Origin of the sequence: Polynucleobacter yangtzensis (assembly GCF_027924165.1) — a bacterium.
GTDB lineage: Bacteria > Pseudomonadota > Gammaproteobacteria > Burkholderiales > Burkholderiaceae > Polynucleobacter > Polynucleobacter yangtzensis.
Map to the genome: position 1 here is coordinate 684,308 of NZ_AP026973.1, position 57,671 is coordinate 741,978.

The 57,671-nt window shown below is 46.1% G+C and carries 50 protein-coding genes, 1 tRNA gene, 1 other RNA gene and 1 pseudogene (2 of these 53 running past the window's edge); 45 read left to right on the forward strand and 8 right to left on the reverse strand.

What is annotated here, in order from left to right:
* Both QMF28_RS03650 and QMF28_RS03655 read left to right on the forward strand, forming a co-directional pair.
* Nucleotides 1-2,325, forward strand: partial view of a PD-(D/E)XK nuclease family protein gene (locus tag QMF28_RS03650; protein WP_281743312.1) — the 3' portion only. 681 nt of this gene lie to the left of the window's left edge; only the last 2,325 of its 3,006 coding nucleotides appear in the window; its start codon lies beyond the left edge, outside the window; the stop codon is at nt 2,323-2,325.
* Nucleotides 2,322-5,837, forward strand: coding sequence for a UvrD-helicase domain-containing protein (locus QMF28_RS03655; RefSeq protein ID WP_281743313.1), 3,516 nt, complete (start codon nt 2,322-2,324; stop codon nt 5,835-5,837). The genes QMF28_RS03650 and QMF28_RS03655 overlap by 4 nt, the downstream gene beginning before the upstream one ends.
* A gap of 247 nt (nt 5,838-6,084) precedes the next feature.
* On the opposite strand, the gene QMF28_RS03660 is transcribed toward QMF28_RS03655, so the two are convergent.
* Nucleotides 6,085-7,047, reverse strand: a complete 963-nt coding sequence (locus QMF28_RS03660; RefSeq protein ID WP_281743315.1) for a tripartite tricarboxylate transporter substrate binding protein — start codon at nt 7,045-7,047, stop codon at nt 6,085-6,087.
* Complete coding sequence (locus tag QMF28_RS03665) at nt 7,044-8,111, reverse strand: tartrate dehydrogenase (RefSeq protein WP_281743317.1); 1,068 nt, start codon at nt 8,109-8,111, stop codon at nt 7,044-7,046. The genes QMF28_RS03660 and QMF28_RS03665 overlap by 4 nt, the downstream gene beginning before the upstream one ends.
* A 231-nt stretch (nt 8,112-8,342) precedes the next feature.
* On the opposite strand from QMF28_RS03665, the gene QMF28_RS03670 reads away from it, so the two are divergent.
* The 5 genes from QMF28_RS03670 (at nt 8,343) to QMF28_RS03690 (ending at nt 11,458) form a co-directional block, all read left to right on the forward strand.
* Nucleotides 8,343-8,843 (forward strand): LexA family protein, encoded by a 501-nt coding sequence (locus QMF28_RS03670; RefSeq protein WP_281743318.1) that lies wholly within the window; start codon nt 8,343-8,345, stop codon nt 8,841-8,843.
* A gap of 1 nt (nt 8,844) precedes the next feature.
* Nucleotides 8,845-10,170, forward strand: a complete 1,326-nt coding sequence (locus QMF28_RS03675) for a Y-family DNA polymerase (RefSeq protein ID WP_281743319.1) — start codon at nt 8,845-8,847, stop codon at nt 10,168-10,170.
* A gap of 62 nt (nt 10,171-10,232) precedes the next feature.
* Nucleotides 10,233-10,376, forward strand: coding sequence for a hypothetical protein (locus tag QMF28_RS03680; protein ID WP_167345988.1), 144 nt, complete (start codon nt 10,233-10,235; stop codon nt 10,374-10,376).
* 160 nt (nt 10,377-10,536) lie between these two features.
* The gene (locus QMF28_RS03685; protein ID WP_068321073.1) at nt 10,537-11,079 is read left to right on the forward strand and encodes a TIGR00645 family protein; all 543 of its coding nucleotides are present in this window, start codon (nt 10,537-10,539) and stop codon (nt 11,077-11,079) included.
* Nucleotides 11,080-11,107: 28 nt separating this feature from the next.
* On the forward strand, nt 11,108-11,458 hold the full coding sequence (locus QMF28_RS03690; RefSeq protein WP_082786366.1) for a YkgJ family cysteine cluster protein: 351 nt from the start codon (nt 11,108-11,110) through the stop codon (nt 11,456-11,458).
* Here QMF28_RS03690 and QMF28_RS03695 read toward each other — a convergent pair.
* Nucleotides 11,451-12,110 carry a putative quorum-sensing-regulated virulence factor gene (locus QMF28_RS03695; RefSeq protein ID WP_281743321.1) on the reverse strand — a complete coding sequence of 220 codons (660 nt, stop codon included), beginning with the start codon at nt 12,108-12,110 and terminating at the stop codon, nt 11,451-11,453. The two genes, QMF28_RS03690 and QMF28_RS03695, sit on opposite strands and share 8 nt — an antisense overlap.
* A 254-nt stretch (nt 12,111-12,364) precedes the next feature.
* Here QMF28_RS03695 and QMF28_RS03700 point away from each other — a divergent pair, with 254 nt between their 5' ends.
* From QMF28_RS03700 to QMF28_RS03710, 3 genes are all read left to right on the forward strand, one after another.
* Complete coding sequence (locus QMF28_RS03700; RefSeq protein WP_281743323.1) at nt 12,365-12,931, forward strand: SRPBCC family protein; 567 nt, start codon at nt 12,365-12,367, stop codon at nt 12,929-12,931.
* A gap of 65 nt (nt 12,932-12,996) precedes the next feature.
* Nucleotides 12,997-13,986: a sulfurtransferase gene (locus tag QMF28_RS03705; RefSeq protein WP_281743325.1), complete on the forward strand. Its 990-nt coding sequence runs from the start codon at nt 12,997-12,999 to the stop codon at nt 13,984-13,986.
* A 325-nt stretch (nt 13,987-14,311) separates the two neighbouring features.
* Nucleotides 14,312-15,421 carry a linear amide C-N hydrolase gene (locus QMF28_RS03710; RefSeq protein ID WP_281743327.1) on the forward strand — a complete coding sequence of 370 codons (1,110 nt, stop codon included), beginning with the start codon at nt 14,312-14,314 and terminating at the stop codon, nt 15,419-15,421.
* A 6-nt stretch (nt 15,422-15,427) separates the two neighbouring features.
* Here the strand turns inward: QMF28_RS03710 and ffs are convergent.
* Nucleotides 15,428-15,526, reverse strand: an RNA gene (gene ffs / locus QMF28_RS03715) — signal recognition particle sRNA small type.
* A 32-nt stretch (nt 15,527-15,558) separates the two neighbouring features.
* Between ffs and dnaX the strand changes: the two genes are divergently transcribed.
* From dnaX to rlmD, 13 genes and pseudogenes are all read left to right on the forward strand, one after another.
* Nucleotides 15,559-17,226 (forward strand): DNA polymerase III subunit gamma/tau, encoded by a 1,668-nt coding sequence (gene dnaX, locus QMF28_RS03720; RefSeq protein ID WP_281743329.1) that lies wholly within the window; start codon nt 15,559-15,561, stop codon nt 17,224-17,226.
* 67 nt (nt 17,227-17,293) lie between these two features.
* The gene (locus QMF28_RS03725; protein ID WP_072582156.1) at nt 17,294-17,617 is read left to right on the forward strand and encodes a YbaB/EbfC family nucleoid-associated protein; all 324 of its coding nucleotides are present in this window, start codon (nt 17,294-17,296) and stop codon (nt 17,615-17,617) included.
* Between the two features lie 24 nt (nt 17,618-17,641).
* Nucleotides 17,642-18,256: a recombination mediator RecR gene (recR, locus tag QMF28_RS03730; RefSeq protein WP_068321088.1), complete on the forward strand. Its 615-nt coding sequence runs from the start codon at nt 17,642-17,644 to the stop codon at nt 18,254-18,256.
* Nucleotides 18,257-18,324: 68 nt separating this feature from the next.
* Entirely contained in the window at nt 18,325-18,525 is a 201-nt protein-coding gene (locus tag QMF28_RS03735; protein ID WP_281743333.1) for a hypothetical protein, read from the forward strand.
* 131 nt (nt 18,526-18,656) lie between these two features.
* On the forward strand, nt 18,657-20,072 hold the full coding sequence (locus QMF28_RS03740; RefSeq protein ID WP_281743334.1) for a carbohydrate porin: 1,416 nt from the start codon (nt 18,657-18,659) through the stop codon (nt 20,070-20,072).
* Between the two features lie 185 nt (nt 20,073-20,257).
* Nucleotides 20,258-21,808, forward strand: coding sequence for a TolC family protein (locus QMF28_RS03745; protein WP_281743336.1), 1,551 nt, complete (start codon nt 20,258-20,260; stop codon nt 21,806-21,808).
* Nucleotides 21,809-21,817: 9 nt separating this feature from the next.
* Nucleotides 21,818-23,089, forward strand: coding sequence for an efflux RND transporter periplasmic adaptor subunit (locus QMF28_RS03750; protein WP_068321097.1), 1,272 nt, complete (start codon nt 21,818-21,820; stop codon nt 23,087-23,089).
* Entirely contained in the window at nt 23,090-26,167 is a 3,078-nt protein-coding gene (locus QMF28_RS03755; RefSeq protein ID WP_281743337.1) for an efflux RND transporter permease subunit, read from the forward strand.
* A gap of 41 nt (nt 26,168-26,208) precedes the next feature.
* Nucleotides 26,209-27,003 (forward strand): 5'/3'-nucleotidase SurE, encoded by a 795-nt coding sequence (gene surE, locus QMF28_RS03760; RefSeq protein WP_281743338.1) that lies wholly within the window; start codon nt 26,209-26,211, stop codon nt 27,001-27,003.
* 29 nt (nt 27,004-27,032) lie between these two features.
* Nucleotides 27,033-27,656 (forward strand): annotated as a pseudogene (locus tag QMF28_RS03765) (protein-L-isoaspartate(D-aspartate) O-methyltransferase); the annotation flags it as partial.
* A gap of 37 nt (nt 27,657-27,693) precedes the next feature.
* On the forward strand, nt 27,694-28,455 hold the full coding sequence (locus QMF28_RS03770; protein WP_281743339.1) for a peptidoglycan DD-metalloendopeptidase family protein: 762 nt from the start codon (nt 27,694-27,696) through the stop codon (nt 28,453-28,455).
* Between the two features lie 17 nt (nt 28,456-28,472).
* Nucleotides 28,473-29,294: a 3'-5' exonuclease gene (locus QMF28_RS03775; RefSeq protein WP_281743340.1), complete on the forward strand. Its 822-nt coding sequence runs from the start codon at nt 28,473-28,475 to the stop codon at nt 29,292-29,294.
* Nucleotides 29,287-30,714, forward strand: coding sequence for a 23S rRNA (uracil(1939)-C(5))-methyltransferase RlmD (gene rlmD / locus QMF28_RS03780; protein ID WP_281743616.1), 1,428 nt, complete (start codon nt 29,287-29,289; stop codon nt 30,712-30,714). The genes QMF28_RS03775 and rlmD overlap by 8 nt, the downstream gene beginning before the upstream one ends.
* Before the next feature lie 362 nt (nt 30,715-31,076).
* Here the strand turns inward: rlmD and QMF28_RS03785 are convergent, their stop codons facing one another.
* Complete coding sequence (locus tag QMF28_RS03785; protein WP_281743342.1) at nt 31,077-31,778, reverse strand: Bax inhibitor-1 family protein; 702 nt, start codon at nt 31,776-31,778, stop codon at nt 31,077-31,079.
* A gap of 261 nt (nt 31,779-32,039) precedes the next feature.
* Here QMF28_RS03785 and ndk point away from each other — a divergent pair, with 261 nt between their 5' ends.
* The 15 genes from ndk to QMF28_RS03860 all read left to right on the forward strand — a co-directional run bounded on the left by ndk (nt 32,040) and on the right by QMF28_RS03860 (nt 49,010).
* Nucleotides 32,040-32,465: a nucleoside-diphosphate kinase gene (ndk, locus tag QMF28_RS03790; protein WP_068321117.1), complete on the forward strand. Its 426-nt coding sequence runs from the start codon at nt 32,040-32,042 to the stop codon at nt 32,463-32,465.
* Between the two features lie 42 nt (nt 32,466-32,507).
* Nucleotides 32,508-33,704 (forward strand): dual-specificity RNA methyltransferase RlmN, encoded by a 1,197-nt coding sequence (rlmN, locus tag QMF28_RS03795; RefSeq protein WP_281743343.1) that lies wholly within the window; start codon nt 32,508-32,510, stop codon nt 33,702-33,704.
* 26 nt (nt 33,705-33,730) lie between these two features.
* Nucleotides 33,731-34,999 (forward strand): flavodoxin-dependent (E)-4-hydroxy-3-methylbut-2-enyl-diphosphate synthase, encoded by a 1,269-nt coding sequence (gene ispG / locus QMF28_RS03800; protein WP_281743344.1) that lies wholly within the window; start codon nt 33,731-33,733, stop codon nt 34,997-34,999.
* A gap of 28 nt (nt 35,000-35,027) precedes the next feature.
* Entirely contained in the window at nt 35,028-36,356 is a 1,329-nt protein-coding gene (hisS, locus tag QMF28_RS03805; RefSeq protein ID WP_281743345.1) for a histidine--tRNA ligase, read from the forward strand.
* A gap of 47 nt (nt 36,357-36,403) precedes the next feature.
* Nucleotides 36,404-37,063 carry a YfgM family protein gene (locus tag QMF28_RS03810; RefSeq protein ID WP_281743347.1) on the forward strand — a complete coding sequence of 220 codons (660 nt, stop codon included), beginning with the start codon at nt 36,404-36,406 and terminating at the stop codon, nt 37,061-37,063.
* Nucleotides 37,063-38,220, forward strand: a complete 1,158-nt coding sequence (bamB, locus tag QMF28_RS03815; protein ID WP_281743618.1) for an outer membrane protein assembly factor BamB — start codon at nt 37,063-37,065, stop codon at nt 38,218-38,220. Before QMF28_RS03810 ends, bamB begins: the two co-directional genes overlap by 1 nt.
* A complete protein-coding gene (gene der, locus QMF28_RS03820; RefSeq protein WP_068321132.1) occupies nt 38,217-39,581 on the forward strand; it encodes a ribosome biogenesis GTPase Der in 1,365 nt (454 codons plus the stop codon). Before bamB ends, der begins: the two co-directional genes overlap by 4 nt.
* A gap of 160 nt (nt 39,582-39,741) precedes the next feature.
* Nucleotides 39,742-39,984 carry an RNA chaperone Hfq gene (hfq, locus tag QMF28_RS03825; RefSeq protein WP_068321135.1) on the forward strand — a complete coding sequence of 81 codons (243 nt, stop codon included), beginning with the start codon at nt 39,742-39,744 and terminating at the stop codon, nt 39,982-39,984.
* Nucleotides 39,977-41,218 (forward strand): GTPase HflX, encoded by a 1,242-nt coding sequence (gene hflX / locus QMF28_RS03830; protein WP_068321138.1) that lies wholly within the window; start codon nt 39,977-39,979, stop codon nt 41,216-41,218. Before hfq ends, hflX begins: the two co-directional genes overlap by 8 nt.
* On the forward strand, nt 41,208-42,695 hold the full coding sequence (hflK, locus tag QMF28_RS03835; protein ID WP_068321142.1) for an FtsH protease activity modulator HflK: 1,488 nt from the start codon (nt 41,208-41,210) through the stop codon (nt 42,693-42,695). The genes hflX and hflK overlap by 11 nt, the downstream gene beginning before the upstream one ends.
* Entirely contained in the window at nt 42,695-43,564 is an 870-nt protein-coding gene (gene hflC / locus QMF28_RS03840; RefSeq protein WP_068321145.1) for a protease modulator HflC, read from the forward strand. Before hflK ends, hflC begins: the two co-directional genes overlap by 1 nt.
* Nucleotides 43,565-43,584: 20 nt before the next feature.
* Nucleotides 43,585-44,748, forward strand: coding sequence for an ATP phosphoribosyltransferase regulatory subunit (locus tag QMF28_RS03845; protein ID WP_281743348.1), 1,164 nt, complete (start codon nt 43,585-43,587; stop codon nt 44,746-44,748).
* A gap of 65 nt (nt 44,749-44,813) precedes the next feature.
* Nucleotides 44,814-46,154 (forward strand): adenylosuccinate synthase, encoded by a 1,341-nt coding sequence (locus QMF28_RS03850; RefSeq protein WP_281743349.1) that lies wholly within the window; start codon nt 44,814-44,816, stop codon nt 46,152-46,154.
* Between the two features lie 55 nt (nt 46,155-46,209).
* Nucleotides 46,210-48,423 (forward strand): malate synthase G, encoded by a 2,214-nt coding sequence (locus QMF28_RS03855; protein WP_068321155.1) that lies wholly within the window; start codon nt 46,210-46,212, stop codon nt 48,421-48,423.
* Between the two features lie 65 nt (nt 48,424-48,488).
* Complete coding sequence (locus QMF28_RS03860) at nt 48,489-49,010, forward strand: hypothetical protein (protein ID WP_281743350.1); 522 nt, start codon at nt 48,489-48,491, stop codon at nt 49,008-49,010.
* Here QMF28_RS03860 and QMF28_RS03865 read toward each other — a convergent pair.
* Complete coding sequence (locus QMF28_RS03865; protein ID WP_068321162.1) at nt 48,976-49,491, reverse strand: hypothetical protein; 516 nt, start codon at nt 49,489-49,491, stop codon at nt 48,976-48,978. The two genes, QMF28_RS03860 and QMF28_RS03865, sit on opposite strands and share 35 nt — an antisense overlap.
* A gap of 108 nt (nt 49,492-49,599) precedes the next feature.
* Between QMF28_RS03865 and QMF28_RS03870 the strand changes: the two genes are divergently transcribed.
* Genes QMF28_RS03870 through QMF28_RS03885 form a run of 4 tightly spaced genes read left to right on the forward strand, consistent with a single transcriptional unit; the run spans nt 49,600 to nt 52,841 of the window.
* Nucleotides 49,600-50,814, forward strand: coding sequence for an MFS transporter (locus QMF28_RS03870; RefSeq protein WP_068321165.1), 1,215 nt, complete (start codon nt 49,600-49,602; stop codon nt 50,812-50,814).
* 10 nt (nt 50,815-50,824) lie between these two features.
* Nucleotides 50,825-51,511: a dienelactone hydrolase family protein gene (locus QMF28_RS03875; protein ID WP_281743351.1), complete on the forward strand. Its 687-nt coding sequence runs from the start codon at nt 50,825-50,827 to the stop codon at nt 51,509-51,511.
* A 5-nt stretch (nt 51,512-51,516) separates the two neighbouring features.
* Entirely contained in the window at nt 51,517-52,323 is an 807-nt protein-coding gene (locus QMF28_RS03880) for a bestrophin-like domain (RefSeq protein WP_068321171.1), read from the forward strand.
* 17 nt (nt 52,324-52,340) lie between these two features.
* Entirely contained in the window at nt 52,341-52,841 is a 501-nt protein-coding gene (locus QMF28_RS03885; protein WP_068321173.1) for a hypothetical protein, read from the forward strand.
* Here QMF28_RS03885 and QMF28_RS03890 read toward each other — a convergent pair.
* Nucleotides 52,827-54,137 carry an APC family permease gene (locus QMF28_RS03890; RefSeq protein ID WP_281743352.1) on the reverse strand — a complete coding sequence of 437 codons (1,311 nt, stop codon included), beginning with the start codon at nt 54,135-54,137 and terminating at the stop codon, nt 52,827-52,829. The genes QMF28_RS03885 and QMF28_RS03890 overlap by 15 nt on opposite strands.
* Before the next feature lie 85 nt (nt 54,138-54,222).
* Nucleotides 54,223-54,309: transfer RNA gene (locus QMF28_RS03895), tRNA-Leu, on the reverse strand.
* Nucleotides 54,310-54,466: 157 nt separating this feature from the next.
* On the opposite strand from QMF28_RS03895, the gene rnr reads away from it, so the two are divergent.
* The 3 genes in view from rnr to QMF28_RS03910 are tightly spaced (at most 35 nt apart) and all read left to right on the forward strand, a layout consistent with a single transcriptional unit that may run on beyond the window.
* Complete coding sequence (rnr, locus tag QMF28_RS03900) at nt 54,467-56,848, forward strand: ribonuclease R (RefSeq protein ID WP_281743353.1); 2,382 nt, start codon at nt 54,467-54,469, stop codon at nt 56,846-56,848.
* Between the two features lie 35 nt (nt 56,849-56,883).
* Nucleotides 56,884-57,651 (forward strand): 23S rRNA (guanosine(2251)-2'-O)-methyltransferase RlmB, encoded by a 768-nt coding sequence (rlmB, locus tag QMF28_RS03905; RefSeq protein ID WP_281743354.1) that lies wholly within the window; start codon nt 56,884-56,886, stop codon nt 57,649-57,651.
* Between the two features lie 15 nt (nt 57,652-57,666).
* Nucleotides 57,667-57,671, forward strand: the start of a protein-coding gene (locus tag QMF28_RS03910; protein WP_216214490.1) for a YgaP family membrane protein. Its footprint extends 181 nt past the window's final position; 5 of the gene's 186 nt are visible here — the first part of the coding sequence; its start codon is at nt 57,667-57,669; the stop codon falls past the right edge of the window.

Consider the following 57,671-nt stretch of genomic DNA (forward strand, 5'->3'; position numbering starts at 1 on the left):
TTAGCAAAGTCCAATGCGGAAAATCAGCATAGCAATGTACGTCCATTCATTTGGGTGCAGACGGCGGATCCGAAGCCGGTAGATCAAGAGTTAATTGATCGCTACCTGAATGAATATGCTCAATACGCTCCAGTGGTGCGTGGAGATTTAGACTGGGGTTCAGTGGCTCTGTGGTCTGAGGCGCTTTGTGGGTTTGATGCTGATGGACATATCGCATCTGCAAACCCTGCAGAAGATTCTCAAGTGAGTAGCAATATTCAAGCCAATAGACATGATGATTGGCGCTTGCTAGCAGCAAGACGTTTTGAAGAGTTGGCATGGGCTGCAACGAAATCGATTGAGTCCCATCTTATTGCTGGCAAGAAAAATATTGCCTTGGTTGCACAAGATCGTTTAGCAGCTCGAAGGACACGAGCTTTATTAAGTCGCCTAGGCAGCGCACTACGGATTCGGGATGAAACCGGTTGGAAGTTATCAACTACTAGAGCCGCAGCTGCATTTGATAGTTGGCTTGAGTTGATACGCGCACCAAAAGAAGGTCCAAGCGCAAGCGCATTGTTGGAGTTTTTACAAAACCCTCATTTTGATCTTCCGTATAGTCTGAATAAACCCCCTGAGGCATGCATTGGACTGCTTGCTCAACTTGAAGATATTTTGATTGCGAGCCAAGCCAAGTCTGGGTGGGAAACTTTTCTCATGGCGATTGAGCGAGCCAATAAGTATGCTGCGTCAAATGGCGGCTCACCCAACGAGCATTTAATCGACCTCATCAAGTTTGTAAGGCGCCTCCACATCGCTTGGCAGCACTTATCGGTGGATTGTTCTAGTGCATACGATCTTTTGCAGAAAAACCTGAAAGAGACAGGTATGGCAGGGCGCCTAGAGAGTGATGCTGCTGGTAAGCAGCTGTTAGAAGTTCTCGATAGTTTTAATCTCAATAGTGGCGTCTATAGCAATCTGAAGATGCGCCTACCAGAGTGGTTAAGCTTGCTAAAAACTGTTATCGAAGAAGCAACTTATGAGGAAGCTGGTAAAGAGGCGCAAGCAACCCTGAGCATCTTGCCTCTGAGTTCGACACGCTTACGACAATTTGATGCGGTAGTGTTGGTTGGGTGTGATGAGCAGCAGCTACCAGCATTTTCTGAGCCTCCATTATTTTTCTCGGACACGCTGAACCGCTATCTCAAGTCTTCTACAGTTGCAGCTCAGTACGTACAGCAGGCTAGAGACCTCTCTCAGTTGCTTGTCTCCTGTGAGCAAGTAGATCTTCTCTGGCAAAGTAAAAGTAAAAGCGGTGAACCTCTACGTCCATCGGCATGGATTCAGCGTTTACAGACCCAATTAAAAGACTGGAAAGCGATAGAGGTAAAGCCGGAGACCTATGAAGGCAAATCTCAACCACTGCAAATGTCGGTGAGCGTGCCCGATAAAGATTTAGCGATTCCGGTAACGGTCTCGCCCAGCGCTTATAAGGCTTTGAGGGATTGTCCTTACCGCTATTACGTTAGCAGCTTATTGGGATTGCGTAAGGCAAAAGAATTCGAAGAAGGCTTTGATGCCTCTCTTGCGGGTCAAACTTTGCATGCTTTGCTCAAAACCTTTTTTCAAGCACTGAAAACTGAGGACGAAAAATCTCACTCACCCATTCATGACGGTGCAGACGGGCGCCGTCAATGGATGATCGAGCATTTAATGAAATGTTCTGAGAATGAGTTTGAGCGCCTCATTGCAGGCGATGCAAGAGTGCTTGGAACTCTAAGGGATTGGCAAAAACAAATTCCTAGTTTTGTGGATTGGCAAATTCAAAGAGAAAACGAGGGCTGGCGTTATCACGATGCCGAGCTAACGGTTGGCTTTACATTAAGTTTGAGTGATCCCGATGGCGTGCAAAGAGATATCCGTATTGCAGGGCGCGCTGATCGATTTGATATTCACCAGTCTGATGGCAATGCGGCAGCGGTGATTGACTATAAAAATCAAAAGATGAAAAAGATTGTGGATCGTGCTGAGAATATCTTGGATGATCCACAGCTTTTAATCTATGCCCGTGCTGCCAGTGAAAACGCGGTTGCAGCTCATATCCCAGGTCGTATAGTGAGTCAGGCTGAATGGGTAAGTCTCAGGGCTGACTTAGATAAAGGGGGGGATAAAAGTATCCGAGCGTATGCAGTAGAAAACATGCCGGAACTGATGGCAGAGTTTTCAGAGCAGATCACCCAAGATTTAAATACCTTATGGGCGCGTAAGCCTATGCAAGCATTTGCACCAGATAGCGTATGTCAATACTGCGAAGCTAGAGGCATTTGCAGAAAGGGGATGTGGTGAGCGAAGAGTTCAATTATTCCCTAGCCTGTAATCCAGAAAGATCTGTAATCGTCTCTGCTTGTGCAGGTAGCGGTAAGACTTGGCTATTGGTAGCTCGTATGATCAGGTTGTTGTTAGCCGGTGCAAAGCCTCAAGAGATCTTGGCGTTGACTTTTACGCGCAAAGCCGCACAAGAAATGCGTGATCGTCTCTACGGTTTATTGGAAGAGTTTTCCACTGCAGATGACGCAACGCTTACACATGAATTGCAAATGAGAGGGCTAACGAAAGAAGAGGCTATTCAATTGTTACCCCAGGCTAGAGCCCTATACATCAAGGTTCTATCTAGCCCGCAGGCTATCGTGATTGACACCTTCCATGGTTGGTTTGGGCGTTTGCTTGGCGCAGCTCCAGTATCTGCAGAGGTGCAGCCTGGCTTTAATTTGCGAGAAGATGCTAAGCGCCTACAAGAAGAGTGTATGGGTGATTGGTGGGGCAATCTGCCAGAGGATTTAAAAAAGCACTATGACGTATTGCTAGCAGAGTTTGGTGCGAGTGAGACTCAAAAGTTCTTGATGGGGAATTACAGCCTCTTCAAACAAAGAGGCGCATGGACTTTCTTTCGAGACACTTGTATTGCTAAAAATACTCAGCCAGTGGATTGTTTGGAAAAGATCTTGCCCCACCTTGCCAAGAGTAATCCACTTGAAGTTTTTTGGAAGCTTCCCGGCACCAAAAAAGATCTAGAAATGCTCTATGAGTGTTTTCAAAATGGCACCCCAACCCAAGTAGGTAAAGCAGCGTATTTAAAGCAAGTGATTGAACATCATGACGCCAATGGCTCGGTGATGGATATCGCCAATGAGTTTCAAGCTTATTTTTTGACTCAAGCACGGACTCCTTTAGCAGATATTGCTAAGACTTCAGCCCCAATGCTCAAGTATTTAAATGCAAAGAATATTGAGCCCACAGAGATTGCGAAGATTCGTAATGGCTGGGTAGATGCTTATCAAGACTTATTTGCATGGCAAAGCGAACACCTCATTCGAGATCTTAATATTGCATGGTTTGCCATGAGTGAGGCGATGCTTGCCCATATGGAAAAAGCCAAAGAGTCCATGCGTGTGAGGGACTTTGATGATTTAGAAATTGGTGTGAGTCAATTAATGACTAGCTCTGCCAATGCCTCTTATTTGCAGGCTCGCTTGGATGCAAAGTACAAACATATTCTGATCGACGAGTTTCAGGACACTAACCCATTGCAGTGGCAAATATTACGCTCATGGTTGGATGGCTATGGCGATGATAGTTCGATGCCAAGCGTTTTTATTGTTGGCGATCCTAAGCAATCGATTTATCGTTTTCGTCGTGCTGATCCAAGACTATTTGATAGTGCTAGAGATTTTCTGGTGAGAAAGCTAAATGCAGCTGCCTTATCGCAAAATACCACCCGCAGAAATGCGCCGGCTATTAATGATGCGGTGAATGGGGTGTTCTTGGCAGGCGCTTTACCGGAGAGTTATCAATACGCCAAGCAAGCTACAGCCTGGAAGTCTCTGCAGCAAGGCATGCCAGCGGAAGCGTATGCAGTAGATGGTGAGACAAAATTATTGCCCCTCATTGAGCGAGTGGAGAACGAGCGGCCAGAACGTTATGGCTCAGCTTTTGATGTTGCGATTCGAGATTCTGGTCAAACCAGCGATGTGCAGCAGCGCTATGAAGAGGGTAAGCAAGTTAGTCGATTAATTCATCATGTAATTGCAACGCGCCAAGTGATGGATAAAAAAGACGGCAAAGATTATTGGCGCCCTGCAAGAGCAAGTGACTTCATCTTGCTGGTAAAGCGTCGTAAATATTTGCCGCAGTTTGAAAGAGCTCTTCGTGAAGCGGGTTTGGCTTATGACAGTACTCGCCTGGGTGGTCTTCTCAATACATTAGAAATCGATGACCTTATTGCATTACTAACAGTATTGGTTTCTCCTCGCCATGATTTGCCGTTGGCCCAGATTTTACGTAGTCCAATCTTTAGCTTTACCGAGCAGCAGATGCAAGAACTCAGTATGAGTATTGGCGGCAATGGCCAAGGTTATCGCTCCTGGTGGGATGCATTACAGGCTAGTCAAAACCCGCAAACCCAGAAGGCGGCAAGGTATTTAGAGCATTGGCGTGGGTTAGGCGAGGTATTACCAGTTCATGATTTGCTGGATTTGATTTATCACGAGAGTAATTTGCGAGTGAGTTATGCCGTTGCCGCTCAAAATCTAGCCAGGGCGCAAGTCTTGGCGAATCTAGATGCTTTTCTGGAGCTCGCTTTAAATCAGGATGGCGGTCGCTATCCCAGCTTAAGCCGCTTCATTGATGAGATGAATGCAATGCGTCGTGGCGATGATGATGAAACGCCAGATGAGGGCGACGTTGAGGCTGAGGCAAATGAAGATATTGGTGAGTTGGATGAGCAAAGCGAGATGTCGGAGGAGGATCGTCATCAGCGCGTACGCTTAATGACAATACATGGAGCTAAAGGCTTGGAGTCACCTTTTGTCATCATGCTTGATGCAAATAATACGGAGTGGCGTGCACCGCATCGAGGTGTTCTGTTAGATTGGTTGCCAGAGCATGACAGCCCGACACATCTCTCTTTGTATACCTCTAAGACACTCACTGGCGAGCGTAGTCTTATCTTCAAAAAAGAGAATGAGGTTAGTCAGAATGAAAATTGGAATCTCCTCTACGTTGCTATGACTAGAGCGAAGCAGGGCTTATGGCTTAGCGGCGCAGCTAGCAGTAGTAAGACCGGACTGAATGAGCGCTCTTGGTACGGTAGAGCTCTGGCTGCAGGTGTTCCCGTGCTAGATCTCAATACCCTCGACCTTAAAGACATGCTAATAGAGCAGCGCGATATGCAGCTAGAGCTTGGAAGTGCGCCATTTAAGATTGATCACTTTCAGATTGCATGGGATCAAGCTAAGAGCAATTATCAAGACTCAATTGCTAAGATTGAGAGTGGAGTCCTGGCGCAGGAGCTTGCAGAAAAAGTCTTAGAACAAGATAAAGCAGAGCCTGACCCAGAAATTCTGGAAGAGGGTACAAACTTCCACAAGCTTCTCGAGTTCCTTACTCCAGACTCTAGCAATCAAGTAAAGCTACCCATGCCAAGCGAGCAAGAGCTCATGAATTGGTTGGGTGTGGATGAAGAGCATGCGAAAACACTACTGACTCGCACTAAAACAGTCTTGGACGCTCCAGAACTCCAGCGCTATCTGACATCAGGCGAATGGGTTCAAGCCTGGAATGAGCTTGATATCGCTAGCGAAGATGGCAAGAGCTATCGCATGGATCGCTTAGTGGAGCTGGATGATCATTTAGTCATCATCGATTACAAGCTCACGATTCCAGAAGTGGGTAGCGAGAAATATGAAAAGTATCGCAAGCAGTTACAAGGCTACCAAGCCGAACTTGCGCGCATCCGAGAAGACAAGCCAAACAAGGCTTACTTGATTTCATCTAAGGGTGAGATGGTTGAAGTGAAGTAGTGCATAAGGCACTATCATTTAGGTATGGAACGCTTCCCTATCATTGTCGAATTCGTAGAGACTGCTCAGCCTTGGTTTTATCGAGCTAGTATTTATCTGTCCAATGCCTTTGCGGATGACCCGGCGATACTCGCCTTTGTTTTTTGCTAAAAAGAAAGCAAGCGCCAAATAAAAAACCACCGCATTCGGTGGTTTTTTATTTGAAACGAAGGAAAAAACAAAAGCATCAATAAATAAGATGAAGGATTTACTTAATCATTCCCGCATTCTTTGCATCATCCATCGCTTGAGCAGTTTTCTCTTTCATAAATGCCGGCATTTTTGCTAACGGAATATCCACAATCACAAAGCCAGAGTCTTCCAACTTCTTCTTGGTTTCAGGATCTGCATTGAGTTGCGCAAAGTAATCAGACATCTTTTGTTGCAATACTAGTGGGGTTGCTTTTGGCACAGCTACACCGCGGTATGCGCCGTCCACCCAGTTCAAGCCAAGCTCTTTAAAGGTTGGAACATCTGGTAGAGCGGGGTTACGCTTCTCAGTCGCAATCGCCAGCGTACGTACTTTCCCTTTTTGCTGAATCGCTAAAGGCAGGTAACCCATAGCGCCATCAACGTGCATACCAATCAACGCAGTAATCAAGTCACCGGTACCTTTAAAGGGAACGTAATTGATTTTGACGCCTGCCAATTTATTCAGACGCTCCACTGCCATATGGTTAGCAGAGAACTGCGCTGAACCCGCTAAAGACATCTTGCCCGGATCTTTCTTAGCTGCTGCAATAAATTCTTGATAGGTCTTATAGGGGCTGTCTGCGGAGACCATCAATGCATCAGGGGTGAAGTGGTAGTAGTAGATCGCGTTAATGTCTTCGGTCTTGTACTGAATGCCTTCCTGAAGTGGTTGCAAGATCGTATGTGGAATATTGACACCCACCACAGTAGTGCCATCAGCTGGATAAGTATTGAGTGCACTCCATACCAAAGCGCCGCCCGCACCAGCGCGGTTCATGACTACCATGGGCTGCTTAAATTTCTTGGCGGAGATGTCCGCTTGGTAGCGCGCTACCAAGTCAGACTCGCCAGCAGGCGGGAAGGGGATGATGTACTGAATCGTTTTATCTGGGAAGGGTTGAGCACTCGCGCCAGATAACAAGCCGAATGAAAGCAAGCAAGCACTCAGTAATCCACTTAGTAATTTCAATAGCTTCATTTAGAGATCTCCTCGATAACTGCATTAGTAACGTCACTCATCATCGCCGTGCCGCCTAAATCACGAGTGTGTAGTTTTGGATTGGCGGTCACTTTTTCAATGGCTGCCATGAGTTTTGCTCCCAGAGCTTTTTCACCCAAGAAGTCGAGCATCATCACTGCTGACCAGAAGGTGCCAATCGGATTGGCAAGCCCTTTACCCATGATGTCAAAAGCAGAACCATGAATCGGTTCAAACATCGATGGATATCGACGCTCCGGATCTAAGTTGGCTGTTGGTGCAATACCTAGGCTACCTGCAAGTGCGGCCGCTAAATCACTCAGTACGTCTGCATGCAAGTTGGTTGCAACGATGGTGTCCAAAGATTCAGGGCGATTGACCATGCGCGCAGTGGCGGCATCAACCAACTCTTTATCCCAAGTGACATCTGGAAAGTCTTTAGCAACAATATTGGCAATCTCATCCCACATCACCATGCCATGGCGCTGCGCATTGGACTTGGTGATTACGGTAAGGTGCTTACGGGGGCGCGACTGCGCCAGCTTAAAGGCGAAGCGCTGGACACGCTCAACACCAATGCGGGTCATGATGCTCATATCAGAGGCAACTTCAATCGGATGACCTTGATGGGCTCTACCACCTACACCAGAGTATTCACCTTCAGAGTTCTCGCGTACGATCACCCAATCGAGTTGACCTGGTTTGCAGTTACGTAGAGGTGTTTCGATGCCAGGAAGAATTCGGGTGGGGCGCACGTTTGCGTACTGATCAAAGCCTTGGCAGATTTTGAGACGCAAGCCCCATAAAGTAATGTGATCTGGAATCTTAGGATCGCCAGCTGAGCCGAACAAGATGGCATCTTTAGAGCGCAAAGGCTCAAGACCATCGTCGGGCATCATGATGCCGTGCTTGCGGTAGTAGTCGCCACCCCAATCAAAGTGCTCGAATTGGAAAGCAACTTCAGGATGTTTTTTGCTTAAGGCATTTAATACCTTTTCGCATTCGGGAATAACTTCTTTACCAATGCCATCGCCCGGAACGGACGCGATCTTATACGTCTTCATGTGTCTCCTACTATTGTTTTTATATGAGTTACTTAAGGCGTAACTTCTAGGTTCATTATGCAATTCCTCAGGCTCAATGCAAGCTTTAGGCACTTGGGGTTTATGGCTAGAGAATTGGGGTGGGTGAGGGGCGGAAAAGAGGGGATGGCAGGGGTGTCATAGCCCCAAAACAACAAAAATAGCCCTGTTTTTACAGTTTTTACATATACTGTATAAACATACAGTATATTAATGACTATGACGCAAGTAATGAACCCCGCAAAAGTAACTCTAAGCCAGGCACCACAAGCCTTGGCGGGGCATTTTGCTGTCTATGAGCTTAAGCTCCTAAGTCACCGGATTTCAGCTGGATTCCCCAGTCCAGCGGCAGATTACGCTGAGGATGGCCTAGATTTGAACCATTACCTCGTTCAGAACAAGCCAGCCACCTTCATGTTCACCGTGAAGGGGGATTCGATGTTGGGCGCGGGTATTTGCGACGGCGACAAGGTCGTCGTTGATAAAGCACTCAAACCAAAACACAAAGACATCGTTGTGGCTGTTGTCGATGGTGAATACACCATTAAGCGCCTCTATCAATTGCGTGGTCGTATTGAGCTCCAACCAGAAAACCCCAATTACCAACCCATCACCTTTAATGAGGGCAGTGAGTTGCAAATCTGGGGCGTGGTTGTTGGAGTGGTGCGCAAGTACAGCAATGCCAGCACTAGATATAACAAAGAGGGCAAGTGAGATGAATTCCTATTCACAAACTGTGTCAACTTCATCAAATTCACTCTTCGCCCTCGTCGATGTAAATAACTTCTACGTTTCTTGCGAGCGCGTATTTCAGCCTAAGCTAGAAGATGTGCCAATGGTGGTGCTCTCGAATAACGATGGCTGTGCTGTGGCACGTAGCGCTGAAGTTAAAGCACTTGGCGTGAAGATGGGTACACCTTGGTTTCAGATGAAAGATCTTGCCAAGAAGCATGGCATCCTGGCTCAATCATCCAACTACACGCTGTATGGGGATATGAGTAGCCGAGTAGTTCAGGTACTCAGAACATTTACACCTAACTTAGAGGTCTACAGCATCGATGAGAGCTTCTTGCAAATCGAAACTGTCCTCAAGCAATACCAAGACACCATTGAGTTGGGTCAGAAGATCAAGCAACAAGTTAAAGACACTACTGGCTTACCAGTCTGTGTAGGTATTGGCGCTAGCAAGACCTTAGCCAAGCTAGCCAATCACTTGGCTAAAAAGCACAAGCAGTTTGCTGGTGTATGCGATGTCAATGCGATGGCCAAAGAAGAGCTCTATCAGTGGATGAGTGAAACTGAAGTGGGCGAGGTTTGGGGCGTAGGTAAACAAATCGCCAAGAAACTCAAAGCTCAGAATATTCAAAGCGTATTTGATCTCTTGCAAGCTTCACCACAAGCCATGCGTCAGCAGTTTGGTGTAGTCATGGAGCGTCTTTGCTATGAACTACGAGGCACATCTTGTCTGCAGTTAGAAGAGGTGGCGCCAGCCAAACAACAAATCATTGCCTCACGTAGTTTTGGTAAACCTGTAACTAGCCAGGCCGAGCTTGCACAGTCGGTTGCCACTCATGTGGCACGTGCAGCTGAAAAGCTCAGAGCACAAAACAGCACTACGGGCGCGCTCACAGTATTTATTCAGACTAACCCGTTTAAGCAAAACGAACCACAACACCATCAAGGCGTCACAATTCCGCTGGCAGACCCAACAGATAACACACTGACATTAACGAATGCTGCGCTAGCAGGTCTGAAGCAAATCTATCAAGCGAGCTTTCGTTATAAGAAAGCAGGCGTCATTCTCAATTTGATTGGCGATAAGCCCACAGCCCAGCAATCCTTGTTTGACGATATCGAAACCAAAGGCAAATCTGCTCATCTCATGAAAGCAGTTGATGAAATCAATACGCGCTTTGGTAATGCGGCCATTAGATCCGCAGCTTCAGGAACCAATAGCACTAAACAAGAGTGGCAAATGAGATCAAACAATAGATCACCGAACTACACCACGCGCTGGGATGAGTTGCCGGTGGCTAGATAAAGAAATTCAGCAGCAAGTATTCACTAATAAGTAACACGCAACAACATATTAAGGAGAAACAAATGAACACAATCAGCAACTTGATGAATAACTTTAACGGCATCTCATTGGCAGTGATCATGATCCTGTCCTATTGCGCAGTGTTGAAAAATACAAAGCGTCACGATGTTGAAACAAAGCAGATCTTTAATCGCAAGTATCAGTAAAGAACATTGCGGTAGCAGCGAGTAGAAAATAAGCAGTAGGCAGAGGGGGAATAAGGAAATCACGGATTCCTTATTCCCTATTGCATAGTAGGGGCGAGTAGATAATTCCCCTAGGGTTGTTAAGTCTTTAATACCCCTAAAAAGTGGTTAAGATTCGGATATGAATCCAGATAAAGAAACCTTCTTAGATAAAAAATTACGTCCTTTGCCGCGTTGGATATTTATGTCCCGCTGGTTGCAGGCGCCACTCTATTTGGGATTGATTGTTGCCCAGGGTGTATACGTTTGGCAGTTCTGGATAGAGCTAGTTCACCTCATTACGATGATGGCAGATAAGTCGATGACTGAAACTGCCTTGATGCTGGTAGTTTTAGGATTGATCGACGTCGTCATGATCTCCAATTTATTGGTCATGGTTATTGTTGGTGGCTGGGAAACATTTGTCTCACGCCTGGAACTGGAGAATCACCCCGATCAGCCTGAATGGCTCTCTCATGTAAATGCAGGGGTCCTCAAGGTAAAGCTAGCAACTGCGATTATTGGTATTTCATCAATTCATTTGCTCAAGACGTTCATCAATGCGGCATCCTATGATGAAAAAACCTTGATGTGGCAAACCTTAATTCACATTACCTTTGTGCTTTCAGCTGTAGCGATTGCCTATACTGAAAAAATAGTGACCGCAGCACATAAGCCGCATTAATGGCCGAAGAGTTTTTTCTCTCATTTAGATGGATTTAACAAATCCCTGTTTTGATTGCGGCATGTGCTGCCAGTATTTCCGGGTCAGTTTTTACCATGGAGAACTTGCCGGTAATGGCTCTGGAACGGTTCCAGAGGAGTTAACTACCAGGGTTTCTACACATCTGGTTTGTATGAAAGGCACAGAGAAGGGTCATGCACCATGCATCGCTCTTCGCCATACCCATGAAGAAGGTTATCGCTGTTCTATCTACGGGCAGCGCTCGAGCACGTGCAGATCATTTGACGTTCTCAATGAAGACGGAAGCATCAATGAGGAGTGTCAAAAACTACAGCAGATTGCAAAACAGAAAAAGCAACAAGGATTGCCGGCTATTTAGCTTCTAAGGCTTTGCGTAGATATTCAGAGACATTGTCTTGACGCAACATCCATTGCTTGTAGTCAGCAGGCATTTGGCTAATCAGTTCGCCTTTGTGTTTGCCATAGGGCATCACCATCGGAATGCGAGCTTTCTCAGACATTTCCCAAAAAGCATCCAAAGAGATGGGATGAAGCTTATCAATGATTTGCCTAACAATCTTTGAGCAAATCCACACATCAGATAATGCGCTATGGGCATTCCGCAGCTGATCTCTAGCCGTACTCCGTTCAAAGTGATAGAGCAGGGCGCTTTGAGTATGGCTATCGAGTTCAGGCCAAAGGCTGCGAGCAAGCGCCAAGGTGCAGATACGCTTCACTTCTGGTTTGCCAATGGCAATCCAATCAAAATCAATATTGTGACCAATTAAATATTTGGTACCAGCTGGCAATCGGAAAGAGCTGCTTGCAGGGCAATTAACTAATTCTTCATCCATGATGTGATGTGTAGCAAGAGCGCCCAAGCTAATCGGCTTACCTGGGTTATAGCGCTGCACCCAAGGATTACCCACTTCGAATGGATTTAAGGAAGTGACATCTAAGGAGGCGGCTTCAATAATGACCGCATCATTCTTATCGGTTGCTTCTACATCGAAAATAATGGCTTGGGACATAAGGGCTTTGTTGGGTTGTATAGATCTATTGTGCCTTGAATTGCCTGGGAGTATGCTCGGCATGACTTGGTAGACTCAAAATTTATTACTACTTGTAAACCAGGAAATTGGCTCTCATACTAATCTAGGGCTAAAGGCAGCATCTGATGAAAGCGCCAATATTGAATGCTACTCCTGTGATGATTGAACTCTTTTTTGCCAAAACAGCACAAAGAGCTTGTCTGCAAATACAAGATTTATTCTAAAATCTGCAAATGAAATGGATATTAATCTCAATATTGAGTTTTATATGCCTGCAAGCTTTTGCGCAAGACAGCAATAACCCATTTAATATTCAAATCAATATCAAACCAGCAAACGGTCGTTTTCATATTAATGCGAACTACTCTGTTCCTGTTGCACCATGCAATGCGTATGCTTTTTTGACTGACTATGAAGCCTCTAAAAATATTGCGGGCGTAGTCGACTTAAAAATTCTTTCTCGGTCTGCTAACAAAGTTCGTGTGAGTAGGGTTTTAGAAGAAGACATCCTCTTTTTTCATATTGAGCTTAAAACAGTAGTTGAATACACGGAAGTGCCTTATCGCCTTTTAAACTTTGAGCAAGTAAGTGGCGATGCCAAGTACTATAAGGGTTCCTGGAGAGTAATGCCCGATAAGGATAAGACCATTGTTAAATACGATGCTGTGGTAGAACTCGATTCTGTGGTGCCGATGGTGGTGATTGAGTACTTTATGAAAAACAATTTGTATGAGCGACTTGAGTCTATGGCTCAAAAAGCTACTCAATACAAACCTACGGCAATGTTGACCTGTAAGTAGATGGCGGTATTCACGAAATGAATGTCTTGGTGTATCGTTTATTCCGTTAAGCCAAAGGAATTCCTATGAGATCATTATTAGCAATCATTCTGACATCGATCATTTCACTTGCATATGGCCAGCAAAAAAATACCATCATCCAAACAGATCAGGTGCAGCAGGCGATTTCTCGTGGCGCAATTATTTGGGATGTGCGTGATGAGAAGAGCTACCTAGAAGGTCATATACCAGGGGCAATCAATATTGGCGAGATCGGCAGCACTCTGCGCGACCCTAATAAAGAAGATTACATTCCCACAGAGCAAATTCAGAAGCTTTTCAACAATGCTGGCTTAGACGTCAATAAAGATATTGTGGTCTATGGAGCGCGTGGTAATCCTTACACCTATTTTGGCTTGTATACCGTTAACTATTTTGGCGGGAAGAATGCGCAGGTCTACCACGATGGTATTGATGGCTGGAAGCAGGCGGGGTTGCCAATTCAAAAAGAACGTCAAACTTTGCCTCCAGTATCAGTAGTGCTCATTGCACAACCTCAATTGGTAGTGACAAATGAAGAGATGCTCAAGATTGCCCAATCTAAATCAGTTCAGATTATTGACGCTAGAACTCCTGATGAATATTCCGGTAAGGATGTGCGTACGATTCGGGGTGGACATATACCAAATGCCATCAACATTCCCTATGAAGACAATTGGCAGGATCCAGCAACTGCTATCAAGTTAAGTAAGAAGCAGGTTGCTGATAACTCAGGTATGACGCTAAAGAATCAAACCGATCTTAAGCAGTTGTATGCCAAGCTCGATCCCGATAAAGAAACCGTGGTCTATTGCCAAAGCGGTGTTAGGGCGGCTGAAACTGCTACCGTACTGAAGACCCTGGGTTTTAAGAAGGTCAAGGTGTATGACTCCTCATGGTTGGGTTGGGGTAATAATCTCAAAGCGCCAGTAGCTGATGAAACCTTCTTAAATGTGGGTGCACTTAATGCGAAGATGACTGCGATGCAAAATAAAATCAATCAGCTAGAAGAAGTTCTCAAGAATAAAAATAACTGATCTTATTATCAGGCTGCTTATTTGGTAATCGGCCATTACCTACTATCATTTCATCTCCAATCCCTAACTGTTGCACTCCAAAGCCTCTAAGCTGAACTCTTATATCTAGAGGAGGTCTTGCTTTGCGAGTGTCAATTGAGTGTTCTCATAAGCAACTGCAGTTATTCAGAATCTCACTCGACGCCAGAACTGTCCTGGTTTTGCTAATTATTTGGATGATTTGGGGAATTTTCAGGATTTTGAAAATCTTCTAAATGGTAAGGTTCTTTTGCTTGGCTATTCAGTTAGAATTTCCTGAGATATCAGTCTATATAAAGGGAAATACATGAAACATTCATGGACCAAGCAAATTCTTGCTGCTTCAGTTTCTGCCACATTGGCGTTTACACCATTAATCAGTAATGCTTGTACTAGCTTCATGCTCAAGGGTAGCGATGGTGGTTCTGTATATGGTCGCACCCTTGAATTTGGAATGCCACTGAAGTCCGAGCTTATTACGATTCCAAAGAACTACGCATTAAAGGGAATTGGTACTGATGGTCAATATGGTTCTGGTCGTAGCTGGACTACTAAATATGCTGTCGCTGGAATGAATCCATTAGGTCTGCCAGAGTTGGTTGATGGCATGAATGAAAAAGGTTTGATGGGTGGCGTGCTCAATCTTCCTAATAGCGCTCAATACCAAGCAGTTTCTCCTGCTGAAGCTGCCAATAGCATTAACTCAGTTCAAGTGCTTACTTACGCACTATCTAATTTTGCAACTGTAGATGAGATTAAGGCGGGCTTACAGCAGATTAAAGTCAATGGTGCCAAGCTTGCAATCTATGGAAATGCCACCCCACTAGTGCATTACACATTCCATGACGCCAATGGCAAAAGCATCGTGGTGGAATACGTTAAGGGCCAATTGACTATTTTTGATAATCCAACAACCGTCATGACTAATGATCCACCGTTTGAGTACCACCTGCGTGATATTGGTAACTATGTCAATCTTTCTAATGTCGAGAAACCGCCAATGAAAATTCGTGGCGCGACTTTCGATGCGCCGAGCTCAGGCACTGGCTTACATGGAATGCCTGGTGATTTCTTAAGCACTAGTCGTTTTATTCGCGCACTGTTTTTATCTAACTCAGTACCAACCAGTTTTACAACTGCGCAAATGGGTGATGCAGCTTGGCACATTCTTGGAAGCTTTGATATTCCACCTGGCTCAGTAACATTGCCAGCAAGCAATCCTTACGGTGGCGGTGTTGGTGGTTACGAAGTCACTGAGTGGAGTGTTGTGGCCAACAATAAGAATATGACTTACAGCGTCAAGATGTATGAAAACACCAATATCTATGTATTTGACTTCAAGAAGTTGGATGTCATCGCTAAAGAGATTAAGTCAGTGAAGCTAAATCAACCGAAATTAACGCTTCCGCTTAACTGAAGTAGGGTGGATGAGCCAAACCCCCGGCACTGGCAGAAATTGGGTTTGGCTGCTTCGTTCCCGACCTGACCAGGTTATCCAACCCACCATGCGGGGAGGCCCATCCAATTCCATTTTAGCTTGTTAGAATGTAAGACATGACAGCATTGGCATTGGCCCGTTCGTGGCGCCCCAAAACCTTCTCTGAATTAGTCGGCCAAGACCATGTGGTTAAGGCTTTAACCCATGCTTTGGATCAGGGTCGCCTGCACCATGCATGGTTATTTACGGGTACCCGTGGGGTAGGTAAGACCACCATAGCCCGAATTATGGCCAAAGCCCTCAATTGCACGGGATCCGATGGTTCTGGCAAGATGACTTCAGAGCCTTGCGGAAAATGCCCAGCCTGCATGGAAATCGACGCTGGTCGCTTTGTTGACTATATCGAGATGGATGCCGCAAGTAATCGTGGTGTTGACGATATTGCTGCGCTTCTAGAAAAAGCTGCTTACGCACCAAGCAATGGTCGTTATAAGGTCTACATGATCGACGAGGTGCACATGCTCACCAATCATGCCTTTAATGCCATGCTTAAAACTTTGGAAGAACCTCCAGAGCACGTCAAATTTATTTTGGCTACAACCGATCCCCAAAAAATCCCGGTAACTATTTTGTCGCGTTGCTTACAGTTCAATCTCAAGCAAATGCCTGTACCGCTCATCGTTGAGCATCTAGAAAAAGTACTTGCCTCAGAAAAAGTCGAATATGAAGTCAATGCCTTACGTGTCTTAGCTAAGGCGGCTCAAGGCTCTATGCGTGATGCCTTGTCACTCACAGACCAAGCTATTGCTTATGCCGCTGGCAAGGTGACTGAAGAGTCTGTGCGCGGCATGCTTGGCACATTAGACGACGCTTATCTCATTCGCATTCTGGATTGCTTGATTGCTAAAGATGGTGCAAGCCTTCTCTCTGTTGCAAATGAAATGGGCGAGCGCAGCATGTCTTTCTCATTGGCGTTGCAAGATCTCTCCAGCTTGTTGCAAAAGATTGCAGCAGCGCAAGTTGTTCCAGAGTCTGTATTGGATGATTGGCCAGAAGCAGTCGAAATTCGTCGCTTGGCCACTCAATTAACAAAAGAAGAAGCGCAACTCTTTTATCAAATTACGATTACTAGTCGCCCAGATTTATCACTTGCACCAGATGAGCAAACTGGTTTTGCCATGACGCTTTTGCGCATGTTGGCGTTTCGTCCGGGTAATGGTGGAGGGGGTAGTTCATCTCCAGCCCCCTCATCACCTTCAGCCCCACCAGTAAATACGGCTCGTCCTGCACCCGCTGCACCAATATCCAGAACGGCTGCTCCTGCGCCTGCAGCAAAACCTGCTTCTCCAGCACCATCAGTTGTTGCTTCAGCCCCGGTTGCTGCTACAGGTAACTCAGCAGAACGTCCCGATTGGCATGCATTGATGCGTCAGCTGCCAGTTAAAGGCTTGGTGCAGCAGTTGGCATTTCAGACAGAGTTACAAGATTGGAATGATTCAGCGGCTGGAGTGCGTGCAACGATTGTGACGCCAATGCCGCAGTTAGCTTCTGAGGCCTCTGTTGGTCGTTTATGCGATGCACTGACTGCACACTTTGGTAAGCCAGTGAAGATCGTGATTGAAAAAGGTGAAGTAGAGGGCAAGACCGTTGCTAAGGTTGATGCCCAGATTCATCAAGAGAAAAGAATGAATGCTGAACAAATGATTGCGGCTGATCCTTTTATTCAGCAATTAGAAAAAGAGTTTGGTGCCAAGGTGGTTGGTGGCTCAGTAAAGCCACTTTAATTCGATCACTCAATACAGTCTCTTTAATTTAAATATTAATATTCAACAGCACTAAGGAAATAAAGCGATGATGAAAGGTGGACTTGCTGGCCTCATGAAACAGGCTCAGCAGATGCAAGAGAAGATGAAGACTGCGCAAGCCGAACTAGCTGCGTTAGAAGTGACTGGCCAAGCGGCTGGTGGCTTAGTTAAGGTAACTATCTCTGGCAAATACGAACTCAAACGTGTACAGATTGATCCAGGTGCAATGGACGATCGTGAGATGTTGGAGGACCTCATCGTGACTGCCTATACAGAGGCATTTAAGCAAGTAGAAGCCGCTAGTGCACAGATGATGTCTGGCGCCACTGCCGGTATGCCAATGCCTCCTGGCTTCAAGTTGCCGTTCTAACTTAATTATTTAGTTGAATTTAAAATGGCACGCATAGAAGCGCCTCAAGACGCACTCGGTCGATTGATTGAGGCTTTACGCGTGCTTCCTGGAGTGGGCCCTAAGTCCGCTCAGCGCATGGCGTTCTATCTTTTGCAGCACGATCGCAATGGCGCAGCTGTACTAGCTCAGTCATTAGGCGAAGCGGTTGAAACAGTAGGGCACTGTGCTCGTTGCAATACATTTTCAGAAACACAGATTTGCAGCACATGCTCTGATGAGCGTCGTGACCCATCATTACTTTGTATTGTGGAAACGCCAGCTGATCAAGTTATGGTTGAGCAGACCCTCAGTTTCAAAGGTAACTATTTTGTTTTGATGGGGCGCCTTTCACCATTGGATGGCATGGGTCCAAATGAAATCGGCTTTGATCGCCTACTCAATCGTATTGAGACTCCTGATACCGGTGTACCCATTCGTGAAGTAGTCTTGGCCACTAACTTCACCAGTGAGGGCGAAGCAACTGCCCATTACATTGGTGAAGTACTCAAAGCTAAAGGCATCAAAGTCACTCGTATTGCTAGAGGTATTCCGGTGGGTGGCGAACTCGAATATGTTGATGCCGGCACTTTAGCTAGAGCCTTGATGGATCGTCGTTAAAAATTATCAAATCCCTAGTTTTTTTAGGTGTTGATATTTTGCTCATGAGTTTTTAACATCCCTAATCTATGGGATTAAAAAATGCAAATCAAAACGGTTTAATAGAAACAAAGAAGGCCATTGATGAATTAGAGGCGGGTCTAGGAGTTAGATTTAGCACCCTTGAAAAATTTATTGCTGACCTACGCCAGGATATAGTTTTTACTGTCCCGGCTGATCCGTTTGCGCAAGCCACCCCCATTTCGTCATTAAAAAGACATAAAGACTAGGTAAATTACCTCTTTTTGAGGATAATTTGGTCTGCACCACCCCTGGGCTTCAATCCCAAGCTGTGTTTGCCTCGTTTTCCTATCGGCATGTTGCTAATGCGTAGCACTGGCATCCCAACTAGAAATTGTGAATGACCCGCAAGATTTACCTACTTCTCCTGTTAAGCATGATTTGCACGTTTTTCGGAGCAACTGCATTTGCGCAGAAGGCGGGATCAGGCTCGGATCAAATTGCGAGTTTTGCATCGCCTATTGATGATCTGCCAACCGAAGGAACGCTTTTTGGTTTGCCTGTAAATATCCACGGTCAAACAACTTACATCAATCAGCGCTACAACAATTTCACATCCAGCTACTCTGGAGAAAATAGCCTTTCTTCATTGAAGTCGATGAGCTACACCTGGTCAGGCACTTTATTTTTTGGAGCACGTTTAGCCCCAAACACAGATATCTATTTCAATCCAGAGGTGGTATCTGGCGTGCCTTTTTCTGATTTAGTTGGTCTTGGCGGATTTTCTAACGGTGAGGCGACAAAGGCAGCCGGGCTAAATGCAAAGTTTTATTCTGCTCGCGCATTTCTGCGTCAGACCATTAACCAAGAGGGCGATAAAGTTGTTCTCGAAAACGAAGCCAACCAAATCACACAAACTGTTAGCAGTAATCGTGTTGTAGTTACTGCTGGACAGTTTTCCACTTTAGACATTTTTGACGATAGTCGCTACGCTAAAGACCCTCGTATTCAGTTCATGAACTGGGGCAATATGACTTATCTGGCATATGACTACGCAGCCGACGCACGCGGCTACAGTACTGGCTTAGCAGGCGAATGGTACCTTAGCAATTGGGTTATGAGAGCCTCTCGTATGTTGGCACCAAAGTCCCCTAATGGCCGCGATCTCAATTGGCAAATTTTCAATACCTATGGCGATCAAATTGAAGTAGAGCGTCAACACAATATTGCAGACTTACCGGGTAAGGTGAGTGTACTTGCTTATCGTAATCGAATGATTCTGGCGCGTTTTCAGGATGCGACAAATTATGTGGTTGCTAATAACGCCCAAGGTACGCAAGCAATTAATAATGTACGAACCAACTATCAATACAAAACTGGTGTTGGTATTAATGGCGAACAAGCTTTAACAAAAGACTTAGGCATCTATGGTCGCGCCTTCACTTCTGATGGTCATACTGAAACGATGTCGTTTACTGAGGCGGATAACTCCATATCAGTAGGTATAGGATTGAATGGCACAAGTTGGAGTCGACCTAAAGATACGATTGGCATCTCGATGATGCAAAACGGTTTATCCAGTTATCGCAAAAACTATTTGCAATCTGGTGGCGTGTCTTACTTTATTGGCGACTATGCTGGTCCTGGCCAAACAATTTCTTATCGCCCAGAGCGAATCGGGGAGGTGTATTACAACGCCACTGTGATCAAGAATGTCTTGGCTGGTTTGAACTTCCAGCACATCAATAATCCCGCCTATAACGCTGCTCGCGGTCCTGTGAATATCCTATCTTTTAGGATTCATGCGGAGTTTTAAGGGGTTTGCTGACATTAGTGATAATTTTTATCTTTAAAATCAATATGTTAGAGAACCCAAATATTTAGACTTTTGACTTTTGTCCCCTATAATTCATAAAACCCCCTTAAACGGGCATAGATTCGATCTAAATCTGCATCTGGGGCTATAAAAACAGCATTTGATTGATTTAGAGGCAGTGGCATTTGTTGATTCTTAGCAAACATATAACTAGCGAAGTTAAACCGCTCAAAAGCAAGACGTCATTTGCGGTAATTGCTTGCGTTCTTTGTGCCTCAGTCTCTCCATCTTTAGTGTTTGCTCAGCCCTCTGTGGGTGAGACTCCAGCAAGCGTTACTGTTCAGTCCGGCGATACCTCTTTAGCTGTGCCGCCATCGATCGGCGCTCAGTTGGGTGCGCAAGATCAAAAGGCGGTCGCAAACTCTAAAGCCGCAGAATTATTTGCCCCAGTAACAAAAGTAAATACTCCAAAGATCTACGCCAAGCCAATTTCATCAGGCCCGACGGAAATGGATTTGCGTCAGTTATGGAATGAGCTTAAGGTAAATAATCCGCAGCTGTCTTCATTGCGTGAGTCCTATTTATCTGCCAAGGCAACTGTTCCGCAGATTAATGCGCCAGCCAATCCGCAAGTGGGGTTGGTATGGTCCGGTATGCCGGTGAATTCGCCATTTGCATTGGGTGGGGCAAATGCACCATCACAGCAATATCCTGGCGGCATTAGTAGCAATAACTCCATTTCTGTAGCGCAACCTTTCCAGTTTCCAGGCAAGAAGAGTCTTGCTGCGGACATTGCTGATACCAATGCTGAGGCTTTACTAGCTAGCTCTGAGTCCACCTATTTGCAATTGGGTGCTCAGCTGTCAACTTTGTACTACAGCGCTCTATCTTCACAGAAGCAATTGGCAGTTCTAAAGGAATCCGTCATTCGTTTAGAGATGATCAAGAATGTAGCAAAAGCACGTTATGCCAATAACGCTGCAGCTTATGTTGAATATCTGAATGCCCAAGTAGCGCAAAGCGCAGCTCAAGCGGATCAATTTAATTTAGAGCGTCAGCTCAACGTAGCTTTGCATAACATCAACACTTTAGTCGGTCGCCACTCTCGTGAAAAATTAGTATTACGTGGCGATGTTCGTCGTGCTATGAACGGCGTACCAACTCTAATTGAGTTAGAGGATTACGCAGAAAGCAGTCATCCTTCTTTAAAGAGTTCAGCATTGCAATTAGACGCTGCTCGCAAAGGTGTAGATTTAGCTAAGAAGGCTTACTTGCCAGACTTTCAGGTGATTGGTTCATCTTACACACCGCGTGGACCATTCTCGGCAAATAACGGCGCACTGTTTTATCAGTTTGAATTGGATCTGATTATTCCTCTGTATTTCTTCACTAAGGAAAAGTATGGGGTTGAGCAAGCGCAACGTAATCAAGCGGCTGCTGAGGCGGGCAATATCTCCAATCGTCAGCAAATCGTCTTGGCTGTAAACACAGCCTATGCTGCTTACGAGCAGGCTAAGAATCAAACCCAGTTTTTAAAAGAGCGCCAAGTACCGCAGGCAGATGCAGCTTATAAGGTAGGCCTGACTCAGTATTCAAATAATGGCCAAGGTTTTAATGATTTATTAACTGCGCAAACACAGTTGCGTAACTTGGAGATTGCATTGGCTCAGGCTGAGAGTAATCTATTGCAAACGCAGGCGGTATTGATGGTGTCAGCGGGTAAAGAACCCTTTTAAGGAGCAGTTTTGAAAGACAAAATTCTTTCGTTTCTAAAACACTTAACTGAAAAGGTTAAGCCTATTCTGCATAAGGGCGCGGATCATGGCACGCACCATGTAAAAGTTGCTGCTGCTGGCTTAGCAGGTTTGTATTGGAATCTATCGCCGCAGAATCGTTATCGCGTTCGTCTTGCCGCTTTTGCTTTTGCCATTCTTTCTTTGGGCATCGTAGTGGGGCGTGTAACCAACGTCAATCGTGCTGTAAAGATTGAAGCTTCCGATAAGGCGCTCAAAGTTGAAAGTAGTGGCATCTTGGAATTAAAGCTTCCTGGAGTAACTCTCAATCCTGCCATTTATGTTTTCCAGTCAGCTGAAAAAGTGCAAGTGCCTGTTGATATTAAAGTTCCTGGACGTTTGGCATTTAACGCAGAGAAATCGAAAGTCCTATCAGCTCGTGCACCTGGCAGAGTAGAGCGAATCTATGCTTTCGATGGTGCTCAAGTCGATATTGGTTCACCAATTGTGGAGATGTACAGCCCAGAATTTTTATCTGCCCAGCAAGAGTATTTGCTGTCTTCAAAGACTGCCAAGGTTCTCGAGGCAAATAAAACCATGAGTGACTTGTTGGGTGATGCACGCATTACCCAACAAGCAGCCGCTAACCGCATGAGAAATCTTGGTGCTGGTGAGGGCGACATTAAGAGTATTGAAACTACGGGTAAGACAACTAATAACTTAATCATGCGCTCCCCTTTAAAAGGGGTGGTAGTAAAGAGAAATGTTGAGCCAGGCTCGGCTGTAAGTTCAGGTGACGTAATCGCTACATTGGCTGATCCTAAGCAGCTCTGGTTCTTGGGGAATGTATTTGAGCAAGACTTTAGGATGATTAAGCAAGGTCAAAAAATGGTTTTACGCCTTGAAGCGTATCCAGAAAAAGAATTCATAGCCTATGCAAATTACATTGCGCCAACAGTTGATCCGCAAACTCGTGCCTTACTAATTCGTGCTGATGTTGAGAACACTGATGATCTATTGCGTCCTGATATGTATGCTTCAGCATCATTAACTACAGGTACAGCAGATGCTGTAGTCGTTCCGCAGTCGGCTATTGTGAGAGTTCGTGAAAATCGTTATGCCATTATTAAAGTAGGACCAGAAACATTCCGTCGTGTGCCTGTTAAAGGTTATGACCTTAATAGCAAGAGCTTTGCAATTACTGAAGGCGTAGAGCAGGGCTGGCAAGTGTTGGCTGAAGGCGCTGTTTTGTTAAACGATCGTTTTGCTAAGCAGGAGGACTAAGTGAGCGTTTTCACCTCCTTTATTCGAGGGGTAGTTGAGAAGCGCGCGCTTGTCATTTTTGCGTCCATCGTTTTGCTTGGTCTGGGCATGCTCAGTTTGAGCAAGTTGCCAATTCAGCCATACCCAGGTGTTGCGCCGCTAACTATTCAAGCGATTTCCCAGTGGCCGGGAAGAAGTACTACCGAAGTTGAGCAGCAAGTCACTATTCCGGTCGAGAACGCTTTGGCAGGTATTCCAGGATTACAGGCATTCCGCTCAGTATCACTTTTTGGCCTATCGGTTGTTACTCTCAAATTTAATGACACTGCTGATCCATTTAAGGCTCGTCAAACCTTTTTAGCTAATTTGGCAAACGTAGCGTTTCCACCGGGCGTTACTTCCAGCATCAGCCCTGACTCAGATGCTACTGGCGAGATCATGCGTTACGAGGTACGCTCTGAATACGCATCCTCAACTTTATTAAAGACTTTACAAAACTACGAGATCTATAAAGAGCTCAAGCAAACACCGGGCGTAGCTGACGTTTCCTCTTTTGGTGGCAAGGTGCGTCAATACCAAGTCATTGTGAGTCCTGAGAGTTTGCAGGCTAAAGGTGTTTCAGTAACCCAGCTGACTACCGCTTTAGCCAATGCAAATAGTAATGCTGGCGGCGGCTTATTACCTAGTGGTGAGCAGCAGTTTGTAGTGCGTGGCGTAGGACTTCTAAAGAACATCGATGATATTAAGCAGGTGGTCGTTACCATCAATAATGGCGTTCCCATTCGCATTGGTGATGTGGCGCGGGTAGAGATTGGTAATGCGCCACGCTTAGGCATGTTCCAGTTCAACGACAATCCTGATTCAGTTGAGGGGATTGTTTATTTACGTCGCGGTGAGAACGCCACTGAAGTATTGGCGCGTGTACGTAATACCGTAGAGAGCATTAATAAACACGTTCTTCCTCCTGGCATCGAGGTAAAGCCTTTCTACGATCGTCAGGTGCTTTTAGATATTACGATCGGCACCGTTAAACATACTTTGTTCTTTGGTATCTCGCTGGTATTGGCAGTCTTATTTTTCTTCTTAGGAAATATTCGTGCAGCTGCGGTAGTGGCTGCGGTGATTCCTCTGGCGCTTTGTGTGTCATTTATTCAAATGCATTTATGGAGCGTGCCTGCCAATTTGATTTCTTTGGGAGCAATTGACTTTGGTGTAATCGTTGACTCGGCAGTGATTCTGACGGAAAACGTCATGCGTCATTTAGAGGAGGGCGGTAAGCGCCTGAACCAAAGCATCATTCTGGCAACCAGTGAAGTGCAGCGCGCCATGATCTATTCCACCGGCATCATTATTGTGGCTTATTCGCCATTGTTCTTCATGGGTGGCGTAGAAGGCATCATCTTTAAGCCGATGGCATTCACGATGGGCTTTGCCTTGATTGCAGCGATGATTCTGAGCCTGACATTCTTGCCGGCAATGATCTCACTGGTATTTGGTGAAAATCTACATCACAAGCCACCATCTTTCATTACCAAGATTTTGGATGGCTACAAGCCTTTGCTAAGAAGATGGATGGATCGTCCATTAACCGTATTCTCAGTGGCAGTCTTTGTATTGGGAATTACGCTCTTGAGTATGACTCGTTTGGGCACTGCTTTCTTGCCAACCTTGGAAGAAAACAATATTTGGCTGCGTGTGACATTGCCCAATACTGTCGATCTCGATTATTCAGTCAAGATTGCTAATCAATTGCGCGAAACCTTTATGAAGCAACCGGAGATTGAAAAGGTTGCTGCACAGATTGGTCGTCCAGACGATGGCACCGACTCTACTGGTGTGTTTAATCAAGAATATGGTCTTTACTTGAAGAGTCCAGAGAAGATGCCAAGCGGCTCCTCTAAGAAGGATTTGATTACGCATTTAGAAACTGAGCTCAATAAGATTCCTGGTATTACTTATAGCTTCTCTCAATATATTCAGGACAACGTTAACGAAGCCTTATCGGGTGTTAAGGGAGAGAACTCAGTCAAGATTTACGGTACCGACCTTGAAGTATTGGATCAAAAAGCACATGAAGTCATTGATCAGCTCAAAAAGGTTCGCGGTGTGGCTGATGAGGGCATTCTTAAAGAGTTAGGTCAGCCTACCCTGAATATTCAGATTGATCGTGATCGTGCAGCGCGCTACGGTATTAATGTGAATGATATTCAGACGGTAGTAGCAAACGCCATTGGTGGCGCAGCAGTGACTAACTTACTTGAAGATGAAAAAACTTTTGGCATCGCTGTGCGTCTGAATGAAGGCAGTCGTAACGACGTGGCTGATATTGGTCACTTACTGGTTGAGGCACCTGATGGCACCAAGATTCCTTTGTCCATGGTGGCCAGCGTTCGCTTAACAGATGGTCCGTTCTTTATTTACCGCGAAGCAGGTAAGCGCTATATTGCGATCAAGTTTAGCGTTCGTAACCGTGACTTAGGTAGCGCTGTAGAAGACGCTCAGTTCTTGGTAGAAAAAAACATTACTTTGCCGCCAAACTATTCGATTAGCTGGGATGGTCAGTTCAATCAAATGAAGCAAGCGCAGAAGAAGTTGATGTTAATTGTGCCGTTGGCATTGTTAGGCATCTTCCTATTGCTCGTGAGTGCATTTGGTAATTTCCGCGATGCTTTCATTGTAATGATTAATGTGCCATTTGCTGCCATTGGTGGTGTGATTGCCTTGCACCTTGCGGGTGAGACCTTGAGCATCTCGGCATTCTTTGGATTCCTATCGCTCTTTGGTATTGCTATTCAGGATGGCGTGATCCTGATTTCGTTTATTAATAAGACTGCTGCTACAGAGCATGGTCAGATGAAGGACATCATGGTGGAGGGTGCTTCATTGCGCGTTCGCCCAGTGTTGATGACTGCGGCACTCTCAGGTCTCGGCCTCTTGCCAGCTGCTTTATCGCACTCCATTGGATCAGAGGCGCAACGTCCTTTGGCATTGGTCATTGTGGGTGGCATGGTAACCACTACGATCTTGACTCTCTTGGTGTTGCCAGTGATTTATGGCTGGTTTAGAGCACGTGCATTGACCCCGGCAACTAATATTTAATCGCCTTTAATTTAATAGCCACCAGAAAGAACTAAATAGTCATGAGTAATCGTCAACCTCACATCTTGGTTTCCAATGATGATGGCTATTTAGCTCCTGGCCTATTGGCTCTGGTTAATGCGGTACGTCCTTTGGGTCGTATTACGGTGATCGCTCCCGAGCAAAACCATAGTGGCGCATCAAATTCATTAACACTCTCAAGACCGCTCTCAATTCATCGGGTTGCTGGTGGCGAACGTGATGGCTTTTTCTTTATCAATGGCACGCCGACCGATTGTGTGCACGTTGCCATGACTGGTTTCCTAGATGAAAAGCCTGACTTAGTGATCTCTGGTATTAATCAAGGTGAGAACATGGGTGAAGACACCCTGTACTCTGGTACGGTAGCCGCTGCTATTGAGGGTGTGATGTTTGGAGTGCCCGGTATTGCATTCTCACAAATTGATCGTGGCTGGAATCGTATTGAAGATGCCGCTAAAGCAGCGCACGATGTAGTAGCGCAAATGCTGGTGTCTGCCTTAAGCAAGAATCATGCTGATGGCGTAGCAACACTGCTGAACGTCAATATTCCAAATCGTCCTTACGCTGATCTTTATCGTTGGCGCGTAACCCGCCTGGGTAATCGCCATCATTCACAGCCAGTAGTAGTGCAAGATAGCCCTCGCGGTGACAAGATTTACTGGATTGGCGCTGCGGGTGATGTCAAAGAGGGCTCCGAAGGTACTGACTTTCATGCGATCGCTGAAGGCTGTATTTCTATCACGCCGATGCAGTTAGACTTAACGCATCATGCGCGTTTAGCGGCTATGCGCGCAAATGGATGGGATCGCGGTTGAAGGCTCCAACAGAACGCTTTGCTGCCTATCGGCAAGCGCTAGCTGCAAAAGTGCATGCTGGCGGTGTTAAGCATGGCAAAACTTTAGAGGCCATTGCTACCGTTCCAAGACATGCCTTTATGGATGCCGGTTTGCATGCGCAGGCTTACGAAGATACTGCCTTGCCTATCGGTCATGAACAAACCATCTCTAAGCCATCCGTAGTGGCTCGCATGATTGAATTGCTTCATAAGCCTAAGCACAAGCTTGGCAAAGTTCTAGAGATTGGAACTGGTTGTGGTTATCAAGCGGCAGTTCTCAGTTTGCTAGCAGATGAGGTTTACTCAATTGAGCGTATACGCCCACTGCATGACATGGCTAGAGCGAAGTTACGCCCATTTCGGATTAATAATCTGCGCCTGATCTATGGCGACGGTATCTTGGGCTTACCTCAGGCGGCACCATTTGACGGGATCATCTTAGCTGCAGCAGGTTTGGGCATTCCGGATGCCTTATTGGACCAGTTGGCGATTGGCGGTCGCCTAGTAGCTCCAGTTGCCAAAAATGACAAAGAGCAGCAGCTTGTGATGGTGGAGAGAATGAGTTCTCAGCGCTATCAAAGAACTGTGCTGGACGGGGTCTTTTTTGTCCCCTTACAATCAGGGGTAGTATGAGTTTTATGATGAATTCAACAATTCAGAAACCAATTTAATGCCAAGTACCTTATTTAAGCCTTTCTTCGTTGCGCTCATTTCCGCATCTTTGACGTTGATGGTGGGTTGTTCTACGCCCCGTACGAAGCCTGCTAGCGTGACTGATCGCAGCGGTGGATCGAGTGAGCCAACGCCACCTGGTTACTATCGGGTTAAAAAAGGCGATACCTTAGCGCGCATTGCTTTAGATAATGGTCAAGCGCCACGTGATGTTGTGCAATGGAATAAAGCAGCTAATCCTAGTTTCAATCCGAATGTGATTGAGGTTGGCGATTTGATTTTGATTAAAGCGCCCGCAGGATCTAAGTCTGCACGTGTTGCGGATAAGAAACCAGCAGCAGACAAGTCAGATTCACCTGCGGCCTCACCAGAGCCAGCAAAATCTGAAGTCGTGGCCGAACCAGGCATCCGTTTATCTTGGCCAGCTAAAGGCAAAGTCATTGCTGAATTTAGCGAGACCAATAAAGGTATTGATATTGCCGGTAAAGTCGGCGAACCTGTTCTTGCAGCATCTGATGGCAAGGTGGTCTACGCAGGTAATAGTTTGCGTGGCTACGGTAATTTAGTCATTGTGAAGCATGACAATACTTATCTCACTGCTTACGCCCACAACAGCAAGCTCTTAGTAAAAGAGGGTGATGCTGTTCGTAAGGGTCAGAGGATTGCAGAGATGGGCGATACAGATGCCAATGCAATCAAGTTGCACTTTGAATTACGCGTTAACGGAAAACCAGTAAATCCAACGCCGTATCTACAGTAATGTTGCCTTAAGTAAGTATGGCGACCGTTCTCGTATTCGATATTGAAACCATTCCTGATGTAGCGGGATTGCGTCGTCTGGAAGATTTTCCGGAATCCATGAGCGATACCGAAGTGGCTAGCAAAGCCATGGCCGATCGTGCCGCTAAAACCGGCAGTGAATTTCTGCCCTTGTTTCTGCAAAAGATTGTCGCTATATCTTGCGTGATTCGCAGGACTACCAAAGAGGGATTGCCACAAATTAAAGTGGGTACCCTAGGCACCCCACAAGATGATGAAAAGGTTTTGGTTCAAGCCTTCTTTGACCTCATTGAAAAATACACACCACAATTGGTTTCTTGGAATGGCAGTGGCTTTGACTTACCGGTATTGCACTATCGCGCTCTAGCAAATCACATTCAAGCACCACGTTATTGGGAGATGGGCGAGAGCCAAGAGGCTGATAGCCGTGAATTTAAGTGGAATAACTACATCAGTCGTTATCACATGCGTCATCTCGATATGATGGATCTATTAGCTAAATTCAATGGTCGCGCCAATGCGCCTCTTGATGGCTTAGCTAAGTTATGCGGCTTCCCAGGCAAAATGGGCATGGACGGCAGCCAGGTATGGCCCGCGTATCAGGATGGCAAGATTAATGATATTCGCCGTTACTGTGAAACTGATGTGGTCAATACTTATCTCATGTATTGCCGCTTTCAGTTGCTGCGAGGTGGCTTCTCTCTCGAGGAGTACCAAGAAGAGATTGAGTTTGTAAAAGTCTATTTAGAAAAAGAAGCCAAAGAGCCAAATGGCGCTCAATGGCAAGAATATCTCCAGGGTTTTTCAGCCGATGCGTAGAGGTGATAAGCCAGTCAATATTGAAGTGACTGAGCCAATCAAAGTTGAAGCCTTAGATCTTGATGCTCAAGGGATTGCGCGCTTAACGCCTAATGAGGAAGAGCTTGCCCAAGGTCAAAGTGGCAAAGTCATCTTCATTAAAGGCGCGTTACCAACTGAGCTAGTAACTTACACCATCACCAGTGATAAAGCCCGTTTTAGCAAAGCTAAAGTTCGCGATATTCTGAAGCCTGCTGTGTTTCGGGCTGAGCCCAAATGCAAAGCCTTTGGTGTTTGCGGTGGCTGCACGATGCAGCATTTAGATATACGTGCGCAAGTTGCTATGAAGCAGCGTGTACTAGAGGATGATCTACAACATATTGCCAAAGTAAAGCCAGGGGAAATTCTGCGTCCTATGGGCGGGCCTACCTGGGAATACCGTCATCGTGCGCGCCTCAGTGCAGTTAATCGCTCTATCAAAAAAGGCACGGTACTCATTGGCTTTCACGAGGGTAAGAGTGGCTATGTGGCTGACATGCTGGCCTGTGAGATTTTGCCTAAGCACGTATCCGACTTGCTACCAGAGATGCGCAAATTGGTGATGGGTTTATCTATCGTCGATCGTATGCCGCAAATTGAAATTGCCATTGGCGAGCCAGAAGATTCTCAATCGGATGATCCTAAAAAGTCAAAACCAGTTACCGCCTTGGTGTTTCGTAATCTCAAGCCCCTAACGGCTGATGACGAGCAACTGCTGCGAGAGTTTGCTGATCGACATCAGGTGTGGATATGGCTCCAGCCTAAAGGTATTGAGACGGTTGCGCCGTTTTATCCCGAGACTGGCAAGCTTTGTTACCGGCTACCTGAATTTGAAATCGAGATGCCATTTAAACCTGCGGACTTTACGCAGGTCAATCACATGATGAATCGCGCATTAGTGAGTAGGGCGATTCGCTTGCTTGAGGTAAAGTCAACCGATCGTGTGCTCGATTTATTCTGCGGCATTGGTAATTTCACCTTGCCGCTTGCCAGAAAAGCAAAAGAAGTTTTAGGCATAGAAGGTTTAGCAAGCTTAACCACTAGAGCAAAAACCAATGCTGAACATAACGGCCTGGTGGATAAAGCAAGTTTTATACAAAGCGATTTGTTTGAAGTGACGCCAGAAACGATTGCATCTTGGGGAAAGGCGGAGCGCTGGTTAATGGATCCACCACGCGAAGGTGCAATGGAAATTTGCAAGGCGTTAGCTGAATTACATCTTCAGCAAAGTGACTTGCTCCCTCAGCGCATTGTGTATGTTTCCTGCAATCCCAAAACGCTAGCAAGGGATGTTGAGATCCTGTGCCATCAAGCAGGCTACTCCTTGAGTAGCGCAGGGATCATCAATATGTTCCCTCACACCTCCCATGTGGAGTCTATAGCGGTTTTTGATCGCCCCTAGTCATCCAAGTCATTGATTAAGCGGTATTTTCACCCTTAACTGCCCTAGATTGCCCTAATTTAGTGCGTAAAGCCTAAATCCAGTGCGCCTGGTAAATACTTCACCTCAATCCAAGAGTAGATTGAACTTGTGCAGAGATGTATTGCTGCCAAACCCGTAAATTACTTTTGGGAGTTTGTCATGAAAGCCTCAGATAGTTTTGCCCTCTTATTCGTTTTGATGGCACTGTCTTATGTTGTGAGTATGTTTGTTGCTATCTAACATCTATACGCAAACAATTCACACGAAGCTTATTTTGTAGTAAATAAAAAGGCGCCCGCAGGCGCCTTCAGAGAGCATCACACTTCAGTTTTTAGTATTGCTTAGTCTTTGTTACCGCCAACAATACCCAAGAGGGCAAGTAAGTTGGTGAAGACGTTATACACATCTAAGTAGATAGCTAATGTAGCCATGATGTAGTTGGTCTCGCCGCCGTTGATCACGCGCTGTACATCAACCAAGATAAAGGCTGAGAAGATTGCGATAGCTAGAACCATCACAGTCAGCATCAAAGCAGGTAACTGCAGCCAGATGTTTGCCAATGAGGCAACGATCAACAGCAGTACGCCAACCATGAGCCACTTGCCCATGCCAGCAAAGTCGCTCTTGCTTACAGTTGCAATGGTTGCCATAGTGGCGAAGATTGCAGCAGTGCCGCCGAATGACAGCATGATGAGTGTTGCGCCATTGCTGTAGCTGTTCAGTGTGAAGCCAACCAAGCGAGACATCATGATGCCCATGAAGAAGGTAAAGCCTAGGAGCAGGAGTACACCTACACCAGTATCTTTATTCTTTTCAATTGCCCAGAAGAATCCAAAGGCAACTGCCATGAACACGATAAAGCCAATGAATGGGCTACCAGCGAAGAGATCCAATCCCATGGCAACACCGAGCCAGGCGCCAATGACAGTAGGCACCATGGATAGCGCTAAGAGCGCATAGGTATTGCGGAGTACGCGGTTGCGTACTTGGACGGTACTGATTGAGCCGGTTTGGCCAAAGCCGTAAGAGTTCAGATCACTCATATTGACTCCTTCTTTTTTCATAGTTATTACAAGAGCCCATATAGGGCTGTTGTCAGTAAGTATAGACAAAACACCTAAATTTCAAGCCCCCATATGAAAGACCCACAAATTAAAGGCTTATGCCTTGTAAATTCAAGGGCTTAGCCCTACAGACATAGGGGTAAATACGGTCAGGCAATGTATAATTCGGGGGTCGCTGGAGTGGGGTGGCTTATTGCCCCAACCTGGCAAATACCTTTGAAATCACTATTGGAGTCTTGAATGGCAATTGAACGCACCCTTTCTATTATCAAACCTGATGCTGTCGCTAAAAACGTCATCGGCAAAATCTATGACCGTTTCGAATCTGCTGGTTTGAAGATCGTTGCTTCCAGAATGGCGCATTTGTCACAAAACGAAGCTGAGCAGTTCTATGGCGTTCACAAAGATCGTCCTTTCTTCAAAGACTTGGTGAGCTTCATGATCTCCGGTCCTGTCATGATTCAAGTTTTGCAAGGCGAAGGCGCTATTGCTAAGAATCGCGACTTGATGGGCGCTACTGATCCGAAGAAAGCAGAAAAAGGCACAATCCGTGCTGACTTTGCTGACAGCATTGATGCAAACGCTGTTCACGGTTCTGACGCTCCTGAAACAGCTGCTGTGGAAGTTGCATTCTTCTTCCCTGGCATGAATGTTTTTAATCGTTAATCACTGATTAACCGATTAGCCATTTATCTATAAGTAGTCGCATTGACCTCCCCGCGCGTAAATCTCTTAGATTTTGACGCTGACCAAATGGCAGCGTATGTCGCGGGGTTGAATGAAAAGCCCTTTAGGGCAAAGCAGCTCATGCAGTGGATACATCAACGTGGTGTATCAGATATAAACGACATGAGTGATTTAGCAAAAAGCTTTAGAGCAACTTTGCTAGATAAGGCAGAAGTACTTTCTCTCCCCGTAATTAAAGATGAGCATGCGCTAGACGGCACCCGCAAATGGTTGCTGGACGTGGGCGCTGGCAATGCGGTGGAGTCAGTCTTTATTCCTGAGGATGATCGAGGCACTTTGTGCATCTCTTCTCAAGCAGGTTGTGCCGTTAATTGCCGTTTTTGCTCAACAGGGCATCAAGGCTTCTCGCGCAATCTCACTTCCGGTGAAATCATCGGTCAACTTTGGTTTGCTGAGCATCTCTTGCGCAATGATCCAGAGGCTATTCGCCGCATCGAAAAATTTCCTACTCCAGGCTGGGAACATACAGGTCGTGTGATTTCTAATGTGGTGATGATGGGAATGGGTGAGCCATTACTCAATTACGACAACGTTGTTTCTGCATTGCGCCTCATGCTTGATGACAGGGCTTATGGTTTGTCCCGCCGTCGTGTGACCGTTTCAACATCAGGCGTAGTGCCGATGATTGATCGTCTGGCGCAAGATTGTCCAGTGGCATTGGCAGTTTCCTTACATGCGCCGAATGACGCATTGCGTGATCAACTAGTGCCGTTGAATCAAAAATATCCTCTACGTGAATTGCTTGATGCTTGTGAGCGCTACTTGCCATTTGCACCAAGAGACTTTTTAACTTTTGAATATTGCATGCTCGATGGTGTGAATGACTCTGACATCCAAGCAAAAGAATTGGTGCGCTTGCTTAGAAACATTAAGTGCAAAATCAATCTCATTCCATTTAATCCGTTCCCAGAGTCTGGTCTCAAGCGTTCGTCAGCCCAGCGTGTGAATGCCTTTGCGGGCATTCTCCTAGATGCCGGCATGGTGGCGACAGTGCGCAAGACTCGTGGCGATGATATTGCTGCCGCCTGTGGCCAGTTGGCAGGGGATGTAGTCGATCGCACCCGAGTTCGTGAACGTGATGTCCACAGTGCCGAAATTGAAATTGCTGAAGTTAAATCAAATGAGCGCCCAATTGAGTGGCTCAAAAAATTAAATTAAAGATTAGATCCTAGTCACTAGATCAAATGAGCACGAATAATTCTTTGCCACCATTGCCGTTAGGTCCAGCACCTAAGCGAGCCACGCGTCAGGCAACTGTCGCCTGGAAAACCAACATCATTACTGTTGGCGGAGATGCTCCGGTTCGTGTGCAGTCAATGACGAATACCGACACTGCCGATGCAGTTGGCACGGCAATTCAGGTAAAAGAATTGGCGCGCGCTGGTTCAGAGATGGTTCGTATTACCGTCAATACGCCAGAAGCTGCTGCTGCAGTTCCTTATATTCGTGAGCAGTTAGACAAAATGGATGTCTTGGTACCGCTCATTGGTGACTTCCACTACAACGGCCACACTTTATTAAATGATTTCCCAGAGTGCGCAAAGGCGCTCTCTAAGTACCGCATTAATCCAGGTAATGTAGGCAAGGGCGCGAAGCGTGATCCACAATTTGCCCAAATGATTGAAGCTGCATGTAAATACGACAAGCCGATTCGTATTGGTGTGAACTGGGGCAGCTTAGATCAAGACCTCTTGGCTTCGATCATGGATAGTAATGCGGCTTTAGTAGTCCCAAAAACAGCGCAAGAAGTGATGATTGAGGCTTTGATTCAGTCTGCTTTGCAGTCTGCAGAAAAAGCGGTTGAGTTGGGTATGAACCCTGATCAAATTTTGTTGTCTTGCAAGGTAAGTAATGTGCAGGACTTGGTTGCGGTATATCGTGATCTCTCTCGTCGCTCTGACTATCCATTGCATTTGGGTTTAACCGAAGCAGGTATGGGTAGCAAAGGTATTGTTTCTTCAACCGCCGCAATGGGCATCTTGTTGCAAGAAGGTATTGGCGACACGATTCGAGTTTCGCTAACACCTGATCCAGGCGCTCCTCGCGAAAACGAAGTCATTGTTGCGCAGGAGATATTACAAACCATGGGCTTGCGTAATTTCACGCCGATGGTGATTGCTTGCCCAGGTTGCGGTAGAACAACTAGTACCACTTTCCAAGAATTAGCAGCCAATATTCAGTCCTACTTACGTCAACAAATGCCGGTTTGGAAGAAAACCCATCCTGGTGTTGAGAATATGAATGTGGCCGTCATGGGATGCATCGTCAATGGCCCAGGTGAGAGTAAGCATGCCAATATTGGTATTTCCTTGCCAGGTACAGGAGAAACCCCGGCCGCCCCAGTGTTTGTAGATGGGGTTAAAGTAAAAACGCTGCGTGGTGAGAGAATTGCCGAAGAGTTTCAGGTGATTGTGGATGAATACGTCAAACAAAACTACGCGGCTAAGATTTAAATAAAGCAATAACAAAACAATAATAAAAATGACTGATCAAAACGCACAAGCTAAAGTTCAAAAAACGCAGAAGATTAACGGCGTACGCGGCATGAATGATTTGCTGCCAGCCGATGCTGCTCAGTGGGCGCATCTTGAACATGTTTTGCGTGACCTCACGCGCGCTTATGGCTATGAGTTTTTGAGAACGCCTATTGTGGAAGCAACGGCAGTATTTCAGCGCGGCATTGGTGAGGTGACCGATATCGTTGAGAAGGAAATGTATTCCTTTGAAGATCGCTTGAATGGCGAGCAACTGACTTTGCGCCCTGAAGGTACTGCTGCATTAGTACGTTCCGTGATTGAAAACAATTTGCTGTACGAAGGACCAAAGCGTCTTTGGTACACAGGTCCGATGTTCCGTCATGAGCGTCCACAGCGTGGTCGCTATCGCCAGTTCCACCAGTTCGGTATTGAGGCCTTGGGCTTTGCTGGACCTGATATCGATGCAGAAATTATCCTCATGGGTCAGCGCCTATGGGATGAGCTTGGTCTGAAGGGCGTTCGTTTAGAGATTAACTCTCTGGGTCAAGCAACTGAGCGTGCAGAGCATCGTGCAGCCTTGGTAACGTACTTTGAGAAGAACAAAGCGCAGTTAGACGAAGACTCACAACGTCGTCTGATTACAAATCCTTTGCGCATTTTGGATTCTAAGAATCCAGAGATGCAGACTTTTATCGAAGGTGCGCCGAAGTTGTTGGATTTCTTGGGTGAAGAGTCGCTGAAGCATTTCAATGCGGTACAAGCTTTGCTTAAGGCGAATAACATTCCTTGCAAAATTAATCCCCGCTTAGTTCGTGGCTTAGATTATTACAACCTCACTGTATTTGAGTGGGTAACTGATGAGTTAGGTGCGCAAGGCACTATCGCTGGTGGTGGTCGCTACGACCCCTTAATCGAACGCATGGGCGGCAAAGCAGCTCCGGCTTGCGGTTGGGCAATGGGTATGGAGCGCGTTCTGGAGCTCATGAAAGTTTCTGGCTCATTGCCGGAAACTCAGGCGCAATGCGATATATTTGTTTTGCACCAGGGCGGCGAAACTTTAACTGCTGCCATGATTATTGCCGAGCGTTTACGTAGCGCCGGCATTGATACCATTCTTTTCTGCCCTCCAGATGGTCAATCCGCTAGCTTTAAGTCCCAAATGAAGAAGGCGGATAGTAGTGGGGCTGCCTTTGCGGTCATTATTGGCCCTGATGAATTGGCTAAGAGCGAGGCTCAACTCAAGGATCTGCGAGGTACAGGTGAACAGAAGTCTGTTCCTTTGGATGATGTCTTGGGGGCAGCAATTGATGCCCTGGTAGGCGCCTCCGAATAGAATTAGCCTAATACCTATAAATTACTTATTAATTAGTTTGGATTGACATGCCTTTAGATCTAGAAGAACAAGAACAATTAGACCAATTCAAAGCGTTTTGGCAAAAATATCGCAATCTCATTACAGGCGTGATTACTGCTGCTTTATTTACCTATGCTGCTTATAGTGGTTATCAGTGGTGGCGCAATAGTCAGGCGCTTGAAGCCTCCAAATTATATGAAACGATGGTTGGTGCAATCGCTAAGGGCGATAAAGATCAAACCTTGCGCGCTGCAGATGATTTGCAAAAAGATTTTGGTCGTACACCGTATGCGGCGATGTCTAGCTTAATTGCTGCTCGTATCGCATCAGATGCTGGTGATGGCAATAAAGCGTTAGATTATTTGCGTTGGGCTGCTAAGAATGCTTCTAACGATGGCTACTTGGCATTGGCAAAGTTACGCTTAGTGACGCAGTTAATTGAGCTGGGCGGAGAAAAGGATTTTGCCGAGGCAGATCAAATTCTGAATCAGAAGCCTATCGCTGGTTTTGAGTCCCTCTGGCTTGAGCGCCGTGGTGATTGGTATTTGGCGCAAAAGAGAAATGATCAAGCAAAGCAGAGTTATCAAGATGCTTGGAAGAAGTTAGACCAGGCAAAAGAATTTCCAGAGGAGGCGCGTCGCCTCTTGAAGGTTAAATTGGATGCTGTTGGAGGAGTTTCTCAGTGATGACTAAAGAGATGAAGCGTTTGCCGATGCGCCTAGGCGCTGCCTTGATATTGGGTTCCGTGGTAATAGCTTTAGTCGCTTGTTCTGGCAGCTCTCGCGTGAGAAAGCCTGCCGAACTGACTACGGTTACGAATCAATTTGATTTGCAGCCAGTATGGTCCACTAGCGTAGGTTCATCAGAAGGCTTTAACTTTCATCCTATTGTTGCTGGTGATGCTGTATATGCTGCTTCTCATCGAGGTAACTTAGTTAAAATTGATTTGGCTTCAGGCAACAAGGTGTGGGAAGCTTCTGTTCCTGAGCGCTTATCAGTTGGCCCTGGTTCTGATGGCCGCACTACGGTTGCTGTAACTACCAAAGGCACTGTCTATGCTTATGACGACACAGGCAAGCAGATTTGGAAAGTCAGTGTCGGCAGTGAAGTATTGAGTGAGCCAGTAGTTGCGGGTGGCGTAGTGATTGTGCGCGCTTTAGACAATCGTTTTGTTGGGTTGGATGCGCAAACTGGCGCCAAAAAATGGACCTATCAGCGTCAGCAGTCCGCTTTGTCATTGCGTGTAGGTTATGGCATGTTGGCTATTGGTAACGAGGTGATTGTTACTGGCTTTGCGGGTGGACGTTTTGGCATGATTGCGATTGCCAATGGCGGTTTAGTGTGGGAGACCCCGGTATCGTTTCCAAAAGGATTTTCAGAAATTGAGCGCTTGAATGACGTTACTGCTAAACCTAGTATGGAAGGCGAGATTCTCTGCGCGGTTTCTTATCAAGGCCGCATTGGTTGCGGTCAGGCGCGTACAGGCAATCTTTTATGGTTTAAGGATTACTCAAGCTATACCGGTACTTCCCAAAGTACGGACATGGTTTTCTCGGCCAACGATAAATCCTATGTCACTGCTTTTGCAACTAAGGACGGCACTCGGGTTTGGGAAAATACTCAGTTAATTTACCGTGACGTCGGTGAGTCGCTTGCAGTGGGTAGAGTTTTGTTAATGGGTGATGCTCAAGGTTACATCCATGCATTTTCACAGGCGAATGGTGAGATGGTTGCACGTATTCGTCACGACAGTAGTCCAATCTCGGCCGCCCCTATTGCAGTAGGTGGCCTCATCTTGATTCAATCTCAAGGTGGAAAAATAGCGGCGTACAGTCCAAAATGAATCCAGTCATCACTATCGTCGGTCGTCCCAATGTAGGGAAGTCGACTCTCTTTAATCGCTTAACGCGTTCACGTGATGCATTGGTGGCGGATTTTTCTGGTTTAACCAGAGATCGACACTACGGCAAAGGCCGCATTGGTGAGCGTGCATTCATTTGCGTAGACACCGGTGGTTTTGAGCCTGTTGCAAAGACCGGCATCGTTGCCGAAATGGCAAAGCAAACTAAGCAGGCCGTTGCTGAATCTGACATTGTGATTTTCTTGGTCGATGGTCGCTTAGGAATGGCGCCACAAGATCGTGTCATCGCAGACTTCTTGCGTAAGACCGGTCGCCCAGTCATTCTGGCTGTCAATAAAACTGAAGGCATGCAAGCCGGCGTTGTCACGGCAGACTTTCATGAGTTGGGTTTAGGTGAGCCTTTCCCAATTTCTTCTGCTCACGGTGATGGTGTGCGTGGTTTGATTGATGATGCATTGGATTCTCTAGGCATCGCAGAACCAGATGAAGATGAATTAGCAAACGATCCAAATCGCCCAATGAAGATTGCGGTGGTGGGTCGTCCAAACGTGGGTAAATCCACATTGATCAATAAGTTGATCGGTGAAGAGCGTGTTATTGCATTTGATATGCCGGGTACAACGCGCGATGCGATTGAGGTTCCCTTTGAGCGCAACGGCAAGCCATACATTCTGGTTGATACCGCAGGTCTGCGTCGCCGTGGCAAAGTATTTGAAGCGATTGAAAAGTTTTCTGTTGTTAAGACCTTGCAAGCAATTGCTGACTGTAATGTCGTGATTTTGATGTTGGATGCGCAACAAGATATTTCTGAGCAAGATGCCCATATCGCAGGATTTATTGTTGAAGCTGGCCGTGCGCTAGTGGTGGCAGTGAATAAGTGGGATGGTATTGATGCGTACGTAAAAGAACGCGCTCGCTTAGAGATTGCACAAAAACTACGTTTCTTAGATTTTGCAAACGTTCATCCGATCTCAGCCAAAAAAGGCACAGGTCTTAAAGAGCTCTTTAAAGACGTAGATTCTGCATACGCTGCTGCTATGGCTAAGTTGCCGACTCCACGTTTGACTCGTATCTTGCAAGAAGCAATTGAGCATCAGCAGCCAAAACGCGTTGGCATGGGACGTCCTAAATTGCGTTATGCCCATCAAGGGGGCATGAACCCCCCAATTGTGGTCATTCATGGCACATCCTTGAGTGGGGTCACTGATAGCTACAAGCGATACTTAGAAGGTCGCTTTAGGGACGTCTTTAAGTTACGCGGTACGCCTTTGCGGATTCAGATGAATACCGCCAAAAACCCCTACGTGGATGCTGATAAAAGCAAAAAGGGCAAAAAGCGTTAATTTGGGATAAGCTTTTACCTTCAAGTTGATATGGGCTTGATTTTTTCGTAAATCAGACCAATATAGAGGGCTCGAGTAGAAGTTGTCGTAAAGATTGATATTTAATTAAAAAAGCAAGACTCCGAAAAAAGTAGTTCAGAAAAGATAAATAAGGGGCAGTATGAATAACAAACAGATTCAATTACTTCAGGATCCATTTCTCAATGCACTGCGCAAAGAGCATGTACCTGTTTCGATCTATCTCGTAAACGGCATCAAGTTGCAGGGCAATATTGAGTCTTTTGATCAGTATGTTGTCCTCTTACGCAACACCGTGACGCAGATGGTTTACAAACATGCAATCTCGACGATTGTTCCTGCTCGTGCGATTGATTTCCGTTTAGAAGAAGCTAGCCCTGTATAAAACTGGAGTAGATGCGGCACGCGCTGTTCTGGTTGGAGTAGACACAGGGCGCGAAGATTTTGCTGACAGCATGGCTGAGCTCAGTCTTTTAGCTGATAGCGCTGGATCCATACCCGCAGCCAGTGTGATCGCCCGCAAAGGCAAGACAGATCCTGCTTTATTCATTGGTTCAGGCAAGGCCAATGAACTCAAAAGGGTCATGGAAGAGCAGGGCGCAGAACTAGCAATCTTTAATCATCCCTTATCTCCAACGCAGCAACGAAATTTAGAGCGTCACATTGGATTTCATGTGATGGATCGCACCGGTTTGATTTTGGACATCTTTAGTCAAAGAGCGCAAAGTCACATTGGTAAGACACAGGTTGAACTTGCGCAAGTGCGTTATCGCATGTCTCGATTGGTAAGAGCATGGAGTCACTTAGAGCGTCAGCGTGGTGGTATTGGTGTGCGCGGTGGCCCTGGTGAAACGCAAATGGAGTTGGACCGCCGGATGTTGGCAACCAAGGCCAAGCGTCTTGAGAATGAATTAGAAAAGCTACAGCGCCAACAAAGAACCCAAAGACGTGCTCGAAACCGCAAGGATGTGTTTTCAGTCTCTTTGGTGGGATACACCAATGCGGGCAAATCCACCCTTTTTAATGCCCTAACCAAAGCAGGGACATACGCGGCTGATCAGTTATTTGCCACCCTGGATACTACCTCCAGAAGGGTCCATTTGGATGGGGTTGGGTCAATCGTGGTCTCCGATACGGTGGGATTTATCCGAGATTTGCCCCACCAGCTGGTAGAAGCTTTTAGGGCAACCCTGGATGAAACCATTCATGCCGACCTGATTTTGCATGTCATAGACGCCTGTAGCCCCGTAGCTAGGGAGCAAAAGGCTGAAGTTGAGGCCGTTTTGGAGGAAATTGGGGCCGATGACATCCCTAGGATTGAGGTAATGAACAAAATTGACCTCATGCCTCAAACCTTTACCCGTGGGGCTGTTTTAGAGCGGGATGGGCAAGGCTTTCCTAGTCAGGTTTTCCTGTCGGCCCAGTCCGGCTTAGGGCTTGATTTACTTCGTTCAGCCCTCGCCGAATGCTCTCAAATGACTGATAGAATAAGGGTCGAGCACAACCGTGCCAAGAAACAATTGGCCCCGGATGAGTTTTTAGAGCCTTTACCTGAACGACCAGAAACTTCTGAATTTAATCCGATTTCCAACCCGAGCTATTTTTCTAATGACGCGTAAATTTCTAGGACTGTTTTCGGTCAATGACCCCGGATGGGGCAATAGCCACAATTCCGGTGGATCCAAAGATGCTAAAGATGGGCAGGGGGGCGATCAAGTTCCAAAAGCCGATCCAGAAACCAATCAGCCGGTAGAGACTCGACCAACAGGTCAGCCAAATAAGTCAGACGGTCCTCCAGATTTGGATGAGCTCTGGAGAGATTTCAACGACAGAATTGCTGGCATTTTTGGTGGCAAAAAATCTCCTGGCGCAGCTAGCAAGCCATCTAATAAGCCGAATAGCACTGATATTCCCCCGCCTTCTCAACGAGGTGGTGGTAGCGGTGGCAATGGTGGTGGAAGCGGTGGCTTCAGTGCGCCAAATCTCAACTTTAGCAATCCATTTGGATCAAAGGCAAGCATCCTGATTGCAGGTGCAGTTGTCTTCTTCATGTGGGTTTGCAGTGGCTTCTTCATTATTCAAGAAGGTCAAGCAGGCGTCATCCTTACTTTTGGTAAGTATGACTACACCGCAAAGCCAGGTATTAACTGGCGTATGCCATGGCCAATCCAGTCTGAAGAGACGGTGAACTTATCAGGTGTTCGTTCTGTAGAAGTAGGGCGCCCAGTCTTAATCAAAGCGACGAATCAAAAAGATTCTTCTATGCTGACTGAGGATGAAAACATTATCGATGTGCGCTTTGCAGTGCAATATCGCCTGAAAGATCCTACTGATTATTTATTTAACAATCGCGATCCTGATGCCGCAGTAGTACAAGCTGCTGAAACAGCTGTCCGCGAAATCGTTGCACGCAGCAAGATGGATACCGTGCTGTATGAAGGTCGTGAAAAGATCGGCATTGATTTAGCAAACTCTATTCAGAAGATTTTGGATAGCTACAAGACTGGTATCTATGTGACTAGCGTGACTGTGCAAAACGTTCAGCCACCGGAGCAGGTACAAGCAGCCTTTGATGACGCAGTGAAAGCTGGTCAAGACCAAGAGCGCTTAAAGAGCGAGGGTCAGGCATATGCGAATGACATTATTCCAAGAGCTAAAGGTACTGCCGAACGTCTGATTCAAGAGGCTGAAGGCTATAAGGCCCGTGTAGTAGCTACCGCAGAAGGCGATGCCACACGCTTCAAACAAGTTTTGGTTGAGTACTCTAAGGCTCCTCAAGTGACGCGTGATCGTATGTATATCGATAGCATGCGTGAGATGTACAACAACGTTACTAAGATTCTGGTTGACACCACTAAGAGCAATAGCCTTTTATATCTCCCGCTCGATAAGATCGTTGCACAGGTGAGTGCAGAAAGTGCTCAAGCTGCCAATGCACAGGTTCAATCTGGAGCAACTACTCCGACGGGAAGTGTGACAGTAGGCGGTGCTACTGGTTCAAGTGCATCCACCTCATCCTCTAGCGCCACTTCAACTAACAATAATTCCGCCGATAAGCGTGATGGCCTCCGTAGTCGCGATAGGGAGTCTAGATAATGAATGCAAATCGTTTAATTGCGGCAGGCATTGGCTTTGTTGCACTCATTTATGTCTTGTCCTCGAGCATCTTTGTTGTGGATCAGCGTAAGTATGCTGTGGTGTTTTCTTTTGGACAGATAGTTCGTGTGATTGAGAATCCCGGCATCCAAGTTAAGTTGCCGGCACCATTTGAAAGTGTTCGTTTCTTTGACCGCCGTATTTTGACAATCGACAATCCAGAAGCAGAGCGTTTCATTACAGCTGAGAAGAAAAACTTGCTGGTAGATTCTTATGTGAAATGGCGCATTGTCGATCCACGTAAGTTCTTCATTAGCTTTAAGGGTGATGAGCGCTTGGCGCAGGATCGCTTAACTCAGTTGGTTCGCTCAGCTTTAAATGAAGAGTTCACCAAGCGCACTGTGCGTGAGTTGATTTCTGATCAGCGTGAAGAGGTAATGCAGGGTATTCGCAAAAAGGTTGCGGATGACGCATCTGATATAGGCGTTGAGATTGTGGACGTGCGCTTAAAGCGTGTTGACCTATTGGCTGAAATTAGTGATTCTGTTTATCGCCGTATGGAAGCAGAGCGCAAGCGTGTTGCTAATGAGTTGCGCTCTATGGGTGCTGCTGAATCAGACAAGATTCGCGCAAATGCAGAACGTCAACGCGATACGATTTTGGCAGAAGCCTATCGTGATGCGCAAAAAATTAAGGGAGCAGGTGATGCTAAAGCGACTGCACTCTATGCAGAAGCGTTTGGTCGTGATCCTCAGTTTGCTCAGTTCTATCAGAGCCTAGAGGCCTATAGAAGTTCTTTCAAGGATAAGAAAGACGTGATGGTGGTTGAGCCGACTGGTGAGTTCTTCAAGTTCCTGCACAAAAAATAAGAAAGCAAATAGTTCACATTATGAATCGCTGGTTACTTCCTGAAGATATTGCAGATGTTTTGCCTGCTGAGGCTCGCAAAGTTGAGTCTTTGCGTCGTGCCGTTTTGGATTTATATCAGTCTTATGGTTATGAATTAGTTGCTCCTCCAATCTTGGAGTTCTTGGATTCTTTATTAACTGGTACCGGCTCAGATCTCAATCTTCAGACCTTTAAGTTGGTTGATCAGTTATCTGGCCGTACCTTGGGTTTGCGTGCAGATATGACACCCCAGGTAGCACGCATTGATGCGCACCTCTTAAATCGCGCTGGGGTTACTCGTCTCTGTTATGCGGGCTCTGTAGCGCACGCTCGCACCCCAGTGGGCAGCTCTGCTCGTGAAGAATTGCAGTTGGGCGCTGAGATTTATGGATGCTCCACTTGGGAAGCGGATTTAGAGGCTATTACTCTATTGCTTAAAACATTGTCTGTTGCCGGTTTGGAGAAGGTCTATATAGATTTGTCCCACGCTGGCATTTTGGCTGGCATCCTAGATGGTCAGAACTTAAATAAAGAAACGGTTGAAGCTTTGTATGGCCTCTTGCAAAGCAAAGATCGTTCACGTCTGACTCAATGGGCAACTTGCTTGCCAACTAATATTGCAAAAGCGCTGATAACTTTGACAGAGTTGAACGGTCCCTGTGCAGAAGTGCTGGCAAATGCAAAAAAAGACTTGCCTAAGCATGCTGCCATTGATCAGGCTTTATTGGATCTAGAGCGTTTAGTGTCTGCTGCAGCAAAGCTATCTGGCAATTTAGAGCTCAGTATTGATTTGGCTGATTTGCGTGGCTATCAGTATCACAGCGGTGTGATGTTTGCTGCCTATGTTGATCAATTACCGCAGCCAATTGCAAGAGGCGGTCGCTATGATCATGTTGGCCAAGCCTTTGGACGTCCACGTCCTGCTACTGGTTTTTCTTTGGATCTGCTAACACTAGCAAGCTTGTCGCCTTTAAGCATTCGCAAGCTGGCAATCATTGCCCCTTGGACCGAGGATGTTGAATTAAGCAAGGCTATCGCCACCCTCAGAGGTCAGGGCGAGGTAGTGATACAAGTTCCAGCAGGCACAACCCTTGAGGCTGCCGAATACGAATGTGACCGAGAGTTGGTGAAGCAGGGCAACTCTTGGGAAGTAAAAAAGAAGTAAGGCAGCAATTAAATTAAAGCAGTGAGCAGTTAACTTATTTTGTAATTATCTTTTTGGATTTCATTATGTCTTCAAAGCAGCAAGCTAAAGGTCGTAACGTAGTTGTCATTGGCACCCAGTGGGGTGATGAAGGCAAAGGTAAGGTGGTAGATTGGTTAACTGATCATGCACAAGCAGTAGTTCGCTTCCAGGGCGGCCATAATGCTGGTCATACTTTGATCATCGGCGATAAGAAAACAATTCTGCGATTGATTCCATCTGGAATCATGCATAAGTCTGTTATTTGCTATATCGGCAATGGCGTAGTTCTTTCACCAGAAGCCCTCTTCAAAGAAATTGGCGAATTAGAAGCTGCAGGCTTAGATGTTCAATCACGTCTCAAAATCTCTGAAGCAACTACATTGATTTTGCCGTACCACGTAGCAATCGACCATGCACGCGAGAAGAAGCGCGGCGAAGCAAAGATTGGTACAACTGGCCGTGGCATTGGACCAGCTTACGAGGATAAAGTAGCGCGTCGTGCATTGCGTGTACAAGATTTGTTCTACCCAGAAAAATTTGCAGCGCAGTTGCGTGAGAACTTGGAATATCACAATTTCATGCTCACCAATTACTATGGTGCTGAGCCAGTGAACTACGAGAAGACATTGGCTGAGGCGATGTCTTACGCAGAGCGCCTTAAGCCAATGGTGGTGGATGTCTCCAGTGCTTTATATGCTGCTGAGCAATCTGGTCAGAATTTGTTGTTTGAAGGTGCCCAGGGCACATTATTAGACATCGACCACGGTACTTACCCATACGTAACATCCAGTAACTGCGTAGCAGGTAATGCTGCTGCTGGTTCAGGTGTTGGACCAGATTCATTGCAATATATTTTGGGTATTACTAAAGCCTATTGCACCCGTGTTGGTGCAGGCCCGTTCCCAAGCGAACTCTATGACCATGACAACCCTGCTAAACAGGATCCAGTTGGAGTACGTTTAGCTGAAGTGGGTAAAGAATTTGGTTCTGTCACTGGACGTCCTCGCCGTACTGGTTGGTTGGATGCTGCTGCATTGAAGCGCTCCATTCAGATCAACGGCTTGTCTGGTCTTTGTATTACTAAGTTAGATGTTCTGGATGGTTTTGAAACCATTCGCTTATGTGTTGGCTACAACCTCGATGGTAAGAAGTTGGATGTATTGCCACGTGGTGCAGAAGCAGTAGCCCGCTGCGAACCAATCTATGAAGATTTCCCAGGCTGGAAGGGCACAACCTTTGGTATCCGAGAGTGGAGCAAACTGCCTGTTGAGGCACAAAACTTCCTGCGTCGTATCGAGGAAGTGGCTGGTAAGCCAATCGCAATGGTATCTACTGGCCCAGAGCGTGATGAAACCATTCTCCTCCAGCATCCTTTTCAGGATTAATGGAAAATAATCGATTCGATTTAATTTATTAACTTTTGTATAAGAAGATAACAACATGACTGCGCGCACTACCTGCAATAGCCTTCAAGTGGCAACCCCTTTATATCGTTTTATCGAAGACAAAGTACTCCCAGGTACCGGTATTAAGAGTGCTGACTTTTGGAAGGGTTTTGATGAAATCGTTAAAGATCTCACTCCAAAAAACGAAGCTCTGCTAGCTAAACGTGATCGCATTCAGGCTGATTTAGATAAATGGCATCAAGCCAATCCAGGCCCAATCAAAGATATGCCTGCGTATCGCAAGTTTTTGAAAGAGATTGATTATCTCGTTGATGTTCCAGGAAAAATTACTGCAACCACCAAGAATGTTGATGATGAGCTGGCTCTTCAAGCCGGCCCTCAATTAGTGGTTCCGGTTCTCAATGCGCGCTATGCATTGAATGCCGCTAATGCGCGTTGGGGTTCTTTATATGATGCCCTTTATGGTACTGACGTTCTCTCTGAAGAAGATGGCGCCACTAAGGCAGGCGCTTACAACCCAATTCGTGGTGCAAAGGTAGTTGCTTACGCACGTAACTTCTTGGATCAGTCGGCCCCCTTGGCTAAAGGCTCGCACCGTGACTCTGTTGCCTACACAGTTGATGGCAATAAGTTGGTAGTTAAGTTAAAAGATGGCACAACAACTGGTTTGGCTGACGAGAAGCAATTTGTTGGTTATCAAGGCGAGACTTCAGCACCAAGCTCAATCCTCTTGCGTAACAACGGCATTCATATTGATATCGAAATCAATAAGAGCAAAACGATTGGTGCAAGCGATCCTGCTGGAATCAATGATGTTGTATTGGAAGCCGCGCTTTCCACTATTTTGGATTTGGAAGACTCAATTGCTGCAGTGGATGGCGATGACAAAGTTCTTGCCTATGAAAACTGGTTAGGCATCCTCAAGGGAACTTTGGTTGAAGAAGTGAAGAAGGGTGATAAGACGATTACTCGTGCACTCAACCCGGACCGTAAATACAAAGCCGGCATTGGTGCTGTTGATGCAAAAGATGGCGTTGTGACATTACATGGCCGTTCACTCTTGTTCCTCCGTAACGTTGGTCATTTGATGACTAACCCAGCCATCATCACCGGCGAAGGTAAAGAAATCTATGAAGGGATCCTGGATGCTGTCGTAACTGTATTGATTGCTTTGTACGATATCAATCGTCCAGCAAGCCAAGCTATCGGTAATACACGTAAGGGTTCTGTTTATATCGTTAAGCCAAAAATGCATAGCCCAGAAGAAGTGGCTTTTGCAGGCGAATTGTTTAGCCGCGTAGAGAAATTACTCGGCTTGCCAGCTGACACTGTGAAGCTTGGCATCATGGACGAGGAGCGTCGCATGAGCGCGAACATTAAGGCGGCGATTGCTGCTGCTGGTGCACGTGTTGCCTTTATTAACACTGGCTTCTTGGATCGCACTGGCGATGAGATGCACACTGCAATGTATGCAGGTCCAATGATGCGCAAGGGCGATATGAAAACCAGCAAGTGGTTGTCAGCCTATGAGCGTCGTAACGTATTTGCGGGTTTAGATTGTGGCTTGCGTGGCCGCGCTCAAATCGGTAAAGGTATGTGGGCAATGCCAGACATGATGAAGGCCATGGTTGAGCAGAAGATTGTTCATCCAAAAGCAGGTGCAAACACTGCATGGGTTCCATCTCCAACGGCTGCTACCTTGCATGCACTTCATTACCATCAAGTAAACGTAGCTGAGCTCCAAAAGGAAATGGAAAAGCTCGATACCCAAGCTGAAGCTGAGGCCTTAATCAATGATTTGTTGACTATTCCGGTTGTGGAAAAGGCTAACTGGTCTAAAGAAGAGATTCAGCAAGAGTTGGACAACAATTGCCAAGGTATCTTGGGTTACGTAGTTCGTTGGATCGATCAAGGCGTTGGTTGCTCTAAGGTGCCGGATATTCATAACGTAGGTTTGATGGAAGACCGCGCAACTTTGCGCATCTCCAGCCAGCATATTGCTAACTGGTTACTCAATGGCATTGTGACTGCAGACCAAGTGAATGAAACTTTGCAGCGTATGGCTAAAGTGGTTGATGGCCAGAATGCTGGCGATCCTTTGTACAAGCCAATGATGCCAAATTACAAAGATTCTTATGCCTACAAAGCAGCAAGTGACTTGATTTTCAAAGGTCTTGAGCAGCCTAATGGCTACACCGAGCCTTTGTTGCACGCTTGGCGTTTAGAAGTGAAGAAGGCTCACGCTTAATTCTTCTTTAGCGCTCTAGATAAGAATGGATTTGCCCACAAAGCAAATCCATTTTTTATTAGCCCATGTCTATGTTCGGCTTTCTGAACCCCTTCTCTAAAACGTACTCCAAGTATTCATTTCAATTAAATGATGGTGGTAGGGAGAAGGCTGGCTTTAAAGGTGGGGCAGGGGATTGCGTTGTTAGATCTATTGCGATTGCAGCGAATCTTCCCTATATGCAAGTGTATGAAGATCTCAGGCTTGCCAACGAAAGATATGCCCAAGTCAAAAACGATCGTCTTGCCAAGAGATTAAGTATTAAAGGATCGTCACCCAGAAACGGCAATCACCGCAATGTATTCCATGATTACATCCTATCCAAAGGATTTGAGTGGGTGCCAACCATGAAAGTAGGGTCGGGCTGTCAGGTTCATTTACGACCTGATGAGTTGCCCGATGGAGTCCTAATAGCCAAGGTTTCTAAGCATCTCACCACCATCATTGATGGGGTGATTCATGACACACACGATCCATCGCGAGATGGAAATCGCTGTGTCTATGGCTACTACATTAAGAAGCGCCAGGATCTTTTTGGTGGTGCTTGAGATTCCAAGCGGCTTTATATGAATTGGTCATGCCAATCATAGTAGAGGTAGTCCAAGCCACTGAAAATAATCCAGAAAAAGAAATAAAGAAGGCAAGACTCTTCCAGCCAGCCGGCAATATATCCTCCACGAAGCCTACTGTGGTGTAGCAACTGCCCACGAAAAGCAAGGTTTGAATACCATCATTCATGATGCCAAGTGCCATGACATAAAGCGACCAAATAATAATTTCACTAATATGGATCAGGGCAATAAAGAAAAAGGATGCATAAAAATGAAAAAATACGCGGTTATATTGCTTAAATTTAAGATTCCCGTTCGTTAGTCTTTCAAAACGCAGCATGATGTAATTAATCGCACTGCCATGAAAGAGAAGAATCAGAAGTAAGCCAAAAACTCCATAAAAGGTATCTCTAATCAGAGGTAGAAGTGGGATTCCGCCTAGCGTTGATTGGGTAATGATTTCAGTGGAAATGGACATAAGTTAGGCGAATTTCATTTGGTTTAAGGCAGGCAAATTTCCTTATCAGGGTTGATAATGTCATATTGATTAAGCCAAGTAAAGCATCCCTTGAATACCGCCACTCATATGACTGAAACCAAGAAGCGAGAACGCTTCTTTTTGTTTTCTTTGGCGGGCATACAGTTCACCCATATCTTAGATTTCATGATCATGATGCCTTTGGGCCCTGAATTTATTCGGGAGCTCAATATCAACACGCATCAATTTGGTTTATTGCTTTCTTCTTATACTTTTGCTGCAGCTGCCGCTGGTATTTTGGCAACCTATTACGTAGACCGATTTGAGCGTAGGCAACTTCTATTAAGTTTGTATGCACTCTTTATCATCGCCACTTTTGCTTGTGGCTTAGCCCCTAACTATGAAGCGCTCTTTATTGCTCGCGCATTTGCCGGTGCCTTTGGCGGTATCCTAGGATCCCTAGTACAAACCATTGTTGCTGACTCAATTCCATTTGAGCGAAGGGGTAAGGCGCTAGGTACAGTAATGGCTGCATTTTCAGTATCGACAGTTGCAGGAGTTCCTCTGGGATTATTTCTTGCGAACCATATTCCAAGCTTGGGTTGGCGCGCACCATTCTTTTTTATTGCCTTAATTTCAAGTCTGATTCTTTATTTGGGCTATCGCAATATTCCCAAGATCGCGGGGCATTTGGATCATGTTCATGAAGGCAGTCGACTGAGTCAGGTTTTGAAGATCTTGATTGCACCCCAGCATGTCAAAGCCTTTATCTTCATGGCGCTCATTATGATTACAGGGTTCTCGGTCATCCCCTATATCGCACTGTATTTCACCTCCAATGTTGGAATTAGTAACTCCTATATTTCGTTAATTTATTTGTGCGGCGGTGTAGCCACCCTGATGAGCTCCCGTTTTATAGGGCATATGTCTGATAAGTATGGAAAAGTTACTGTTTTCAGAGTCCTGGCTATTGTGAGTCTCGTACCACTGTTGGTAACAACCAATTTACCGGTAACGCCGTTGTGGATTGTGCTGATTAACTCAACCGCATTTTTCATTCTGGTATCTGGTCGAATGATTCCGGCAATGGCAATGGTGAGCCAAGTGGTTGAAAACAAGATTCGTGGAACCTTTATGAGTTTGGTTGGCTCAGTACAAATGCTGTCCTCAGGAATTGCTTCGGTTTTGGCTGGTTGGATAGTCACCATTGGGCCTGATGGCATGATGCAGCACTACAACCTCGTGGGCTATGGTGCCGCAATTTGCGGGTTGCTCACCTTCTGGCTGGTAGGATATATTCATTCTGATACGAAAAAAGCATAAGGAGATACCCATGATCGAATTCAAAAGACCCGATGGGCAAACTGTAAAAGGCTACCTTGCTGAGCCAGTCGATAAGTCCAATGCTCCGGGAGTTGTTGTGATTCAGGAGTGGTGGGGGCTAGATGATGAGGTTAAGGCAGTAGCCGATCGTCTTGCTGGTGCTGGCTACAGAGCATTGGTCCCTGACCTATATCGCGGTAAATTGGCGATTGAAGCCAATGAAGCAGAGCATCTGATGGGAGATCTTAATTTTGGTGATGCTGCTGGACAAGATATCCGTGGCGCCGTTCAGTATTTAAAAGCTACCGGGAGTGCCAAAGTTGCGGTAACGGGCTTCTGTATGGGTGGTGCACTCACCATCTTGGCTGCCTGCAATGTGCCTGAGCTTGATGGCTCTATAGTTTGGTATGGCAACCCACCCCTCGAGTATGTCGATGCAAAAGCAATTACTAAGCCGATGCTAGCGCATTGGGCTTTGCATGATGAGTTTTTCCCGATCTCCGGCGTAGATCAATTGGAGGAAAAGTTAAAGCAGGCGGGCGTTCATTACGATTTCCATCGCTATGACACCAAACATGCTTTCGCCAATCCCAAATCAGATGTCCGTGGTCTACCTCCCTTGAAGTACAGCGCCGAGGCTGCCCAGCTGGCCTGGGAGCGCACACTCAATTTTTTAAATAAATACATCAATAACTAGTCCCTATGAACACTCGACGTGAAGATGTGCTCTTCAATTGGATATACAAAAAAAGTAATATCCAAATTTTACTAATACTGATCCTCTTTTTTGTTACTTTGCTTGATGTATTGCCACGCTTATTGCAATGTATTCCCATCTTTGCGCCAACCCAAGACAGCACTAGATTGGGCTTGGGTCTTTTTGGATCCATCATTACTTTAAGTGGTTTGTTGATTGGTTTTTTACTGAATCAAGCGCAAACTAATTTTCGCGAGGTCCAGACCTTAGTTTCTCAAGAGGCAGGTCGCATCAATAACTTGGATCGTTTGCTGACTCGATTTGGAGATCCATCTATTGGGCCTATACGTGCGGAGCTATTTGAGTATATGAATTCCATCGTCAATGACGAATGGGCTTTATTGCAAAAAGGTGAGGGGAGCTCTAAGACCCATATGTTATGGCGGAGCATTTCTCGGAAGCTCATGGCGATTGAGCCTCATAGTAATCGGCAAACAGCCATGTACACCGACATCATTAAGAAGTCAGAAGAGGTCGCGGAGAGCAGGGAGGCTCGTATAGAGCGCTCCACTATTAGGCTGCCAGGTTTATTTTGGATAGTTATTCTGATTTGTATGTTTGCACTGATGGGGACCAATACTTTATTTCTGCCATCCGACTCTTTTTTCTTTGGCTTAAAGATTCTGCCAATCACAATGGGGGCTTTGATCTCGCTTTTGGTCATTACGGATCAGCCATTTAAAGGGCAGAATTCGGTACAGCCGGATGCCTTCTATAAAATTATTGAATCCATTAAAACTCGTAAAGAGTAATCTGTCCTTGAATTTATATGCACTTATTTTCAGAAAATCTCGCTGTAGAAATTTCATCCTACTACCGTAATTTGGCCTTGGGTCATGGCGTGGTGCCGAAGGTCTTTACTTTGGTAAATGGCGAGGGTGACCAATACCTTTTCTTTATAGATGATCTCCCTTATGAGAAAGAGGAAGAAAAGAATCAATTTCTGGCATATATCGTTCAGCAGCATGATGCTGTTTGCTATGCTCGCGGCACTCTGGTGATTGTTGAAAAAAATCAGCAATATATTGAGTTTGCTGTGATTGATAAGGATGATGCTCAAGCGATTGTCTGTTCTGCTCAGCTGACTAGGGATATGGACGATAAGCCAATTGGCTTGGGAGAGTTTGAGAAGACTCTAGTCAAGAAGGGTTCCATTATTTTTGGGGGTCTCTTTGCTCCTATTCAGCTGTCCGAAGAAAAGACTGAAGACTTCGAAAGTCTCTGGTTGGAAATGAAAGCAAAAATCTTGCACCGCTCAATGGGCTTGTAATTTCTTTCTCAGAAATTTACGAGAAGTGGCTTCTATCGCAAAAGATCCAATTAAGGCGGCAATGAGAGCGATTGCACTTCCTCGAGCACTCTCAATCACATTGATCAATAAAGTTACAAACAAGCTTAGGTTGATGATGATTGCGGCCCAGAGTGGCCAAAGCTTGGCGCCAGTTTGCTTCCGCACACGAATATGTCCATACGTAATTGCGGCGTAGACCAATAAAAAGGCGAGACTCGCCATTTTTCCAACCACCTCTAGTGGGAAAGCTAATACCAAAGCAATAACCAAAACGGTAGATACAGTTAAAGAGCGTAACCCTGTTGTTAGAACGGACTCGCCAAGTGCTTTGGAGATCGAGTTCTTATTGGCCATGTCAGCAGCGATATTAGATGCGGCAAAGATCGTGGCATTTAGAGCTGCAGCACAGGCTAAAAGGGCAGACGCACCAATTACAACAAAGCCTGTCTTACCGGCTACTATTTGGGCCGCGTCCGCCAATACATGGCCGTTATAGGCTGCCATTTGGGCGGGGGATAGTAGCAGGATGGCTGCGGTACTTACTAGAACATAGGCAATAGTTACCAGCACAAGCGCTGAAAACATTGCCAGCGGAAGTTCCTTGCGAGGCTCTTGCATGGCATTGGAAGAGTTGGTGACTACACCAAAGCCTTGATAGTTGATGTACAAAATGCCGGTAGCAATAGCAATGCCATTGATAGACCAGTTCGACATCTTATGTGCGCCAATATCGGCAACATAAATGCCATCTATAGAAAAGAGTATTAGAGCAATTGTCACAAAGCCAATCGCCAGTGCCTCGACTTTGCCAACAAAATTGGTGCCAAGCAATTTAATCCCGGCGCAAAAAACTACTATGCCTGCGCTAACTAACTTTACTTCTAGCGGCGATAAATTGCCGCCAAGTAAGGTGTTAGCGTATTCAGAAAAACCCGCAGCGTAAAGCGCGGCGGCAATTAGGTAGGCTATGAATTGAAATATATTGAGACCGCCAGAAATAACGCCTGGGCCAAAACTCATCACGGTGAATGTGGCAGCTCCTCCACTACTAGGAAACGTGGCACCTAATTTGGCATAGGAATAGACGGAGAAGGATGCAGCAATGGCGCCAAGCAAAAAGGCCAGCGGAATATGTGTTCCTGCATGAGCACTTGCAGTGCCCAACAGGGAAAACAGTCCCGCACCCATCATCCCGCCGATACCAAGGGCAGTGGCTGAAAAAAGGCTTATCCCTTTATTTTTCTTGCTCGTGGTTTTGAGTAACGCGGGGTTCAATTTGGTCTAGTGAGTAAGGAGTGAGGTTCAGCAACGAAACGACAGAACCCTGAATTTAGGCTCTTTTGGGTGACTTTAAGCTATTTGGTGCCCAGGAAGGGACTCGAACCCCCACAACCTTACGATCGCCAGCACCTGAAGCTGGTGCGTCTACCAATTTCGCCACCTGGGCATGCCTTTATTATAGAGGGATGGGCATTTCTAGGTCATTTCTGGCCCCATTTGGCTTTTTCCCATCGGACTTGGTGGTTTGATACAGTAGCCTTATTCATAACAAAAATAGATATCTCTAGATATATAGACAGGGCATGTATTGCCGAAGGAATTAAATGCGTAAAGCAAAAGACTTGGTGCCACGTGAGGCTGACCGTTTAGGAACAGTTCAAGGGCATCGAGATGGATTTGGATTTGTTATTCCCGATGACGGTGGCGAAGATATCTTTCTATCTGAAAGAGAAATGTCTCGCGTCATGCACGGCGATAGAGTCAATGTTAGGGTTCTGGGTACAGACCGCCGCGGTCGTCCCGAAGGTCAAATCGTTGAAGTTGTTCTTCATGTCAATAAAGTAGTTATCGGCCGCCTCTTAAATGAGAATGGTGTTTTGATTGTTGCGCCAGAAGATAAGCGCATCGGCCATGACATTTTGATTCCACCAAAAGGTCAGGGCAATGCCAAATTAGGCCAAGTGGTTAGTGTCGAGATTATCGATTACCCAGATAGCTATCGCCAAGCGGTTGGGCGCGTAGTAGAGGTCTTGGGTGAGATTGACGATCCCGGTATGGAAATCGAAATCGCTGTGCGTAAGTATGGCGTACCCCATGAGTTTTCTGCTGCTGCTATGAAAGAGGCCGCAGCCTTACCGGATACAGTCCAGCAGGCTGATCTAGAAGGTCGTGTTGATCTGCGTGATGTGCCCTTGGTTACGATCGATGGTGCTGACGCACGAGATTTTGATGATGCGGTTTACTGTGAGCCGGTTATGTACGGCCAGACTAAGGCTTGGCGTTTAATCGTGGCAATTGCTGACGTATCGCATTACGTTAAACCTGGTCAGCCATTGGATGATGAAGGTTTGTTGCGCGCTACTTCGGTGTATTTCCCAAGGCGTGTGATCCCAATGCTGCCAGAAAAGATCTCCAATGGTCTTTGCTCTCTTAATCCGGGTGTAGATCGCTTGTGTATGGTTTGCGATTCTGTTGTGGATAACAACGGTATTGTGTTGGCATATCAGTTCTATCCAGCGGTAATGCACTCAGCACAAAGATTCACTTACGACACTGTTTGGGAGATTCTTTCTAACAGCAAGGGTCCTGAAGCAACTCGCTTTGCACAGTTCCGCCCATTACTAACAAATCTCTACTCGTTGTTTAAGATTTTGTTATCAGCCCGTGAGAAGCGGGGTGCAATTGAGTTTGAAACAACTGAGACTCAAATCATTAGCAATGAGCTAGGCAAGATTCTGAGGATTGAGCCACGTCTCCGCAATGATGCACACCGCTTAATTGAAGAGTGTATGTTGACTGCTAACGTTTGTGCCGCAGACTTCATTGATAAAAATAAGCACCTCAGCTTGTATCGTGTTCACGGTGAGCCATCAGAAGAGAAGTTGGTTACTTTGCGCCAAGTTCTCAGAACCTCCGGTCTCTCATTGGGCGGCGGCGATAAACCTAAGCCACGCGATTACGCTAAATTGATGCGTGAAATTAAAGAGCGGCCAGATGCCAATATGCTGCAGTCGGTTGTGTTGCGCTCTATGCAGCAGGCTATGTACCAGCCAGATAACGAAGGCCACTTTGGCTTGGCTTATCCAGCTTACTCTCACTTCACTAGCCCAATTCGTCGCTACCCTGACTTGCTAACGCATCGCGTAATCAAGTCGATCCTCCAGAAAAAGCCTTACGTACCAGTCTTGCCGCCGAAGGTGCCTCTCAACCTCACTCTGCCACGTAAAGGTAAGGGTCGTGAGAATGCAGTTAATGCCAAGAAATCCCAAAGCGATGCAAAAGCAGGGGTCAAGGGTGCAAAAACACCTAAAGGCGTAAATGCCGCATTGCCAATCTGGGGTCAATTAGGTGTTCACTGCTCATCCAATGAGCGCCGTGCTGATGAAGCATCTCGTGATGTTGAAGCATGGCTCAAGTGTTACTACATGCGCGACCACTTGGGTCAAGAGTATGCGGGTACAGTCACTGGCGTAGCCAACTTTGGCTTATTCATTCAGTTGGAAAATCTGTTCGTCGAGGGTATGGTGCATGTCACTGAACTCGGCGGAGATTACTTCCAATATGACGAAGCGCGCCAAGAATTGCGCGGTGAGCGTACTGGAATACGTTATCGCTTAGGTGATCGTATGCATGTATTGGTAAGTCGCGTTGATTTAGATGCTCGCAAGATTGAATTTAGCTTAGTTAAGTCAGTTGGAGCAGAGCCTGGCGGATCATCTAACCGCCGTCAGTTATTGTTGGCAACTGATACTGGTAGACCCAATAAAAAAGCAGCTTCTAAAAAGAGTCGTCCGGATAATAAGATCCCGCAAAAGCCTAGTGGTATCAATGTGAATGCGGCTAAATCTGCGGGCACACTAGGTGCTAACCAGTCAAAGAGCAAAGCCACTCGCAAAAGCGCCAAGACCAGCAAACCTGGAAGATCTGTTGGTAAACCGACGGGTAGCAAGCCTCCAGTTCGCAGCACTAAAGCGCGCCGCAAATAAAGACACTCTGTATAGAAATTAAGTTAGAAAAGAAAATGAAACAAATATTAGTTGGATTTCATGCGGTACAAGCGCGTTTACGAGTAGATCCGGGCAGTTTGAAGTCGGTGTACTTTGATTCTGGTCGTCGCGACAGGCGCATGGGTGATTTTTTAAAGCAAGCCGAAGAGATTCTGGGTGAGCGTTTGCATGCAGCAGACGCTGAACGTCTCCATAAGTTAACTGGGCATGACCGTCACCAAGGTGTAGTTGCTTTGGCTGAAAAAATGACTGTTGCCAGAACCATTACTGAAGTGGTTGAAGATGCAGAGAGTGCGCAGAAGAAACCATTATTTTTGGTTTTGGACGGTGTTACTGATCCCCATAACTTTGGTGCATGTCTGCGCGTAGCGGATGGTGCTGGTGTAGATGCAGTTGTAATCCCTAAAGATCGCTCAGCATCCATTAATGCCACCGTAAGCAAGGTATCCAGTGGCGCAGCAGAAGTCATGCCTGTGATTACTGTTACCAATCTTGTTCGTAGCATGAAAGAAATGCAAGAAGCGGGAGTTTGGCTGATTGGTACGGATGATGAAGCGACTAAGTCGATCTATGACATCGATCTTACGGGCTCTATTGGTATTGTCATGGGGGCCGAAGGCGAGGGCATGCGTCGCCTCACAAAAGAAAACTGTGACGAGCTAGTCCGTATCCCAATGCAGGGGGTGGTCTCCAGTTTGAATGTATCGGTTGCAAGTGGCGTATGCTTGTATGAGGCATTAAGACAGCGCCTAGCCAAAGTATCTGACAAAGCTGCCAAGTAAAATAAGGAGCTTCATATGAA

Coding starts and splice junctions, on each gene's coding strand:
- QMF28_RS03660 (WP_281743315.1), bottom strand. CDS start 7,047: ATGAAGCTATTGAAATTACTAAGTGGATTACTGAGTGCTTGCTTGCTT.
- QMF28_RS03665 (WP_281743317.1), bottom strand. CDS start 8,111: ATGAAGACGTATAAGATCGCGTCCGTTCCGGGCGATGGCATTGGTAAA.
- QMF28_RS03670 (WP_281743318.1), top strand. CDS start 8,343: ATGACTATGACGCAAGTAATGAACCCCGCAAAAGTAACTCTAAGCCAG.
- QMF28_RS03675 (WP_281743319.1), top strand. CDS start 8,845: ATGAATTCCTATTCACAAACTGTGTCAACTTCATCAAATTCACTCTTC.
- QMF28_RS03680 (WP_167345988.1), top strand. CDS start 10,233: ATGAACACAATCAGCAACTTGATGAATAACTTTAACGGCATCTCATTG.
- QMF28_RS03685 (WP_068321073.1), top strand. CDS start 10,537: ATGAATCCAGATAAAGAAACCTTCTTAGATAAAAAATTACGTCCTTTG.
- QMF28_RS03690 (WP_082786366.1), top strand. CDS start 11,108: ATGGATTTAACAAATCCCTGTTTTGATTGCGGCATGTGCTGCCAGTAT.
- QMF28_RS03695 (WP_281743321.1), bottom strand. CDS start 12,110: ATGTCCCAAGCCATTATTTTCGATGTAGAAGCAACCGATAAGAATGAT.
- QMF28_RS03700 (WP_281743323.1), top strand. CDS start 12,365: ATGAAATGGATATTAATCTCAATATTGAGTTTTATATGCCTGCAAGCT.
- QMF28_RS03705 (WP_281743325.1), top strand. CDS start 12,997: ATGAGATCATTATTAGCAATCATTCTGACATCGATCATTTCACTTGCA.
- QMF28_RS03710 (WP_281743327.1), top strand. CDS start 14,312: ATGAAACATTCATGGACCAAGCAAATTCTTGCTGCTTCAGTTTCTGCC.
- dnaX (WP_281743329.1), top strand. CDS start 15,559: ATGACAGCATTGGCATTGGCCCGTTCGTGGCGCCCCAAAACCTTCTCT.
- QMF28_RS03725 (WP_072582156.1), top strand. CDS start 17,294: ATGATGAAAGGTGGACTTGCTGGCCTCATGAAACAGGCTCAGCAGATG.
- recR (WP_068321088.1), top strand. CDS start 17,642: ATGGCACGCATAGAAGCGCCTCAAGACGCACTCGGTCGATTGATTGAG.
- QMF28_RS03735 (WP_281743333.1), top strand. CDS start 18,325: ATGGGATTAAAAAATGCAAATCAAAACGGTTTAATAGAAACAAAGAAG.
- QMF28_RS03740 (WP_281743334.1), top strand. CDS start 18,657: ATGACCCGCAAGATTTACCTACTTCTCCTGTTAAGCATGATTTGCACG.
- surE (WP_281743338.1), top strand. CDS start 26,209: ATGAGTAATCGTCAACCTCACATCTTGGTTTCCAATGATGATGGCTAT.
- QMF28_RS03770 (WP_281743339.1), top strand. CDS start 27,694: ATGCCAAGTACCTTATTTAAGCCTTTCTTCGTTGCGCTCATTTCCGCA.
- QMF28_RS03775 (WP_281743340.1), top strand. CDS start 28,473: ATGGCGACCGTTCTCGTATTCGATATTGAAACCATTCCTGATGTAGCG.
- rlmD (WP_281743616.1), top strand. CDS start 29,287: ATGCGTAGAGGTGATAAGCCAGTCAATATTGAAGTGACTGAGCCAATC.
- QMF28_RS03785 (WP_281743342.1), bottom strand. CDS start 31,778: ATGAGTGATCTGAACTCTTACGGCTTTGGCCAAACCGGCTCAATCAGT.
- ndk (WP_068321117.1), top strand. CDS start 32,040: ATGGCAATTGAACGCACCCTTTCTATTATCAAACCTGATGCTGTCGCT.
- ispG (WP_281743344.1), top strand. CDS start 33,731: ATGAGCACGAATAATTCTTTGCCACCATTGCCGTTAGGTCCAGCACCT.
- hisS (WP_281743345.1), top strand. CDS start 35,028: ATGACTGATCAAAACGCACAAGCTAAAGTTCAAAAAACGCAGAAGATT.
- QMF28_RS03810 (WP_281743347.1), top strand. CDS start 36,404: ATGCCTTTAGATCTAGAAGAACAAGAACAATTAGACCAATTCAAAGCG.
- bamB (WP_281743618.1), top strand. CDS start 37,063: ATGACTAAAGAGATGAAGCGTTTGCCGATGCGCCTAGGCGCTGCCTTG.
- der (WP_068321132.1), top strand. CDS start 38,217: ATGAATCCAGTCATCACTATCGTCGGTCGTCCCAATGTAGGGAAGTCG.
- hfq (WP_068321135.1), top strand. CDS start 39,742: ATGAATAACAAACAGATTCAATTACTTCAGGATCCATTTCTCAATGCA.
- hflK (WP_068321142.1), top strand. CDS start 41,208: ATGACGCGTAAATTTCTAGGACTGTTTTCGGTCAATGACCCCGGATGG.
- hflC (WP_068321145.1), top strand. CDS start 42,695: ATGAATGCAAATCGTTTAATTGCGGCAGGCATTGGCTTTGTTGCACTC.
- QMF28_RS03845 (WP_281743348.1), top strand. CDS start 43,585: ATGAATCGCTGGTTACTTCCTGAAGATATTGCAGATGTTTTGCCTGCT.
- QMF28_RS03850 (WP_281743349.1), top strand. CDS start 44,814: ATGTCTTCAAAGCAGCAAGCTAAAGGTCGTAACGTAGTTGTCATTGGC.
- QMF28_RS03855 (WP_068321155.1), top strand. CDS start 46,210: ATGACTGCGCGCACTACCTGCAATAGCCTTCAAGTGGCAACCCCTTTA.
- QMF28_RS03860 (WP_281743350.1), top strand. CDS start 48,489: ATGTCTATGTTCGGCTTTCTGAACCCCTTCTCTAAAACGTACTCCAAG.
- QMF28_RS03865 (WP_068321162.1), bottom strand. CDS start 49,491: ATGTCCATTTCCACTGAAATCATTACCCAATCAACGCTAGGCGGAATC.
- QMF28_RS03870 (WP_068321165.1), top strand. CDS start 49,600: ATGACTGAAACCAAGAAGCGAGAACGCTTCTTTTTGTTTTCTTTGGCG.
- QMF28_RS03875 (WP_281743351.1), top strand. CDS start 50,825: ATGATCGAATTCAAAAGACCCGATGGGCAAACTGTAAAAGGCTACCTT.
- QMF28_RS03880 (WP_068321171.1), top strand. CDS start 51,517: ATGAACACTCGACGTGAAGATGTGCTCTTCAATTGGATATACAAAAAA.
- QMF28_RS03885 (WP_068321173.1), top strand. CDS start 52,341: ATGCACTTATTTTCAGAAAATCTCGCTGTAGAAATTTCATCCTACTAC.
- rnr (WP_281743353.1), top strand. CDS start 54,467: ATGCGTAAAGCAAAAGACTTGGTGCCACGTGAGGCTGACCGTTTAGGA.
- rlmB (WP_281743354.1), top strand. CDS start 56,884: ATGAAACAAATATTAGTTGGATTTCATGCGGTACAAGCGCGTTTACGA.